General features: G+C 35.9%; 57 protein-coding genes (1 of these 57 running past the window's edge). 38 read left to right on the top strand and 19 right to left on the bottom strand.

Features of this window, described 5'->3' with window-relative positions:
• Positions 1-23: 23 nt before the first annotated feature.
• Entirely contained in the window at positions 24-1,001 is a 978-nt protein-coding gene (locus ACMAYS_RS10940; RefSeq protein ID WP_412463277.1) for an SAM-dependent methyltransferase, read from the top strand.
• Positions 1,002-1,011: 10 nt separating this feature from the next.
• Here ACMAYS_RS10940 and ACMAYS_RS10935 read toward each other — a convergent pair whose 3' ends face one another.
• Complete coding sequence (locus tag ACMAYS_RS10935; RefSeq protein WP_103218298.1) at positions 1,012-1,977, bottom strand: YeiH family protein; 966 nt, start codon at positions 1,975-1,977, stop codon at positions 1,012-1,014.
• A 45-nt stretch (positions 1,978-2,022) separates the two neighbouring features.
• Between ACMAYS_RS10935 and ACMAYS_RS10930 the strand changes: the two genes are divergently transcribed.
• On the top strand, positions 2,023-2,526 hold the full coding sequence (locus tag ACMAYS_RS10930) for a GrpB family protein (RefSeq protein WP_392992862.1): 504 nt from the start codon (positions 2,023-2,025) through the stop codon (positions 2,524-2,526).
• 26 nt (positions 2,527-2,552) lie between these two features.
• Here the strand turns inward: ACMAYS_RS10930 and ACMAYS_RS10925 are convergent, their stop codons facing one another.
• On the bottom strand, positions 2,553-5,738 hold the full coding sequence (locus tag ACMAYS_RS10925) for a pentapeptide repeat-containing protein (protein ID WP_412463276.1): 3,186 nt from the start codon (positions 5,736-5,738) through the stop codon (positions 2,553-2,555).
• Positions 5,739-5,868: 130 nt separating this feature from the next.
• Between ACMAYS_RS10925 and ACMAYS_RS10920 the strand changes: the two genes are divergently transcribed.
• The 5 genes from ACMAYS_RS10920 to ACMAYS_RS10900 all read left to right on the top strand — a co-directional run bounded on the left by ACMAYS_RS10920 (position 5,869) and on the right by ACMAYS_RS10900 (position 13,491).
• Positions 5,869-9,705 carry an ankyrin repeat domain-containing protein gene (locus ACMAYS_RS10920; protein WP_412463275.1) on the top strand — a complete coding sequence of 1,279 codons (3,837 nt, stop codon included), beginning with the start codon at positions 5,869-5,871 and terminating at the stop codon, positions 9,703-9,705.
• Between the two features lie 154 nt (positions 9,706-9,859).
• A complete protein-coding gene (locus tag ACMAYS_RS10915; protein ID WP_392992859.1) occupies positions 9,860-11,188 on the top strand; it encodes a M23 family metallopeptidase in 1,329 nt (442 codons plus the stop codon).
• A gap of 37 nt (positions 11,189-11,225) precedes the next feature.
• Positions 11,226-11,894, top strand: coding sequence for a hypothetical protein (locus ACMAYS_RS10910; protein WP_103218295.1), 669 nt, complete (start codon positions 11,226-11,228; stop codon positions 11,892-11,894).
• A gap of 31 nt (positions 11,895-11,925) precedes the next feature.
• The gene (locus ACMAYS_RS10905) at positions 11,926-12,465 is read left to right on the top strand and encodes a hypothetical protein (RefSeq protein WP_103218294.1); all 540 of its coding nucleotides are present in this window, start codon (positions 11,926-11,928) and stop codon (positions 12,463-12,465) included.
• A 195-nt stretch (positions 12,466-12,660) separates the two neighbouring features.
• Positions 12,661-13,491 carry a hypothetical protein gene (locus tag ACMAYS_RS10900; RefSeq protein ID WP_392992855.1) on the top strand — a complete coding sequence of 277 codons (831 nt, stop codon included), beginning with the start codon at positions 12,661-12,663 and terminating at the stop codon, positions 13,489-13,491.
• A 22-nt stretch (positions 13,492-13,513) separates the two neighbouring features.
• Here ACMAYS_RS10900 and rluF read toward each other — a convergent pair whose 3' ends face one another.
• Positions 13,514-14,401, bottom strand: a complete 888-nt coding sequence (rluF, locus tag ACMAYS_RS10895) for a 23S rRNA pseudouridine(2604) synthase RluF (RefSeq protein WP_412463274.1) — start codon at positions 14,399-14,401, stop codon at positions 13,514-13,516.
• A gap of 119 nt (positions 14,402-14,520) precedes the next feature.
• Between rluF and ACMAYS_RS10890 the strand changes: the two genes are divergently transcribed.
• Complete coding sequence (locus tag ACMAYS_RS10890; protein ID WP_103218291.1) at positions 14,521-15,687, top strand: hypothetical protein; 1,167 nt, start codon at positions 14,521-14,523, stop codon at positions 15,685-15,687.
• Here ACMAYS_RS10890 and ACMAYS_RS10885 read toward each other — a convergent pair.
• Entirely contained in the window at positions 15,684-17,312 is a 1,629-nt protein-coding gene (locus ACMAYS_RS10885) for an AMP-binding protein (RefSeq protein WP_392992848.1), read from the bottom strand. The two genes, ACMAYS_RS10890 and ACMAYS_RS10885, sit on opposite strands and share 4 nt — an antisense overlap.
• A gap of 211 nt (positions 17,313-17,523) precedes the next feature.
• On the opposite strand from ACMAYS_RS10885, the gene ACMAYS_RS10880 reads away from it, so the two are divergent.
• Both ACMAYS_RS10880 and ACMAYS_RS10875 read left to right on the top strand, forming a co-directional pair.
• Positions 17,524-17,856, top strand: a complete 333-nt coding sequence (locus ACMAYS_RS10880) for a hypothetical protein (RefSeq protein ID WP_412463273.1) — start codon at positions 17,524-17,526, stop codon at positions 17,854-17,856.
• A 22-nt stretch (positions 17,857-17,878) separates the two neighbouring features.
• Entirely contained in the window at positions 17,879-18,238 is a 360-nt protein-coding gene (locus ACMAYS_RS10875; protein WP_199177551.1) for a nucleotide pyrophosphohydrolase, read from the top strand.
• 8 nt (positions 18,239-18,246) lie between these two features.
• Here ACMAYS_RS10875 and ACMAYS_RS10870 read toward each other — a convergent pair whose 3' ends face one another.
• Both ACMAYS_RS10870 and ACMAYS_RS10865 read right to left on the bottom strand, forming a co-directional pair.
• The gene (locus ACMAYS_RS10870; RefSeq protein WP_103218288.1) at positions 18,247-18,687 is read right to left on the bottom strand and encodes a hypothetical protein; all 441 of its coding nucleotides are present in this window, start codon (positions 18,685-18,687) and stop codon (positions 18,247-18,249) included.
• Complete coding sequence (locus tag ACMAYS_RS10865; protein WP_103218287.1) at positions 18,684-19,472, bottom strand: hypothetical protein; 789 nt, start codon at positions 19,470-19,472, stop codon at positions 18,684-18,686. The genes ACMAYS_RS10870 and ACMAYS_RS10865 overlap by 4 nt, the downstream gene beginning before the upstream one ends.
• A 224-nt stretch (positions 19,473-19,696) precedes the next feature.
• Between ACMAYS_RS10865 and ACMAYS_RS10860 the strand changes: the two genes are divergently transcribed.
• A complete protein-coding gene (locus ACMAYS_RS10860) occupies positions 19,697-20,188 on the top strand; it encodes a hypothetical protein (RefSeq protein WP_103218286.1) in 492 nt (163 codons plus the stop codon).
• A gap of 46 nt (positions 20,189-20,234) precedes the next feature.
• Here the strand turns inward: ACMAYS_RS10860 and rlmF are convergent, their stop codons facing one another.
• Positions 20,235-21,149, bottom strand: coding sequence for a 23S rRNA (adenine(1618)-N(6))-methyltransferase RlmF (gene rlmF / locus ACMAYS_RS10855; RefSeq protein ID WP_412463272.1), 915 nt, complete (start codon positions 21,147-21,149; stop codon positions 20,235-20,237).
• A gap of 163 nt (positions 21,150-21,312) precedes the next feature.
• On the opposite strand from rlmF, the gene ACMAYS_RS10850 reads away from it, so the two are divergent.
• The 3 genes from ACMAYS_RS10850 (at position 21,313) to ACMAYS_RS10840 (ending at position 23,172) form a co-directional block, all read left to right on the top strand.
• Positions 21,313-21,741 (top strand): host attachment protein, encoded by a 429-nt coding sequence (locus tag ACMAYS_RS10850; RefSeq protein ID WP_103218284.1) that lies wholly within the window; start codon positions 21,313-21,315, stop codon positions 21,739-21,741.
• A 208-nt stretch (positions 21,742-21,949) separates the two neighbouring features.
• Entirely contained in the window at positions 21,950-22,123 is a 174-nt protein-coding gene (locus tag ACMAYS_RS10845; protein ID WP_158246892.1) for a hypothetical protein, read from the top strand.
• A 98-nt stretch (positions 22,124-22,221) separates the two neighbouring features.
• Complete coding sequence (locus tag ACMAYS_RS10840; RefSeq protein WP_412463271.1) at positions 22,222-23,172, top strand: carbon-nitrogen hydrolase family protein; 951 nt, start codon at positions 22,222-22,224, stop codon at positions 23,170-23,172.
• A 30-nt stretch (positions 23,173-23,202) separates the two neighbouring features.
• Here the strand turns inward: ACMAYS_RS10840 and ACMAYS_RS10835 are convergent, their stop codons facing one another.
• Complete coding sequence (locus ACMAYS_RS10835) at positions 23,203-24,675, bottom strand: carbon starvation protein A (protein ID WP_103218282.1); 1,473 nt, start codon at positions 24,673-24,675, stop codon at positions 23,203-23,205.
• Between the two features lie 121 nt (positions 24,676-24,796).
• On the opposite strand from ACMAYS_RS10835, the gene ACMAYS_RS10830 reads away from it, so the two are divergent.
• A complete protein-coding gene (locus tag ACMAYS_RS10830) occupies positions 24,797-25,402 on the top strand; it encodes a trimeric intracellular cation channel family protein (RefSeq protein ID WP_103218281.1) in 606 nt (201 codons plus the stop codon).
• A 1-nt stretch (position 25,403) separates the two neighbouring features.
• Here the strand turns inward: ACMAYS_RS10830 and ACMAYS_RS10825 are convergent, their stop codons facing one another.
• The gene (locus tag ACMAYS_RS10825) at positions 25,404-26,246 is read right to left on the bottom strand and encodes an MBL fold metallo-hydrolase (RefSeq protein ID WP_412463270.1); all 843 of its coding nucleotides are present in this window, start codon (positions 26,244-26,246) and stop codon (positions 25,404-25,406) included.
• Between the two features lie 78 nt (positions 26,247-26,324).
• On the opposite strand from ACMAYS_RS10825, the gene ACMAYS_RS10820 reads away from it, so the two are divergent.
• Positions 26,325-26,666 carry a MerR family transcriptional regulator gene (locus tag ACMAYS_RS10820; protein ID WP_103218279.1) on the top strand — a complete coding sequence of 114 codons (342 nt, stop codon included), beginning with the start codon at positions 26,325-26,327 and terminating at the stop codon, positions 26,664-26,666.
• On the opposite strand, the gene ACMAYS_RS10815 is transcribed toward ACMAYS_RS10820, so the two are convergent.
• The gene (locus tag ACMAYS_RS10815; protein ID WP_199177549.1) at positions 26,650-27,126 is read right to left on the bottom strand and encodes an RrF2 family transcriptional regulator; all 477 of its coding nucleotides are present in this window, start codon (positions 27,124-27,126) and stop codon (positions 26,650-26,652) included. The genes ACMAYS_RS10820 and ACMAYS_RS10815 overlap by 17 nt on opposite strands.
• Positions 27,127-27,164: 38 nt before the next feature.
• On the opposite strand from ACMAYS_RS10815, the gene ACMAYS_RS10810 reads away from it, so the two are divergent.
• Together ACMAYS_RS10810 and ACMAYS_RS10805 are read left to right on the top strand one after the other, a co-directional pair.
• Positions 27,165-27,530 (top strand): group I truncated hemoglobin, encoded by a 366-nt coding sequence (locus tag ACMAYS_RS10810; RefSeq protein WP_103218277.1) that lies wholly within the window; start codon positions 27,165-27,167, stop codon positions 27,528-27,530.
• A 12-nt stretch (positions 27,531-27,542) separates the two neighbouring features.
• The gene (locus ACMAYS_RS10805) at positions 27,543-28,703 is read left to right on the top strand and encodes an NnrS family protein (RefSeq protein WP_412463470.1); all 1,161 of its coding nucleotides are present in this window, start codon (positions 27,543-27,545) and stop codon (positions 28,701-28,703) included.
• Here ACMAYS_RS10805 and ACMAYS_RS10800 read toward each other — a convergent pair.
• A complete protein-coding gene (locus ACMAYS_RS10800) occupies positions 28,700-29,485 on the bottom strand; it encodes a TrkA C-terminal domain-containing protein (RefSeq protein WP_103218275.1) in 786 nt (261 codons plus the stop codon). The genes ACMAYS_RS10805 and ACMAYS_RS10800 overlap by 4 nt on opposite strands.
• An 81-nt stretch (positions 29,486-29,566) precedes the next feature.
• Between ACMAYS_RS10800 and ACMAYS_RS10795 the strand changes: the two genes are divergently transcribed.
• Together ACMAYS_RS10795 and ACMAYS_RS10790 are read left to right on the top strand one after the other, a co-directional pair.
• Complete coding sequence (locus ACMAYS_RS10795) at positions 29,567-30,025, top strand: hypothetical protein (RefSeq protein ID WP_392992820.1); 459 nt, start codon at positions 29,567-29,569, stop codon at positions 30,023-30,025.
• Positions 30,026-30,039: 14 nt separating this feature from the next.
• Positions 30,040-30,870, top strand: a complete 831-nt coding sequence (locus tag ACMAYS_RS10790) for a hypothetical protein (RefSeq protein WP_103218273.1) — start codon at positions 30,040-30,042, stop codon at positions 30,868-30,870.
• On the opposite strand, the gene ACMAYS_RS10785 is transcribed toward ACMAYS_RS10790, so the two are convergent.
• Positions 30,863-31,303 (bottom strand): methylglyoxal synthase, encoded by a 441-nt coding sequence (locus ACMAYS_RS10785; RefSeq protein WP_103218272.1) that lies wholly within the window; start codon positions 31,301-31,303, stop codon positions 30,863-30,865. The genes ACMAYS_RS10790 and ACMAYS_RS10785 overlap by 8 nt on opposite strands.
• Before the next feature lie 118 nt (positions 31,304-31,421).
• On the opposite strand from ACMAYS_RS10785, the gene ACMAYS_RS10780 reads away from it, so the two are divergent.
• Positions 31,422-31,715 carry a DUF6172 family protein gene (locus ACMAYS_RS10780; protein WP_103218271.1) on the top strand — a complete coding sequence of 98 codons (294 nt, stop codon included), beginning with the start codon at positions 31,422-31,424 and terminating at the stop codon, positions 31,713-31,715.
• Between the two features lie 66 nt (positions 31,716-31,781).
• Here the strand turns inward: ACMAYS_RS10780 and ACMAYS_RS10775 are convergent, their stop codons facing one another.
• The 3 genes from ACMAYS_RS10775 to ACMAYS_RS10765 form a co-directional block, all read right to left on the bottom strand.
• Entirely contained in the window at positions 31,782-32,135 is a 354-nt protein-coding gene (locus ACMAYS_RS10775) for a hypothetical protein (RefSeq protein ID WP_412463269.1), read from the bottom strand.
• A 136-nt stretch (positions 32,136-32,271) separates the two neighbouring features.
• Entirely contained in the window at positions 32,272-32,910 is a 639-nt protein-coding gene (locus ACMAYS_RS10770; RefSeq protein WP_412463268.1) for a flavin reductase family protein, read from the bottom strand.
• The gene (locus ACMAYS_RS10765) at positions 32,904-33,659 is read right to left on the bottom strand and encodes an SDR family NAD(P)-dependent oxidoreductase (RefSeq protein ID WP_412463267.1); all 756 of its coding nucleotides are present in this window, start codon (positions 33,657-33,659) and stop codon (positions 32,904-32,906) included. Before ACMAYS_RS10765 ends, ACMAYS_RS10770 begins: the two co-directional genes overlap by 7 nt.
• Positions 33,660-33,696: 37 nt before the next feature.
• Between ACMAYS_RS10765 and ACMAYS_RS10760 the strand changes: the two genes are divergently transcribed.
• Positions 33,697-34,962: an ABC1 kinase family protein gene (locus tag ACMAYS_RS10760; RefSeq protein ID WP_158246890.1), complete on the top strand. Its 1,266-nt coding sequence runs from the start codon at positions 33,697-33,699 to the stop codon at positions 34,960-34,962.
• Between the two features lie 313 nt (positions 34,963-35,275).
• Positions 35,276-42,841, top strand: a complete 7,566-nt coding sequence (locus tag ACMAYS_RS10755) for a BspA family leucine-rich repeat surface protein (RefSeq protein ID WP_412463266.1) — start codon at positions 35,276-35,278, stop codon at positions 42,839-42,841.
• Between the two features lie 4 nt (positions 42,842-42,845).
• Here the strand turns inward: ACMAYS_RS10755 and ACMAYS_RS10750 are convergent, their stop codons facing one another.
• Positions 42,846-43,718, bottom strand: coding sequence for an ArgP/LysG family DNA-binding transcriptional regulator (locus tag ACMAYS_RS10750; protein WP_103218265.1), 873 nt, complete (start codon positions 43,716-43,718; stop codon positions 42,846-42,848).
• Positions 43,719-43,813: 95 nt separating this feature from the next.
• Here ACMAYS_RS10750 and ACMAYS_RS10745 point away from each other — a divergent pair, with 95 nt between their 5' ends.
• Positions 43,814-44,449 (top strand): LysE/ArgO family amino acid transporter, encoded by a 636-nt coding sequence (locus tag ACMAYS_RS10745; protein ID WP_103218264.1) that lies wholly within the window; start codon positions 43,814-43,816, stop codon positions 44,447-44,449.
• An 8-nt stretch (positions 44,450-44,457) separates the two neighbouring features.
• Complete coding sequence (sugE, locus tag ACMAYS_RS10740) at positions 44,458-44,787, top strand: quaternary ammonium compound efflux SMR transporter SugE (RefSeq protein ID WP_103218263.1); 330 nt, start codon at positions 44,458-44,460, stop codon at positions 44,785-44,787.
• On the opposite strand, the gene ACMAYS_RS10735 is transcribed toward sugE, so the two are convergent.
• The gene (locus ACMAYS_RS10735; RefSeq protein ID WP_392992802.1) at positions 44,777-45,763 is read right to left on the bottom strand and encodes an LLM class flavin-dependent oxidoreductase; all 987 of its coding nucleotides are present in this window, start codon (positions 45,761-45,763) and stop codon (positions 44,777-44,779) included. The genes sugE and ACMAYS_RS10735 overlap by 11 nt on opposite strands.
• On the bottom strand, positions 45,763-46,824 hold the full coding sequence (locus tag ACMAYS_RS10730; protein ID WP_412463265.1) for an alkene reductase: 1,062 nt from the start codon (positions 46,822-46,824) through the stop codon (positions 45,763-45,765). The genes ACMAYS_RS10735 and ACMAYS_RS10730 overlap by 1 nt, the downstream gene beginning before the upstream one ends.
• Before the next feature lie 85 nt (positions 46,825-46,909).
• Between ACMAYS_RS10730 and ACMAYS_RS10725 the strand changes: the two genes are divergently transcribed.
• From ACMAYS_RS10725 to ACMAYS_RS10675, 11 genes are all read left to right on the top strand, one after another.
• A complete protein-coding gene (locus ACMAYS_RS10725) occupies positions 46,910-47,212 on the top strand; it encodes an ArsR/SmtB family transcription factor (RefSeq protein WP_103218260.1) in 303 nt (100 codons plus the stop codon).
• Positions 47,213-47,363: 151 nt separating this feature from the next.
• The gene (locus tag ACMAYS_RS10720; RefSeq protein ID WP_103218259.1) at positions 47,364-48,116 is read left to right on the top strand and encodes a class I SAM-dependent methyltransferase; all 753 of its coding nucleotides are present in this window, start codon (positions 47,364-47,366) and stop codon (positions 48,114-48,116) included.
• Between the two features lie 2 nt (positions 48,117-48,118).
• Positions 48,119-48,316, top strand: coding sequence for a cold-shock protein (locus ACMAYS_RS10715; protein ID WP_103218258.1), 198 nt, complete (start codon positions 48,119-48,121; stop codon positions 48,314-48,316).
• A 166-nt stretch (positions 48,317-48,482) separates the two neighbouring features.
• Entirely contained in the window at positions 48,483-49,310 is an 828-nt protein-coding gene (locus tag ACMAYS_RS10710; RefSeq protein ID WP_158246888.1) for an endonuclease, read from the top strand.
• The gene (locus tag ACMAYS_RS10705; RefSeq protein ID WP_103218256.1) at positions 49,311-49,511 is read left to right on the top strand and encodes a hypothetical protein; all 201 of its coding nucleotides are present in this window, start codon (positions 49,311-49,313) and stop codon (positions 49,509-49,511) included.
• A 125-nt stretch (positions 49,512-49,636) separates the two neighbouring features.
• Positions 49,637-50,224: a TetR/AcrR family transcriptional regulator gene (locus tag ACMAYS_RS10700; RefSeq protein ID WP_103218255.1), complete on the top strand. Its 588-nt coding sequence runs from the start codon at positions 49,637-49,639 to the stop codon at positions 50,222-50,224.
• On the top strand, positions 50,221-50,766 hold the full coding sequence (locus tag ACMAYS_RS10695) for a GNAT family N-acetyltransferase (protein ID WP_103218254.1): 546 nt from the start codon (positions 50,221-50,223) through the stop codon (positions 50,764-50,766). Before ACMAYS_RS10700 ends, ACMAYS_RS10695 begins: the two co-directional genes overlap by 4 nt.
• A 17-nt stretch (positions 50,767-50,783) precedes the next feature.
• Positions 50,784-52,436, top strand: a complete 1,653-nt coding sequence (locus ACMAYS_RS10690; RefSeq protein ID WP_412463264.1) for an AMP-binding protein — start codon at positions 50,784-50,786, stop codon at positions 52,434-52,436.
• 1 nt (position 52,437) lies between these two features.
• Positions 52,438-52,743 (top strand): hypothetical protein, encoded by a 306-nt coding sequence (locus tag ACMAYS_RS10685; RefSeq protein WP_103218252.1) that lies wholly within the window; start codon positions 52,438-52,440, stop codon positions 52,741-52,743.
• A gap of 56 nt (positions 52,744-52,799) precedes the next feature.
• Positions 52,800-53,525, top strand: a complete 726-nt coding sequence (locus ACMAYS_RS10680; RefSeq protein ID WP_103218251.1) for a pirin family protein — start codon at positions 52,800-52,802, stop codon at positions 53,523-53,525.
• Positions 53,526-53,578: 53 nt separating this feature from the next.
• Positions 53,579-54,172 (top strand): hypothetical protein, encoded by a 594-nt coding sequence (locus ACMAYS_RS10675; RefSeq protein ID WP_103218250.1) that lies wholly within the window; start codon positions 53,579-53,581, stop codon positions 54,170-54,172.
• Between the two features lie 19 nt (positions 54,173-54,191).
• Here ACMAYS_RS10675 and ACMAYS_RS10670 read toward each other — a convergent pair whose 3' ends face one another.
• A complete protein-coding gene (locus tag ACMAYS_RS10670; protein ID WP_158246887.1) occupies positions 54,192-55,895 on the bottom strand; it encodes a transglutaminase-like domain-containing protein in 1,704 nt (567 codons plus the stop codon).
• A gap of 261 nt (positions 55,896-56,156) precedes the next feature.
• Here ACMAYS_RS10670 and ACMAYS_RS10665 point away from each other — a divergent pair, with 261 nt between their 5' ends.
• Complete coding sequence (locus tag ACMAYS_RS10665) at positions 56,157-56,804, top strand: hypothetical protein (protein ID WP_103218248.1); 648 nt, start codon at positions 56,157-56,159, stop codon at positions 56,802-56,804.
• Positions 56,805-56,892: 88 nt separating this feature from the next.
• A protein-coding gene (locus tag ACMAYS_RS10660) for a Na/Pi cotransporter family protein (RefSeq protein ID WP_412463263.1) crosses the window boundary here: on the top strand, positions 56,893-57,671 show its 5' portion. The gene runs 799 nt beyond the window's last position; 779 of the gene's 1,578 nt are visible here — the first part of the coding sequence; it begins with the start codon at positions 56,893-56,895; the stop codon falls past the right edge of the window.

The following is a 57,671-nucleotide window of genomic DNA, read 5'->3' as shown; positions in this document are numbered from 1 at the left end:
TCCGATAAGTGTCCAGGAGACATATGAGTCAGCAACAATTTATTTTTATTTGTACGAACCCAGGTAATGAAATTCTTTTAAAAGAAGAAGTTAAAAACTTCTATCCAGAATTTACCTTTAGCTTTTCAAAGAAGGGCTTTGTTACATTTAAAAATACTGGTGTCGTTTATGACTTAAAAACCATCTCTCAACTACAGCTTACTTTTGCTACACGTTGTGGGATTTTTTATGGAAAGTCGAAACCGGAGACGATCGTTGAAGATGTAAAGAGTAGCGGCCTTGATATCGACAATTTTATGATTCATAGCTTTGCTATTGGATGCGAAACTGACTTTGATGCTGAGGCGGCTTTTGGACGAGAGGTGAATGCTTACAGTGCTGAAGGAAAGACTGTTATTGATTTAATTAGTCTTGGCCCTGATGAAATTTGGTTTGGTGCCCACTCTGTTGCAAGTGGTTGTACTCGCTATCCTAATTCAATGGTGGAAGTTGATGTTCCTGAGAATGCAGTTTCTAAAGGATATTTAAAACTTGCTCAAATTGTAAAACTCTATGCCGTTAAATTATTCAAAGGTGATTTATGGCTAGACTTTGGTTGTGCCCCTGGTGGAGCGTCACAGTTTCTTTTGAATGAAGGCTGCAAGGTTGTGGGAATTGATCCTGCAAAAATTGATCCAAGTTTAGCTAATAATAAAAACTTCTCACATATCAAAAGATCGGTTCAAGACCTTTCTCATGAAGACCTGCCAGAAGAGGTTCGTTGGATTCATGCAGATATTAATATAAATCCAAAACAATCCATCAAAGAGGTTTTACGTCTTGCTAAGAAGTATAACCGCACACTAAAAGGTGTTATTTTCACCGTTCAGGTTGTGAAGATGGAATATATTGAGAATATCGAATCATTTGAAGATCAATTCTATGATTGGGGATTTAACAATATTATTAGCCGCCAAGTTCCATCACATAAGAAAGAGTATATTATCTTAGCTACAAGATAGATCTCCTTTCTTATTTGAAATTTATAATATTAGTCATGATTAAAGTAAGTGTTGAGATTGCTGTGAAACACCAAAGTATCACACCTTGAAGCATAGGCTTAATTCCTGCCTCTTTAATATGATCTAATGTAATACTCGAACCAATATAAAAGAGAGTTAAAACCATAAGCTTTTTTGCTCCGGCGTAAATCATTAGTCCTGGCGACTTTAATTCTGGGATAAAAGTGACAAGTGCTGCTGCTGTGATGAATCCTAAAATAAACCAAGGCTTCTTTGTTTTTGTTTGAACAGATGCACCTTGCTTTTTAAGTTGCATGGCAGTTGTAACACTAAAGATAAGTGCTAATGGAATAATCCAAAGTGCACGAACTAATTTGACAATTGTTCCAACCTCAAGTGCCTGCGGTCCATAACTTAGAGATGCTCCAACAACGGAACTGGTGTCGTGAATCGCCAAAGCCGACCAAAGTCCAAATGATGTCTGATCTATTTTTAATAAGTGACCAACCCATGGAAAAACAAAGAGAGCAACGGCGTTTAATGTAAATACCACGGCCAATGAGACTGTTACCTCATGATTCTTTGCTTTGATAACAGGAGCGACAGCTGCAATTGCACTACCTCCACATATGGCCGTTCCGGAGTTTATTAAAAGTGTTGTATTTAGCGGTGTTTTAAAAAGTTTTCCTAGTAAAGTTCCTACAACAAATACAGCCAGTATACTAAGTGCCGTAAACCCAACTGACTGCAATCCAACTTTTGTCACTACATTCAAATCCATTCCCGCTCCTAGACCAATTACAGCTAGGGCCAATAACTTCTTTACTGCTTTAGTAGTCCATTCTTGAAATGGATTTCCTATAAATAGTGAGAATATGATTCCTGCAAAAAGGGCCGTTGCTGAAGACACCCACGGACTTAAACATAGGATAGAGAGGACGATGAATAGTAATTTCTTTACGCTTTGATTTTTCATAACTTTACTATCGCACTCTTTTTATGATTATGCTAAGTTTGGTTCATGGAAAATAAGATAGAATTAGTAGAATATAATGATTTTTGGTTAAAAGTATTTGAAAAAGAGAGTCAGTCTCTGGCAAAGCTTTTGAGAAATAATTTAATGGGTTGTGAGCATATTGGCTCGACTGCTATGCCAAAAGTTGTTGCTCGTCCAACCCTTGATATTCTATGTGTTGTCCATACTCTTGATGGCATTGAAATGTTTCGAAATGAATTCAAGGCCCAAGGATTTTCCCTAACTTCAAATGATTCAAAACATTTCTTATTTGAGCGTAAAGCACCTGAAGGCAATAGAGTGCTGACAAGTGTGCGTATTCTTAAAAAAGGTGATGAAAGTATCAGTGATATCTTAGACTTTAGAGATTATTTAAATGCAGAGCCTATGATTGCGACTGAGTATAAGAATGCAAAATTGAATCTCATACAAAATCACTCAAATGATATTGCTCTTTATGAAGAAATGAAGACGAGATTTATTGAGGCCGTACTTTCAAAAATTAGCTAAATCGATTTTGCCATTTGTATCGCTCCTTATTTATTTGGGCTTAGTCCTAGGGCATATATTTTATTTTCATCAAAAAGAGCACTACTCACTTTGGCACCGTAAAATTCCGCCTGAAAGATTTGAGCAGTTCTGAAATCAGAGTTATATAATATGGTGTCATTAAAAAGTGTATACTGAAGACTTGTGTCTCTAAATGAGATATCCATTAAGTTCATGCCTGAAAAATCAAGATCATCTAAGATAGAACCTTCGAAACTACCCAGCTTATTAAGTGAGTAGAATTTAGCGGTTTTTAAATCAATGATTGCACTAATTGAGCTATGATTAAATCTAAAGTTAGAGAAGCTAGCTTGAGAAAAATTGGTAGAATTAAAGTTTGAGCTATTAAATTCTATATTAGTAAAGCTCGCGTTGGACATATTTGTTGAATAGAATAAGCTATCGTTGAATTTTGAGTTTTTGATTACGCTATTCGCAAGCGAACTTTCAGAGAAGTCTGTATTATTAAAGACTGAAGAAGATAGACTAATCCCTGAAAGTTCTGCACTTTTTAGGGATACATTATTAAAAATTAACTTTGCATCAATTAATGTTCCCATTCCTTGTAATGTTGCTGCAAAGGAGTTTGAAATCATTAATTGATGTAGTTTTGAATTAGAAAGATTTGCTAGTGTAAATGATGACTCGTTAAAGCTTGCTGAGTACACCGTTGATTTTAGGAGGTTTACATAGTCAAAAAGAGACTTGTTAACAGTCACTTCGCGTAAAGTTGAACTACTAAGGTCAGCTTCGGTGAAGTCACTGTTTTGAATATTAACTTTTTCCAAAGTTAAACCTTTCATTTGTGCATTTACAAGTTTTACATATTTAAGCTCTGTGTTTTTTATTGAACTATTGTGTGTGAAACTTGAATCTGAAAAGTCAGATTCTGTAATTGACGAAGCGATGCTTCCACCAATTGTTGTTTGTTTAAATTTAGTCTTTTTAAATGATGATTTGTGAATAGAACCATGAAGTTCGAGTGCATTATATTCAGAGTTATCAAAGCTTGAGTTTGAAATAGTGGCACTAACTAAACTAGACGCAATGATAGTGTTTCTAAATGTAGAATTAAGGATTTTAATTCCAATAAAGTCGACCATAGGAATTCCAAAACCAATAACATTATCAAAGTTGTTGTTATCTAAAGTTAGGCTTGAGAAATTTACTCCCGATACGTCTGTGTTTTTGAATGTTGAGTTTGAAATTTTTGTATATTTATTAAAACCGCCATTTTTTAAACTTGCATTTGAAAAGTCTGAATTATTTATTGTTGATGAGTAGAACTTAACTCCATCTAATAATGAGTATTTAAATGAACTATTAATAAGGTTTGCTTTTTCAAAATAAGATGTATCTCTAAAGTCTGCTGAATCAAAAGTAGCATTGTTTGATTTGAAATGAGTAATATCAACTTTTTTAAAAAAAGCTGAGGTGAAGTTAGTGTGTACACTGTCAAAAAGCTTAACATGGGAGTTGTTGAACTGAGATCTCGAAAGGTCTGAGTTTTCTGTAACAATTTTATTAAATAGAGAATCTGAAAAGTCACAACTTATACATTCTGTGTTTTTTAATATAACTTGTTGGTTGTGATCTTCATTGCTGCTTAGGACTGCATTGTTTATTGTCGCATTATTAGTACTTAGATTTACATAGTTATCCATTAGGTCTAAGCTTTTATAGTTTGTATTATAAATACCTAAGTCGAACTTACCCGTGACTTCAAGTGTACTGTTGTTCACTGATGTATTATGAAAACTTAATTTTTTTAGCGTTACAGCTTGTAATACGAAATCACTTATAGCTGAATAATTGTTAAAACTTAGAGATTGGATATGTGTATTAATAATTTGAAAATTATTAATACTTTCATTTGATGATTGAAGATCAAATGTGTCAACCATTGAGTTTCTTATCTCTAAATCACTAATGGTTGAATCTATTGTTGTTATTTTTTCAAATTCAGTATTATCAATTCTTGTGTTAGAGATTTTTAAGCGGCATAGATTCAATGTTGAGAAACGTGAATTTGTAATTGTTGAGTTTTTAATGGCCAATTTTATACACTTTGGGCTTTTGTCGTCAGGACTAGATTGTGTAATAGATACATTATCTAGATTGGAGTTTGATATTGTCTCCTCTCCAAGGAGGTGTCTTGAAAGTTTTATCTTAGCATCTTTTAAGATGGTATTATCTATTAAATTATTACCATGTAGATTGTATAAATATGCACTAGAAAAATCAGAGTTTTTAATCTTTGTATCAATTAGTGGTACTTCAAAATGTGTGCCTTGGGCTGTTGTTGATATAAAACTAACATTATATAATGGACGCTTTCTAGAGAATCTTAGGCTTGATATGTTTGAATTTTTAAATACGCTTCCACTGATATCTGCTATGGTAATCGGAACTCGACTGTATTCTGAATCCGTGAAATCGATGTCACGGAAATCGTAACATTGAAGATCCCTAAGTCCGTACAGGGCCGATGGGTTATCAACCCTATTTAATCCTTCTTGATTGTGCTTACTAAGACATTTTTTTTGTTTTGAATTCCATTTAAATACAGGAAAGGCTAAGTCGAAGATACAGTTCTTAATTTCATCTTGATTTCGAGAGTTGGCATCGCAGTAAGTTCCGTTTCCAGCTTTTGCAAGTCGTTGCATATTTGGTTTATCGGCATAATCGATATTAACACCTATGATACTAACACAGCTACATTGGCTTGATATATTTTTAAATGCTTCTTCTGGAAAATGGCCATCAAGTCCATCTGCAACTAAAAGTATATTGTAACATTGGTTATATTTATTAAGTATTTCACTTGCATTATGAATATCTTCAATAGGATTACCTGAATAATAGTTATGATACTTGTTCTCTAGTACTTTTTCGACGATTAAATACGATGCGACTTCTGGCTTAGCTATTACTTGGGAAGTGCTCCCAATAGAAAGTCCTATTTTCGCTCTGTTGCTTTTCTTTATTATTTCATCTGTAAGTTGAAGTAGTGAACGAACTGTAATCGCAGCTTTTGAGTTGTATGATGACTGTACGCCCATCGATCCACTATTATCTACTAATAGCCACCAGTTGTCTCTGCTTGCCGTACAGCTGCTTGCACTGACTTTGGCCACTGAAAGTAATGAAATAATTAAAATTAATGTCCTCATTCTTTATTTATACTTGTTATCTTTACTATTATCACTAAATAAAAAACGGTGTGTAAAGAATACATAAATGCCGGTATTCTGGTCACATCATGTTATTAAACAAAAAAGTTTAATTTAGACCGGGATACAAATGAAGAATTTAGTCATTTTTTCTATTATTATATTTAATTCTTTTTCAACCATAGCATCTTCATATAATAAGATTTTTTCTACAAATGAGATGGGGGGGAAGATTAGCTATATTGATAATGATGATACTAGTAATACTGCTTATATTGGTGGATTTAAGGGGGACCTATTAGTTGATTTTGATGACAAACCCATTATTCGCAAAGGAGCACACGATTATGCGATTACGTCCGTCGCAAGTAATAAGGAAAAGAATCTCGTTGTTTCAACCGATGCCCTTGGTAATATTAAATTGTGGAATGGTAAACTTGAACTTATCGAGGATAGTATTGAGAGGAAGAATGGCCTAGTCCTTTCTCTTTTGATAGAGGGAAATACTATTTATGTTCTTTATAGTGATGCTACTTTAAGAAGCTTAAATAACAAAGGTGAGCTAATTAAAGATGTCAAAATATTTGACACTCGCCTTAGAAGTGGAAGCCTTATAAGTAATAGTAAAGAGATTGTTATTGCCGCAGGAGAGCGCAACGGCACGTTTCATATGGCCAAGCTCTCATTAAAAAGTAAATTGATTAGTGATAAGCGAAGTGTTACTGGCAAGAATGAGTTGGCCGTAACTAGAACAAAGATTGTAAATCATGGAAGTCGTGCGATTTTCGTAAATAGTGAAAAGAAGGTATTTGTTCTCGATACTGCTAATGGAAACTTATTATTTAGCTCACAATACACAAACGCAGAATCTTATAGTTTTTATAAAAGTGATATCTATGTCATAACTCGCGACTTAGTTTCTCGAGTAAACTTTGTTACTCAAAATGTTACACCGGTTCAGCAGTTTGAAGAGCCAATTACCAATTTTGTTCCAGTTAGTAACTCATCATTTATCTATATTACAGCTAGTGGATTAACTGAAAAAATGGAAATTGATAAGGGCGAACAAACTAATGACGCTGAAGCGTTTGTTAGTGCTGCCTGTCGAGGTGACCTCGACAAATTAAAAGAGCTTGTTTCAAATGGCGTTGATGCGAATATAAAAAACTCAAAGGGACAAAGTGCGATGAGCTCGATGTCTTATTGCATGAAAGAGAATATCAGTTTGAAAAAAGATGTCATTTTATTTCTAATAGAAAATGAAGCAAGTATTAGAAGTTTTGATAAGCATGGTAGAAGTCTTTTTGATTTAATAAAAGATGATTCTTTTGCTGACTTGAAAAAAAGTATTGAAATATTTGGTGCTGAATTAATAAATGCTGTTAAAAATAATGATATTTCTTTAGTAAGTACATTACTAAAACTTGGTGCAAATGTTAATGCATTTGATTTCTATAATAAATCTTCATTATTGTATGCAGCCGAAGTCGCTAACCTTGATATGCTAGAAGTGTTATTAGCTGACCCTTGGATTGAAATTAATAAGAAAGATAAATATGGGAGAGATATCTTTGCATATGAACTTCCAGAAGCGTCTTTGAAAGTAATTAAGGCCAAACAGCAAGAAAAGATTAAGGGCCGTCAAATGGCCATCAGTGGAATTAATAATGGCAATCTCAATCAATTAAAAGATGCAGTTGAAAATTACGGCTTTAATCCTCTTGTTGAAGATATGAAATTGATTAATAATTCAGATATTCATATAAGTGAGTACTTATTAACAAGAGCTGTACTGTCTTCTAATCATAAGATTGTTAAATACTATATTGATAATGGTGGACTTGTTTCTTTTTCTGATCACCATGTGCATCTGATTTATAACGCACAAGATATGGAAATGTTTGAATATTACCTCGCAAATGACGCTAACATTGCTGACGATAGAGGCAATTGCAAAAACTTGTTTTGGAAATTATCGATTAAACCAGGAAGTCTTGAAGATCTTAAAAAACTTGTTCACACGTATCAATATACGGGGGGATATGATGGCTGTGAAGGAGAACCTGAGTTATGGCGAATTATAGAATCTAAAGACATGGAAATGTTTAATTGGTATGTAACAAGTTTTCAAAATGATTTTGAACCAGATAATACTGAAGGTCATGCCCTCGTTCATGCAGTTAAAACTGAGAATTTCAAAGCATTTAATGCAATATTAAATCTTGATAAAAAAGAACTGTCTAATAAAACGAAGTGGTTGATAGCACGTAATTTAAAGTATGTTGATGGAGAGATTGTAGGTGGTTACTCTTTTGCATCTCTTGTATATAATGTTGTTGGTAATTTTAATATTTCTTATAATAATCGTAATGTTCTAGCTGATGCAATCTTAAGTGGTGACGAAAGTAATATTATGTCGCTTTTAAGACTGGGTGCTACTTTGAACCCTGTAGGTAATGGGGATCCTAGTGAACTACTTCCTTTACAGGCAATTATCCTAAAAAAAGACGCAAATCTACTTGAAAACTATCATGATAATAACGGACAACTAAACGAGTACAACTTAAATAATGGCAGTATTAGGCCGATTGATTACGCAATTATACATGATCGTTTTGAATGGTTTCTGTCTAATGCAAGATACTTAGAAGATATAAAAGTTAAATCAGATAAGCCTAATGCAGTAAACTTAGGTGTGCTGGCATGTCGTGAAACTCAAAATATTAGATTACTTAAAAAACTTATAAAGAACTACGATGTTAATCCATTTGATATAGAAGGAACTATTGAGCAAGCATATGGCATTGGAGAGTGTGCTCAGGCAATAGATCACCAATTTAGTCTCATGAGTTCTCTTTATGAACATGTTAAGAATAAAACTTTAACTGTAGAGAAATTTGAAGAACTACATAGTGAAATCTATCGAATTCTTCCCGGTTTCAAAAATGGTAAGAACAGTTCTTTAGGTCTTATCTCTGCTCAAAATATGCCTTTTGGGTTTTATAAATTAATTAGACCTGACTCTGAGAATATCGAAGAAATATTTTCAGGTATTAGAAAGAATGAAGGTGATGGTGGATATTTTAAATATTTTCTAAAGAAAGATTTACATTATAAATACTCTAAAGAATTTGTAGATGAATTTTATTTTTATAGTGATTGGGAAAGGTATCAACCTCTTTTTTTAGTAGCTATGAATAATATTATTGATAGAAAGGTAGAGATGCCAATAGGTTATATCAAATTAATTAATTTAATGTCTGGAGGTATAAGAACAAAAGACTTGGCGGAAAAGTATTATCATAAATTAAAAGAGTATGGTGTTGACTTCGTTTCAAAAGAAAATATTGATGTTTTATATCACCGTCTAATAGGATTTCTTACATTAGACGAGTTAAAGCGATTTATAAGAATTGCCGATTTTAATGAATTTACTAGTGGATATGGGAATGAAGTTAATAGTTATTTAAGAGAGATTTTTTATCGAATTTCAGAAATAGATAATCATGAAATATTACATTTAATATTTGATAAACTTGAAAATAGTAAGATTAATATTTCCATGAAAACTACAGGAACGTATTCTAATGAGCCAATTCTTGGTAAAGATATTTTTAAAAACAAATATGTTAACATGGGTATAACTAGTCGTTATGTTAAACTATTAGCTACAAATACAAATTCAGCTAGTATTGCGTATAATTTGAAGTATGCTGCAGAAGCATGTAACCCTAAGACTTATAAAAATCTAATTTCAATTTTTGATGATATAAATAAAAGATTTGGTTATTATGAAGAAACCTTGCTTATGATTTCTGCTGAAAATGGGTGTATGGAATGGGTGAAAACACTATTAGAGAATGGTGCCGATAAAAAACTAAAGAATGCCAATAAAAGAAATGCACAAACTCTGGCAAGAAAAGCAGGACATAAAGAAATATATAGATTTATTCGTAAATACAAATAGTAGGTGTATAAGGGTCCAGTATTGGACCTTTTTTCAAACAAAACCCCCTGAAGGCGAGATTTATTGAAGCCATTCTTTCAAAAATTAGCTAGATCTTATTTAGAATTCGTTAAGAGTTGGTTAAGATTTTTTGGTAAATTCCGATAAGTTTGCTATGCTTATTAGTAAGATGTCGAAATTATTTATTAGCTTAATTCTATTAAGTGGCCTTACTGGCTGCCAACAAGTTTATGTGTCTCAAAATGTAGAAGCATCTAGCTCTACTACTATGATTCCTAAGAGTCCTCTTATTCATACAACTATTGTTAAGAAGGGTGAGATCAAAAGAGGCCAAGGTCTATATCAGGCTCTACAAAATATTAATATCGATAATAAGCAGGCCCTGAATCTAATCAATCAACTTAGAGATGAAGTTGAATTTTCAAAATTGAAAGTAGGGGATCGATTAGAAGCAACATTCGACGAATACAACAAACTTATTAAATTTTCTTTTGCTCAAAATGACTATGAAACTCACTTGGTTTCTTTAAATGAAGATACTGGTAAGTGGGATTACTCATTAAGTGAGTTAGATACGTATTGGCAACCTCGTATGATCGAGGGACAACTAAACTCTGGCTCGACACTACAAGATGATCTTTTGGCCATGGGGCTAGAAAGATCAGTTGTTAATGAAGTTGTTAACGTTTTACTTTGCAAGGTTAACTTTAGAATGAATGCTCGTGCAGGAGACAATTACAGAGTTCTTCTTAGTGAAAGAAAACATTCTAAAAAAACAGTTCAAACGAAAGTTCTTTTTACTTCTTATAGTGGAGTAAAAGCTGGCAGTCATGAAGCTTATTTCTATGAAGACCAAGAGAAAAGTTCGACTTATACAGCACACTATACACCAAATGGTCAGGCCCTAATTAATTCTGGGCTTCGCTATCCACTTCCAAGACTTCACATTCGTTCAAGCTATGGCTGGCGTATGCACCCTGTAACGGGTAAGCGAGCTATGCACAGAGGAATTGATTTAAGAGGAAGAACTGGAGAGAGGGTTCATGCCGTTGCAGCTGGAAAAGTAATCATGTCTACTTACAATGAATTTGCGGGAAATAAGATTGGGATTAGACATAGAGATGGATCAACTTCTCTTTACTATCACCTTCACCGCCGTAATGTGAAAGTAGGTGCATGGGTTAGGTCTCATGAAGTGATTGGAACAGTAGGAGCTACTGGAAGAGTTACTGGGCCACACCTACATTTTGGATTTAAAGATTCGAGAGGTAGATGGTTGAATCCTTTAAATAAAAGAATGATCGCAACTCCTAAGCTTACTGGAGAGCGCCTTGCTAATTTACAAAATCAAGTGAGTAAAATTAAAGGTGTGGTTGCTGATTTACAAATTAGTAAAGAATCAAAATATCTTGTCGCTAATTTAGATAAGATCAAGCGTTTCCCGAGTGCTCTTGATAATTTTAGCTTTTTACCTAAAGAATAAGCTCAACTATTATTAAAGATTGTCGATAAACGTTCATATGCGTTTAAAGCTCTTTGTACTATCAATTCAATCTATAGTTCTTTTTTGCCTTGTTGGCCTAGGTTTTTATTCTTCTAATATTAAAGAAGGCCAACGATCAATAAGCTCTTACTCAACTTCAAGATCAGTTTCTGAAATAAGTTGTTCAAGTGCTCTTCGAACTTTTCTTTCTCCCTTAAATATTGAAGAGAATATTATGCTATGGCATATCTTTAAAGAGCAGGGAGCATCTGTGAACCCAAAGTATCTTTCACATGAAGACTTTGATTCTCTCGCATCAGATCCGGACCATAACTTTAAGCAAACTCAAACGAGTCAGCTAGAGGCCGTAAGTGGTCTTTATGCTCAAGAGAGGGGAATTATTGCTGCAGGAATTGAAAGAGGTCCTGAGGGAACGGAGTTTGTTGATGGTAATGGCATCTTCTGGGATGTCAAAACTCCAATTTCTCCACTTCTAACTCATTCATGGCGCTTTAATATTGAAAATGCTGGCAACAGTATTAAGCATAAGCTTGAGGCCGTAGGCAATATCCACATTCTTGTGGATCTCTCTTATATGAGACAGAGAAATGTAAGTGACCTAAAGAAATGGATTAAAAATAATATCTCTCAAGATCTACAACATAGAATTCGCTATGTTACAGTTCCTGATGCAATTGTTGATTAAAGCTTAGCAATAATTATTACGATAAGTAGGTATGAGATTAATTAAAACACTTCTCATATTTCAATTTGTATTCTTTGGTCTTGCTGATGAGACCGAAATGAATACATTAACAATTCGCACCTCTAGCGAAAAGAGTAAGACTTATAAGATTAAAAAAATTGTTAAGACTAGGCTTTCAGCAGATAGTGGGCGTGTCATCGTTATAGAAACCTATGGAAAAGATAAATGTGTTATTCCCTTGGATAAGGTTGTGAATACTCCACGACCAAATTATGAAGGCTGTACACATTGCTTTGCCGATGATGCTGAGGTCGAAAATTATTATACTCAAATGTTTTTAAATCGCAGGAATCCTAGGATTACTTGTGATATTACGAATGGGGAAGCAGTTGGATTCAATTTTATTGGTGGAACAACTATTAACGGCGAATCAAAACTTGTTTCTTCTGGCCTTGTTCTAGAGTCTGCAGTTTATTCCGATGGACCATTTCTTCACAAAGAGACGAAACCTAATGCTCTTGAGAGGTTATTGGATGGAACAGCCGATCTTCTTCTCGACGCTGCATTTTAATATATTTTTTTTCTTTTTAAGTTTTATTAGTTCTTATAAGTATTCATGCACATTCATCATTTTAATCTTTAGATAACCTAAAGAATCACGTCTTATTCTGTCTCTTATGCATTTTTAGACGGTTGACAAAGCTTCTTACCGGCCAGTATTGGTGTCATCTATATTTATTTACAGAGAAATTTATCGGAGAGAAAAATGTTTCGTAACTTATTAACGATTATGATTACTATTGCCTTTGCATCATCTGTTGTTGCACAAACTCAAGTACCAGCTGAGTTTGAAAAGATTAACACTTACAGAGAAATGAAGAATTATGCGCAAAATAACTTCGCCGCAAATACAACGTGTATGGATGAATATCATCAAAGAGTTAGGAAGCTTAGAAAAGATCTACTTATGCAACCAGTGAAGCTTACACTGGGGCTAGTTCAACTTCCAATTGTTGCGACAATCGGTGGATTTGTTCTTGGTGGTATTGCTGATGGTGGTCCAATTACTGAGTTCGGTGAAAAAATTCTAGAACTACTTGATATTGATTTAACAGAGACGATTGACGCTGAAACGGCCCAAAAGATTATGGATGATTTTGGAATTAAGCCAATTGAAGCAATTCAAACTGGAGCTGGTGCAGGGATTGGTGCTATTGGTATTGTTCTTGTATATAACGTTGTAAAGTTTGGTGTTATTAGCTCTAAAATTATTGCTGCTAAGAATGCCGCTAAAATGTCATTTACTGGTTATATTGGCGGTGGAAAGAAGTTTGATAAACTTGTTGCTAAGGTTAATAGAAGAGTAAATCGCGTTCTAAAAAAAGAAGGACTTGAAGAAATTGAGATTGCACCAGAAAGAATCTCTGATCTACTTATTGAGGCAGATCAAAAATCATTGTTTTGTACTGGAGAGCTTAGAAGGTCAAAGAGTGCAAAGAAGTTTGGAGCACCTCTTAGAAAGAGACTTGCAAAGAAGTCTGATATCTATCGATACCTAAAGAATACAATTTTAGCAGAGTACGGAATTACTAAGTAATTTATGCGGGCAAGCACTTGGTTTAGCGACGTCGGTGTTTGCCTTTAGCATTTTGCTTGCGCTTCTCTTCACGTTTTGTTGTCTTACCACTGAAGTTAAACTCCTTATCTAAATCTTTAAAGAGTTTGTCATACTTACTTTTTTTCTTTTTCTGTGGCTGTTGCGGTTTCTTAGAAGGAGCTTTTTTAATAGCTTTTGCATCTTCTGATGAAGAACCCTCAATTAACTTGTAGAGAGTCGCAATTTCTCTCTCATTTAACTCACGCCAGTCTCCAACACCAAGGCCATCAAGACTTACATTCATGATACGAACACGATCAAGCTTAGTGACATTGTAGCCAAAGTATTCACACATACGACGAATCTGACGATTTAGCCCCTGAACAAGAGTAATTTTAAAAACCATTAAACTCATTTGTTCAACTTTACATTTCTTCGTCATCGTTCCTAGAATTGGAACACCTGCGCCCATACCATTAATGAAGTTATCATTGATTGGTTTATCAACTGTGACGACATACTCTTTTTCGTGATTATTTCCAGCACGTAAGATTTTGTTAACGATGTCACCGTTATTTGTTAGAAAGATGAGTCCTTGTGAGTCCTTGTCTAGGCGTCCAATAGGAAAGATTCTTTCCACGTGATTAACGTAGTCGACAATATTGTCTTTCTCACTACTTTCAGTTGTTGAGACAATACCGCGAGGCTTATTTAGAGCAATAATAATTTCTTTTTCAGCAACCTTAGGCTTTACGACTTGGCCTCTAACTTCAACAATATCACCTTCATTAACAGTAGCACCGATTCCTGCCAGAACACCGTTGATTTTTACAACTTGTTGTTCAATTAAATCGTCAACTTCACGACGAGAGCAGATACCACTTTGGCTAATGTATTTATTGATTCTCATTGCTGAATAAACCTTATCTAAGTAAATAATTGTGGGCCAATCTATCACATTTTTATGTCATAAATATAGCATCTTGAAATAATTCTCTCTTTTTGTGATCAATATGTTATCAAGAGCTTATGAGTAAAAAGAAAAAGACAACAATGGCATTACAAGGTGTAGGTATTGCACCAAATATTCTTCTCCAACATGTTGAAAATACAGCTCCTTTCTTATTCCAGGGAGAGCTTGATACGACAGGGGACAAACGTGCATTCCTTGAGAAGCTAAGGTTTTATAAGAAGAACCTTAAACAGCTAAATAATATCAATCTAGCAGAATACTTTCATATTTGTATCAGTGCTCACTGGGCAACGGCGGGAACATTTGTTCCTACAGATGTGGACAATCAGATTAGAGAGTCTTTGTGGAAGCATGGGCACATCTCAAAGCATATTGATAAGATGGCCAGGCTTACAATTGAGTCTTGGACTTGGGACTACTCTCAGGTAACGAGTCGCAAGGCCTATAATAACGATAATAATACTGTCATGAGTACCCACGAAGGAACATGGTTAAGTGTTGCTATTGGTGCTTACTGTGCTCTTGTTAAAAATCGTAAGACTGAGCTTGCTCAGGAGATGGCCGATGTCATCTTAGAAGAGATTAAAAAAGAAGAGCTAATTATGCAAAAGCTTCGTGAGGAAAGAGATCATATCAATTTTCTAAGAGCTGCTCCTCTAATGGCCCATAATTTTGGGGATCTGGACCGAGTGATGGTTCAGTGGAATATGAACCCTGAAGATGCTTTCTATAAGCGTATCTTTAAATTAGGTCATCAACTAAATGAAAATTACGATCCAATTCTTGTGTATACAGGAAAGGTGAATAAAGAGTTTTCTTCAAAAGAAAACCACCGTCACATGGCAATGAGACAGCCTAAGTGTTTAAGAAAATCTTCTAAGTTTTTAATTCCAGTTGGGCCATTTATGGATGACTGGGGAAGAATTCTTGGGGAGAGTGATCTTCTTTCGATGGAAGAGAAGGCCGAGATTGTAACGGCTTTCTATGATGGTTATAAGAGACAAGATGAAGCCTTTGGTTATATTCGCGGGTATAAGAATCTTGTTGATTCTATCGATGGAGGACTTGCTGCTTTAGAGATGTATCTTCCATTTGATCTTGTGGCAGAAATGAAGAAGTCAGAGTTTAGCGAACTCGCTAAATTATCTCGTGAAGAGTTTGAGGCAGACTACAAGAAGCGTCTTGAAGAATTCATCTGCCCCGTAACTAATTTAAAGTTTTAATCTTCACGTCTTTTTAAAAGAAAGCGCTGAATCTTCCCACTTGGAGTTTTTGGAAGTTCGTCAATGAACTCTATTTCACGTGGGTAGGCATGGGCAGCTAGTCCTTTTTTTACAAATTGACTTAATTCATCTTCTAATTCTTTTGACGCGACAAAGCCTTTGTTTAAGACAACAAATGCTTTAACGATTTCAGTTCTTTTTGGATCAGGCTTTCCAATGACGGCCGTCTCTAAAACACAAGGATGCTCAAGAAGAACACTTTCAACATCAAATGGCCCAATTCGATAACCTGATGAAGTGATAACATCATCGTTTCGACCGACATAAGTTATACGTCCATCTTCTGTTTGTTCTGCCGTATCACCAGTTGTGTAAAAACCATTTGCGATGGCCGGAGTGTCGGCCTTTAGATAACCTTTAAACCACATAATGGGAGAGTTTGCGATATCAACAGCAATGACTCCTGGAGTATTTGGTGGTGCAACTTTTCCGTTCTCATCAAGAATGACAACGGTATAGCCAGGCATAGCATAGCCCATACTTCCTGGCTTAATTTCATGCTCGAGTTCATGGTGATTATTTACCGTCATTCCAGTTTCAGTTTGGCCGTAGTGATCGTTAATAACAACATCAAGCTTATCTTTAAACCAGTTTATAACTTCTGGGTTAAGAGGTTCTCCAGCACTACTGACAGCTCTTAACTGTCCCTTTATCGCCTTTGATACTTCTTCTCCATTTCCGATTAATAACCTAAAGGCCGTTGGAGAGCCTGCTAAATTTGTTATCTTATATTTTTGAATTACTCTAACTGTACTTTCAGCACTAAACCCACCTTCATAAAAAAGCAGTGCATTTCCATTTACAAGTGGACCAATAACTGAATAATAAAGTCCATAGGCCCAGCCTGGATCGGCCAGGTTCCAAAAGCGATCAGTTGGTTTTAGGTCAACTGCAAGATCCATATATTGCTTAAACGAAGAGAGGGCAAATAGTGGAACAGGTACGGCCTTTGGCAGTCCTGTGGTTCCAGAAGTTGAAAGAAGACAGAAAGTATCTTCGCCCTTTCTCATGACTGGTGCAAAATTTGTACTTTGCTCATCCATGGCCTTCTTAAAATTAATATCGTCTTGTGCCAATTGGTAATCATCAGATCGAACAAGCACACACTTCTTAGGATTCATCGGTAGTTCATCTAATTTTGCACGATTGGTATCATCGGTAAAAACGATTTTGGCCTGACTTGAATTTAGTCTTTGCTCAATTGCCTTCGGACCAAAAGCTGTAAAGAGTGGTTGATAGACAACACCAGCTTTCCACGCACCTAGGATTGTATAAAGAAGCTCTGGAGTTCGTGGCAGAAGTCCTGAAATGACGTCTCCTGGTTTTACTCCTTGGGCCACAAGAAAGTTTGCAAGTCTGGAAGTTTCTTCTTTTAACTTCTTAAATGTGATGACTTCTTCCTCACCATTAACTCCCTCCCAGTAGAGAGCAACCTTATCTGTAGCCGCATAGCGATCACAACACTCGACAGCAGCATTGATTGAGTTATTGATATCTCCATCGAAGAACTTATTAAACTCATTAATGTTGAAACTACTATAGTGATCTACGTATTTTCTTTTCATAACTTCTCCTTAAGGTATTAGTTTAATTATAAGGGGAAATTGATCTGTGTAAAACTTAATATGGTTAAGATGGTTAACTTTAAACTGTATTATTAGGTGTTTAGTGAAGATTTCTCCTTGTTATAAAATTATCTTATTAGATATTACTCATAAATTTATTGTATTTATTAAGTATGATTCTCTATCTTACTCTTAACCGAAGGGAGGAGAGATGAAGAATTTTCTACTAATCACACTTACAGTTTTTACGTCTGCAAGTCTGCTCGCAAGTGATGGGAGTATCGCTCGCAAAGATTTTGAGGTTCAAAACTATGCTTGTTACACAGATAGTATCGGGGCGCTAAGCGGTGCTGTGGATATGATTCTACATGATGCTCAGAAATGGTGTGATAGCTTAAATGGAGAGCTAAGCCGCCTGAATAGTAATGATCTAGAGGTCGTTGTTCACAATGAATCGCCATTTCCTGGTGGATGTAGTGGTGATGTTACTGTGAAATCGACATTTACTTGCTTTGCTAATGGGAAAATTACTATAATCGAATAGAAGACTTGAAGAAAAGGCCTATATGAAATCGATTAATGTTGAAAAGATAAACTCTGAAGTAAGTAAATTTATAAGTGAGAGAGATTGGGATCAATTTCACTCAATTAAAAATTTAGCAATGGCACTTAGTGTGGAGACTTCTGAACTTGTGGAAATCTTTCAATGGCTAAAGGAATGCGAATCCAATGATATTGCTTCTAATTCAATTCTCAAAGAAAAGCTAGAGGATGAGATTGCTGATATCTTTGTTTACCTGATGAGAATTGCAATTAAGGCCGATATTGATATTGAAGAGGTGACTCTTAGAAAAATACAAAAGAATGCCAAGAAATATCCAATTGAAAAAGCGAAGGGCTCAGCAAAGAAATATACTGAGCTCTAAGCCTATTTTTATTTTAAGTTTACTTCAAAGTACTTTTTATCTGGATCAATATTTACTTGATCTGTAACTTCATCAATTGTGAAGTATTCATTCACAAGCTTTTTATACTTAGACTTAAAGATAGTAATTGGACCACGACCTTTTAATTCATCAATTAAGTCTTGATTGAATAATTCTTTGTCGTAATTAACTCTAACTTCAGCGTATTTTCCATACATCAGTTTATTAGCATCCTTTTCACTTAAGAAAGGATCAAATTTTGTAACTCGTTTTTGATAGATAACTGTCAGTTCAATCTTATCTTTATTCCTAGAGAGCTTGATGTCTCCGAGCTGAACAGAGTGGTCGAGTTTGTTTAGTGCTACAACTTTAGGGCCACCACCATAGTCTCCACCAGCTAATATAGTCGTTGCTAAACTTGCTAGGATTATCCATTTTAAAACTTTCATAATTCACTCTTTGTAAATGTATCAGTCGTCATATAAGTAAAGACCCTCTTGCCTTTTACATTAGTGCGATACTGCTTCGCTATTTCAGCTTTCTTTATAAATGCTTCTTTATCGATCTCAAGCCATTTCTGATAAGCTTCCTCTGGTAGCGAATCAACATAAAGTCCGATGAAGTTATCACCAGTAATTTCACAGTTTTGGTGTTTAGAATACTTCTGCGATAGAGTTAAGCCGGCCTTCTTAATTATTTCAGCATCTAGCTGCACCCTAGATGTTCCAAGAGCGATCGCTCCATCATCGAGGTATTTAATAGCATTAAGAGAAAACATATTATCAAGAATATGTAATCCATGCTCTCCGTATTTGAACATGATGAGATCACGAGTAACAGGTGCTGTATCAATTAGAAAGTAAATCTCGCAAAAGACATCATTCTTTAGGATTTCACTTTTAATAACTGCTGAGTAATCAACGTCAGTTTCAGGTAGATCGATTCCATCTTTAAGTACAACTTCTTTGATTGCAGTTGGAAGTAGGGGAAGTAGTTTTGAAGTATTACTTTCTCCAAGAAGAACGCGGTAAATTTTTAGAATTGTAATATGCCCAGGAGTATTCTCTTGGCGACAAATTCTTTGGATCGTCTTTGGATGAATATCAGCACTTTCAGCAAGCTTTCTTTGCCCAATCTTAGCATCCTTGAAGTTCACAAGGTAGCGATTGATATCGGCTTGTACTTGTGCCCTAAGGCCAAGCTTTGAATGGGAAGTAGAAATGCTATTTTGCATGGATATATAACTATCGTTCACTATTCATTTAATCAATAATTGTTGTGAAACTATGAAAATTTTGGACAAAAACATAGGATTTGTCCGTTCTAGGGCCTTGAAATTACGATATTGGACAAATGTCTTTGAAAATTTGGACAAAATTTGAAGAATATATATTTTTTGTCGTGCTTAGTTCAAATTACCCCCATAGAAAACATTGCTAACCAATTCTTGGAGGATTTATGAAAAACTTATTAATCGCACTTACACTAATCGCTGGACTTTCAACTCAAGCAAAAACAATCTCATACGATGTATTCGCAACTGAGAAAACTGTTGAATCTTCTAGAAAAGTAAACGTAAACGTATTTGACTTCAAACTAACTGAAGTTGTTGAATCAAAGAATGTTGTTGTTACTAACTGTAACTCAAATGGTCCAGTTAGAGATAGAGCTCAAACTGGTCTTTGTAGCGAAGTAACTCTTTCAAAAGTTCAAGTTGCTCAAGTTATTCTTAGCTTCAAGCCATTTGGTACAGCTGATCGTCACGGTGAAGTAAATAACGGAAAAAGAACTGAATTTGTAGCTTTCAATATCTCTCTAGATAAGCTATCAAGCTCTGACTTAGAAATCCTGTCAAATGCTAAGAGATCTGATCGTAAAGCTCTTGCTCTTGAAATGTTTGAATTTGAAGTTGTTAGAGAAGGTGCTGTTCACACAATTATCCTTCTTTAATACATATGTCCATACCTTGATTTCCCTAAGGTCAAGGTATGGACTTCTAAAATTTCCAAGCAAGAATATGAGCAATCTTGTGTCCATGAATCATTTCAATAACTCGACTATCACTTACACCTTGTCTCTTAAGCTCTTTATTTAAATCAACTAGATTCTCTTTTTGAGAAATAAGAGTCGTAAACCAGTGACATTGTTGCTTAAATTCAACACTTTCTTGAATCATATTTGTGACAAATGCTTTCTCTCCACCTTCACACCAGAGCTCATTTTTTACTCCCCCAAAATTCGATTTTGCCGTGGGGTTATGTCCTTTCTTGATTTTGTTTGCATTCAGATTTTTAAGCTTCTTAGCTCTCTCTTTATCGGCTTCTTCTTGTGATGAATAAAAAGGTGGATTACACATCGTGAAATCAAACTTCTCATCACTTTTAATTAGTTCTTTAAAGATATGTTGAGGTGATTTTTGAAAGCGTGCCTTTATATTCTTTTTTAAAGATGAATTTGCTTTAAGAATTGTATTGGCATGATTTATTGCTTCAGAGCTAATATCACTTCCAACAAATTTCCAACCATAGATACTATTACCAAGAATAGGGTAGATACAACTCGTTCCAGTTCCAATATCTAGTCCTTTTATTTTTGGACCAACTGGAACTTTTCCATTATTGTTCTCTGCTAAAAGGTCGGCAATATAATGAATATAGTCGACTCGTCCTGGAATAGGCGGTACAAGATTTCCTTGGGGAACACTCCAATTAGTCACTTTATAGTAATGAGCTAAAAGTGCCTGATTAAGACATAAAAGTGCTCCAGCATCCGAGAAGTTTACACTTTGATTTCCGTATTGATTTGCTTTTACATAACTTTCAAGAGTCGGAAAGCTCTTTATTAAAGCATTAAAATCATAGCTCTTATTGTGAAGATTTCTTGGATGTAGTTCTTTGTTATCTGTTTTCATTCAATATTTTTAACATACTTTTAACAGTTTATAAGAAAAAAGAACCTGCTCTGAAATTAGGAACAGTTCACATGGAGTTGTGATAAGAAATATTTACTATTTATTTGTTGGAATTATTTTTGAATTAGGGCGATGATAAAAAAAATATCTCGTGGAGGTAGATATGCATCGATCATGGGTTGTTGTTGCAAGCAAGTCTAATGCACGTATTTATGAGCGAAAAAAAAGAAATACCTTAAAGCTAATTAAATCCCTTGAAAATCCTAGGATTAAATTAAAAGAGGGAGAGGTGAATTCGGACCGCCATGGCTCAATGGCCAATAGTAGTGCTCACGGTTATCAATCTTTTACACCTAAGAAAACAAATAAGCAGCATCGTGAAGAATTATTTGCAAAAGAGATTAATCAGTTCTTAAATCAAAATCATGATAAGCATAATTTTGATGAGCTTGTGATAGTAGCGGAGAACTCTTTTTTAGGAGTGATAAGAAATAACTTGAATAGCAAGTTGAATAAGCAGGTTAGCAATTATTTAAATAAGGACCTCGGAAACTTGCCTGATAGTGAAATTGAAAAAATTATGGCCGCTTAGTGCAGCGTAATGGTTATAAAATTGTAAAACAAAAGGGTCAGGTAATGGCCCTTCTTTTTATTCTCTGATTACCTCGTCTTATCTCTATTTATTGACTTTAGTTATTTTTGTTAAATCTTTTATCGTAGTGTGAAATCTTCGTAAGGTTCCTATATATAAGTGGTTTCAAGTGTTATCTTTTTGAAAGAGACTTAACAAGGGAATAGATATGAAGAAACTTATACTGTGTTGTGCTGTACTTTTATCAATGACTTCTATTGCTTCGCAGGAGAAGGTAAAAGAAGTAAAAAAAGAAAAGGTTAACAAAGATTCATCAAAAGATTGTAAAAGTCACAATAAAGCTGGAATTAAAGAATATCGAAGTGAGTTTTTTGGAAAATAATTTGGAGGTTTAACATCCAAATTTAAGAGAGGTTAAATATCTTTCTATTCAATTATATGTTTAAATTAAAATACTCTGAGAGGTGCTGACTTAAGGAGATGAAAGTGAAAAAACTTGCAATCGTTCAGCTTCCACCTGTATTTTTAAATTTAACAAAATCAATCGAAATAGCTTGTGATTCTATCACTGAAGCAGCTAGAGAAGGCGCTCAGCTAGTCATGTTCCCTGAGGCATATTTACCAGGTTATCCTTCTTGGGTATGGCGGCTTCGACCTGGTGGAGATATGCTGATGTTTAAAGAACTTCACCATGTTCTTTTTAAAAACTCAATTGATCTCTCTAAAAATCAACTATCAGATATTCAAGAAACAGCTAAGAAGAAAAACGTAACCGTTGCAATTGGCTTTAATGAAATTAACTCTGAAGCAAGTGGCTCAACACTATTTAATTCATATGCCATTATTGGCCCAGATGGTGAAATTCTAAATCTACATCGAAAGTTAATTCCAACTAACCCTGAACGCATGGTTTGGGGCTGGGGAGATGCTCGTGGCCTAAATGTTGTGGATACTCCGGCCGGAAAAATTGGAAGCCTCATATGTTGGGAAAATTATATGCCACTTTCTCGCTTTAGTTTATATGCCCAAGGGGTCGAGGTTTACTTGGCCCCAACTTGGGACTGTGGGGAATCTTGGCTTGGAACTCTTAAGCATATAGCTAGAGAGGGAGGCTGCTGGGTCGCAGGATGTTCTACAGCTATTCAATGTTGTGATATTCCTGATGATGTACCTTTTAAAGATGATGTTTTCCCAGAGCCAGAAGATTGGTTATCTGATGGTGATGCTGTTTTATTTAAACCATTTGGAGGTGCCGTTGCTGGTCCAATGTCACGGGAAAAAGGAATTCTTTATGCAGAATATGATTTAGAGGAAGTTATTGATGCAAGAAGATCTCTTGATATTGGAGGTCATTATTCTCGACCAGACATTTTTAATTTAACAGTAGATAAAAGCAAAATGGATTCATTTCATTTGAAAAAAGCAAGTTAGCATAGGTCCTCTATTAAAGGACCTACGTGATCATACTTGGGCCTTAAGTGAGTATTTCTTACGATGAAAAACGATAAGGATAATTAAGCAAATGATTCCAACTATAACTCCAATTGGCTGGGCCTGCTCTTTTGAAAGATTAACACCTATAGGAGCAGTCAGAATATATGAAATTGTAACTGCCGTTCCAACAATTGCTGGTAGGCTAACTATCCAGTGTATTGCTTTGCGATCAAATAAATACTTCGTTGCAAGCCAGAGAACACTTGTTGATAAGAGCATATTTGAAAAGGCAAAGTAGCGCCAAATAAGAGAGAAGTCGATTTTTGTCATAAAGTAGGCGACAGTTAGAATTGGTATTGAAACCAATAGTCGATTCCTTATGCTTTGATGAATATTAAATGCATCAATAATCGTTAATCTTAATGAGCGAAATGCAGTATCTCCTGAAGTTATAGGGAAGACTGCAACCGCCAAAACGGCCATAACACCACCAAGAGCACCTAGGTATGTTGAGGAGATCTGTTTCACGACTAGCCCTGGACCACCTTGTGCAATAACGGCTTTTAGTTGTACGTAACCTTCTGGAAACGCAGATATTCCGGCAAGGGCCCAAACACATGCCACAACACCTTCAGCTAACATCGCTCCATAGTAAACTGGCCTTACATATTTTTCATTTCCAAGACATCTTGCAATGATTGGAGCTTGTGTTGAATGAAATCCACTAATTGCACCACAAGTGATTGTCACGAATAAGAGTGGCCATACAGGGGGTCCATTAGGATCTCTGTTTAATAATTCATAGTTAATATGTGAATGCGATATGTATGCAAAGATATTCTCTATTTTTGGTAACATTGGTGCGTGAAGAATTAATGAAATTGCTATCAAGACGGTCATTACAACCATTAATAGACCAAATAATGGATAAAATTTTGTAATAATTTTATCGATAGGAAGTAATGTCGCTAATAGATAGTAAGCGAGAATGACTAGTACCCAGAAGTTATTACTGGCAAACATCGTGTCTTTAAAGGCATCGAGATTGCTGATTAGGCCGGCGGGGCTCATGATAAATACAACACCAACAAAGAAGAGGAGCATTGCTGTAAAAAGTAGCATGATCGCTTTGAAGTATGTGTTTAAATAGTGACCTGCTATTTCAGGTAAACTTTTTCCATCCTCCTTAATACTAAGTACTCCCGAGTAGAAGTCATGGACAGAGCCTCCAATGATATTTCCCAATACAATCCAAACGAGTGCGATAGGTCCATAAATAGCACCTAGTATTGGTCCAAAAATAGGGCCAACTCCCGCGATATTTAGAAATTGAATTAGGAACGCCTTTGTAGGTGATACTTCAACATAATCAACACCATCTTCAAATTTTTTAACTGGTGTTAGATTCTGAGAGTCGATACCTGCTTGTTTTTCAACAAATGGGCTATAGAATTTATAAGCAAAAGCAAGCATCAAAAGACAAATGATAAAAATAAGCACTTAACACATCCATGGTTAAAAGTTTTCTTTATTCATTATAACTGGATAATAGTAATTACTTGGTAAATTCTAAAAGTAAATTTTATTGAAATATATGCTAAACTCTTTTATAGAGGAAAATATGACAAATGAATTTATCTATATTGACTACCTTGGTACCTTTGCCTTCGCTGTTACAGGTGCTTCAGTTGGTGGAAAATCAAAGCTTGATCTATTTGGAATGCTATTCTTGGCCTTCCTAACTGCTGTTGGGGGAGGTACGGTAAGAGACCTTATTATAGCTGAGCCTGTTTTTTGGACTAAGAACCCAATTTATCTTTATATCATTATCATTGCAACTCTCTCGACTTTTTTCATGAGAAAGTTTTATGAGCGCCAAAGTTCATTACTATTATTTCTGGATACACTAGGACTTGGTTTCTTCGTTGTAATTGGAACTCAAAAGACTTTGCTTTTGGGATTTAATAATGAAACGTCATTATTGATGGGAGTTGTGACTGCAGTGCTAGGAGGGATCTTACGATCGGCATTCAGCGGAGAATTATCAATTCTCTATCAGAAGGAACTATATGCGACAGTAGCTGCGATTTCGTCTGTTGTCTTCATCATTCTTTCTCAAATTGATTTTGATCCTCTATACCCAGCGCTGGCAGTAATGATCACAACATTTGTTCTAAGGTATGGTGCTATTAAATTTGGCTTGAAGCTCCCAACGATGAAAGAATAGCTCAATTCCATTTTGGATAATAGCCAAGTGATTCATGCACGTAGAAGTCGTGTGTTGGTACAATGATGTAGCCTTTTTGTTGCATTAGTTTTACGATCTCAATTTTCTTACGTGCCATCGCCTTGTCTGTATCAACTAACTTAGAAGAAAGATAGGGCTTGTTTTGAAGTGGACTAAGTTGTCTTGTTGTCCAAATAGCATCGCCGACAAAGAAATACTTCTTACCATCTTTAGCATTATTGAGAATAATTCCAAGTGAGCCATGGGTATGTCCAAAAAGAGGTACAATTATGACATTCCTGTCCCCAAATACATCATAGTATTTGTGAAAACTAAGGTATTCTTCTTCTTTCCATTTAAAAGCTTTTGTTTTGATATTTTTAAATTGAGAAGGAAATGTACGATTTGGAGTAGGGTGAATTACTTCATGCATTTCTTCTTCGCTTACAAGTGTTGTAATTTCTGGATAATCGATAAGGCCACTAGCATGGTCCCAATGAGCATGAGAAAGAATAATATTTTCAATCTTATAGTGATCCTTGATTTGATCTTTAATTGAATCAAGCTTATGGTAAGCAAATATAGGCTTTGCCCACCAAGACATATCGAGTGCAAATTGATCATGCACATCATCGCCTAGGCCAGTTTCAAAAAGAATGTACTTACCTTTATTTTCTATGAGAAAACCGGCATGATTCACCATCATTGTTTTAAAAAGACTACCTTCTTCATAAATTAGGGCCTCTAATGTCTTTGCTGTGCCTGTTTGAATAATTGAAAAGCGAGGAGCTTCACTTGCCGCTAGAATATTTAATGCTAATAGTACTGTAAAAAAATATTTCACTTGTTTTCCTTTTTATGATTAGTTTAGATTAGTATAAACCTTAAACCATACTTTAAGGTCAAGCTCTGGAGTAAAAAAATGAAAATAGGTGATTTATCTAAGCAGACGGGAATACCTTCATCGGCCATTCGTTATTATGAAAAGATGGAGCTTCTTGTTCCTAAAAGAGGTGATAATGGCTATCGAGTTTATCCTGTTGAAGCTGTCGAACTTTTAAAACTAATTGTGCAGGCAAAAGAGCTTGGTTTTTCACTTTCTGAAATTAAGTCAATGGCAAAAGTACTCGCCTCTAAAAATCCAAATGGTAGACTTCGAAAACAACTTGAAGAAAAATTAACTCAACTAGATGAGCAAATAAAAGTTATCAGAAAATTTCAAAAGAATATTAGGGGACTGTTAGAGTCTAATTGTCCGCTGTAAAGATTTCGACTAATTTTGCTTTATTAGAAATAAGATCGTCCAATGTGTATTCATTGAGTGCTTCATAGAATTTATTTTGAGCAATTATCAGTGCACTCTTTAACTTACAAGTTGGATTAATTATACAATTTCCTGAATTACCAAAGCACTCAACAAGTGGAGAGTCCTCTTCTAATTGGCGTACTAAGTTTCCAATTACTATTTGGCCAGGTGCAGTGGAAAGCGTGATGCCTCCACCTTTTCCTTTATAGGAGTCAATGATTCCCATTGAGGAAAGATTGTGAACGACTTTCACAAGATGATTTCTTGAGATTTTATACTTGTCGGCTATCTCTGCTACAGTAGAGCGTTCATCGCCCTTTAGAGCGATATATATAAGTACTCGTAAACTATAATCTGTAAAACTGGCCAAACGCATATTAATTTTCCTGTTTACTTTAATACCATTTAAGTCTAGCATACATAATATGTATTTCAGATATATATTAAGGAGATGAAATGACAAAGTTATTTGAAAGAATTGGCGGTAGAGAAGCAGTTAACGCAGCTGTCGATGTTTTTTATAATAAGGTTCTAGCTGATGAGCGCATTAGGCACTTTTTTGAAGGAATCGATATGGCCGCTCAAAGAAGAAAGCAAATTATGTTTTTAACTTATGCCTTTGGTGGTCCAAATACATATGATGGAAAGGGAATGAGAGAAGCTCACGAGGCCCTTGTTGCTCAAGGATTAAATGATGAGCATTTCAATGCCGTTGTTGAAAATCTTGGCGCTACTTTACAAGAGCTGGGTGTGGCAGATGAGCTAATTAAAGAAGCTGCAGCAATTGCTGAGTCGACTAGGGCCGACGTTCTTCTTAAGTAAGCAGAGAGAGTGATGGGATTAAGAGCACTATTTTCAATCAGTTTTAGGCCATTTTTTCTTATGGCCGGATTAATGGCGGCCCTTAATCCCATTATTTGGGTTCTTTCTTATCTTGGGCACATCGATGTACCACTGAACTCGCTTGATACGATATTTTGGCACTCGCATGAAATGCTCTTTGGTTTTTGTGGTGCCTTGATCGCTGGATTTTTGTTAACAGCAAGTGCTAATTGGACTGGTTCTAGGCCTTATCAAGGAAAGTGGTTGGCTTTCTTACTTCTCATTTGGGGCCTTGAAAGGTTGGCCTATTTTATTCCTCTTGGTCCCTCTAGCTTGCTTATTAACTTAAATCTTTTTTTCCCTATATTATTAATAATGCTTTTAGTTAAACTATGGCATTTTCCAAAGCAGAAATTTGTTTTTATTCCTCTACTATTAGGCTTTTCTTTGAGTAGTTTTTTGCACACGTGGGGAAATTTATTTCAAGAAGCTGTCGTGGCAGATTATGGAAGAGACCTTGCGATTGGGCTAATACGTTTTATTATTTTGTTGATCGCTGGAAGGGTAATACCTTTCTTTTCCAGAAGTAAAATATCAAATATTAGTATTGATGTTCCTAATTGGCTAAACCTTCTTAGCTTAGGTTCTGTTTTGATGCTGGCCGTTTTATGGAATCAAGACAATCTTTCATCTATTAACCTCGCAATTCTTATTATTGCTATTGTCTCAAATTGCTTTAGACAATATTTATGGCGTCCTTTAGCAACTATAAGCATTCCGATCCTCTTTATTCTGCACATAGGAATTGCACTAATTAATCTTGAGTTAATTCTACGATTTGTAGGTATTTTTAATATGCGTGTTAATGAGACAAATGCAGCCTTACATTTACTTCTTGCTGGGGGGCTAGCAGTCGTTGCAATAGGGATAATGACACGTGTTTCGCTAGGACATACTGGTCGATCAATTCAAGCAGATACTTGGACGAAGTTATCTTATCTACTAATCATAATTGGTGCACTAACACGTTCGTTAATTCCAATCATATCGTCACAGTATTATTTTACTAGTTTGTATGTGGCCGTATTATTTTGGTGTGGTGGGTTTGCTATTTTTCTTCTTAAGTACTTTAAAATTCTAATAGCACCAAGACCAGATGGAAGAGAGTATTAGCTTGCTTCACGGGTTTCAACAATTTCCTCTTCTCTAACTTTTTCTTCTTTTCGAATTTCTGCTAATTTTTCGATGGCCTCTTTTCGTTCTGTATCACCAATATCAACTGTTCTCGTACTTATCTCACTAAGCATATCTGCTCTTCCGTATAAAATGGCCGTATCACCAGTCGTTATGACATAGTCTTTTGAAGGAAGTCCTAAGTATTCTCCGTTAGCTACTTGCACTCCGAGGACAATAAGTCCCTCTCTCGGAAGTGAGAGCTCTCTTACAGTTTTATTAGCAAACCAGTGATTATCTGAAACATACACTTCTCCAATACCAAAACTATCTCCAAGATGTAGGAGATTTGCGTAATCCACGAGTTCCACATTTGATAGTTTTCCTAAGTAAACTTTAAGTTTCTTATTAAGCCACTTATTAAAGAAATTGCTTTGTGTGATGTATATAATTATTGAAAAAAGAGTGATCGCAACTGCAAAACGACTAAGTCCTTCAACTGTTGTATCGATATTAACAAATGATAAAATAGCGGTTGATATAACAGAGATTATACCTACATTACTAATAGTCATCAGAAAACTGAGAACGCGCCTTCTCAAAGGATGATTAACAAGACTTTCAGACTCACTGGTCGTGTATCCTGTTCCAGTAAGAGCTGACTTTGCCTGAAATCTTGCTACCTCATCACTTAATCCCGTCAATACCAGTATTTTTGTGGCAACTTTCACAATGGTTATTGAAGTAAATAAAATGATCGTTAACGTAAGTAAGGCCAGCATGATAAAACTCCACTTTTCATTATAGAGAAAAAACAGCTAAACTTATCTATAAATGAAGTTAAATATACTTAAGGAAGACTAATGAATCATCGCAATTTAAAATTCTCAATTTTAAGCCTAATTTCTCTTAGCTCGTTTGCCAATTGCCCAGCACTTACTGGTACATGGGAAGGGCTTTGTGATCGAGATGGATCAGTTAAAGTTGAAAAACTCTACATTAAGCAGGAGAGCTGTGAGCACATAAATTTTTATGGGATGGATTATAAGATAGGTAAGCCTTATAGTGAACAATATGAGAATAAATATGAAAAGACATTTAATGTTCACAACCTATACTGGGGCAGAGATGGGCAGAGTCTTTACTTTAATGTCGATCGTGTTCAATGGATGAAAGATCGTAATCAAACTTCCAATGCACAGGGAGTGGGATTTCTTAAAGTCGATGGTGAGGAAATGAGCTATTCAAGAATCTATAGTGGAAGAAGTCGTGATGGCCAGTATTTTAAGAAAACAAGAATGTGTAATTTTACACGAATTTAAAAATGAGAATTTAAATGAATATAAAAGACCTTTTGAATATTGGAAAAGAAATAGAAGCCTTGAGGCCAAGTGAAGAAGACTTTTCAAGAGTATGTACTGATTATCTTTTGAAGTCTAAGTTTGATTTTGAACTTGAAGAGATTGAATCATTTATTGCGCAGTGGAGTTTAGAGCAAGAGACTCTTCCTGAGCAAGTTAATGTTTATAACGGATTTGGTCAGCCACCTGTTACAATCTTCAATAATGGACACTTTGTTGTTGATCTATATTTCTGGCAGACTTTAGATACTTCAATCCATTCACATTCTTTTTGTGGAGCTTTTCAAGTTGTGGCCGGAGAGTCAAGACATGAAGTATTTAAGGTTCATATGAAAGAAGAATTCTTTCCTGATATCTACACAAGTGAAATCGAATGTGTAATCGATGAAACTTTGGTTAAGGGTGATATCCGTGAGATTAAAAGAGGGCTGGAGTTCTCACATCGTGTACTTCACGAGCAAAACCCAACCGTTACCCTTTGTATTCGAACAGTAAATGATAAAACTCCTCAATGGCATCACTTTGATAATGGACTTAGTATTCAAAAACGCTCTGCAGAGGCATGTGATATTAAAAGATTATCAATCTATGATTATCTTCTTACACGCAATCCTCAACAAGGCTTAGCTTATCTAGAAAAACTTATGGATTCATTTACACCAAGTCTTATCATGAATCTTTATGAGCAGCTTTCATATGACCAAATGGGCCTAACTGAAGAAGGTGTTGAAGTCTTCTTTGATAAAGTAGTTGAGCGCTTTGGAGATACTCCTTGGTTTAAGGTGTATATGGACTTTTTTAATTAATTCCTTTTCGTGCTTGATTGTAATTATTGAGCACAGAAAGTTTTCTCTCATATTCAGAGTCCATTAAACTTGAGTTGATGAAATAGTCAGCGCTTGTTTGATTGCAGGCCATTGGGATATTGTAAAGTGTAGCAATTCTTAGCAAGGCCTTGATATCTGGATCGTGTGCCATTGACTCTAATGGGTCCCAAAAGAAAATAAGCATATCAACTTGATCTTCAACAATTGCACTTCCAATTTGAAAGTCTCCGCCAATAGGCCCACTTAGGTACTTATGAATATTAATGCCTAATTTTTCTTCTAAAAGTCTTCCAGTTGTTCCCGTTGCACAAAGATTATGATTAGTTAGTTTATCTTTGTGATCTAAAGTCCATTGGATTAGGTCATTCTTTCTACTATCGTGTGCCACGAGGGCAATTGTTTTTTTCTTCATAGTCTTATTCTATTCCTGTCCTTAATTTAAGTAAAGTGAACTAGGTTGTGATTAATAGGGTGTGTTCCGAGATTTTCCATGCTAAAAGCTTCTATTACATATAAATAGTGAGATTAAAGTGAAGAAAACATTTAAATTAGTGGATGAAAAGCGCTCAGCTGAAAGAGTCGCAGATAAAATTAAATTTGAAGTAAAGAAGTATATTAAAAGAGAGCGTCGAAAAGAGTTGCCTGAAGGTTCTGACTTTTGGGATTTCGACTGTCGTATTGGTGAAAGTGCAGAATCTGCTCAAGCGATTCATGAAAAAGAAATCAACAAAAAGATTGATTTACTCGTAAGTGAAAAAGCTGAGTCATTCTATTTAGAAATTATGGCAAAACAAGCTCGCCGTAATCCTCGTTCAAAAGAATAGATCTAATTAAGTTCCAGGAACCATAATTGGTTCCTGGAGATGTCAGGAGTTTTGCCAAGGGATAAATTACGCGACTTGCGGTCCACGTAAATTACTTGCTAAGCTATTACTAAATCTTTCTCTTTTCCATTTTAATAATTGCTCATCGATTTCCTCCTCTAAAAGGAGAAATGCCTGATATGGGGTATGTGCAACTTTTTTTGCATAGAAGTTTTTCGAATAGGACTTAATACTGAGCTGAGCTATATAATTCGACTCATGCTTCTTAAATTCAAGCTGATAGTGGCCATGATTAGGGCATCGGTCCATAAGCCTATCGAGTCGTGCTTTTATTTTCTGATGCTGTTTATATGTCAGCTCAATACCGAAGTCAGAAAATAAAGGTTTTGAAAAATCACATAAATTAGTTTTCTTTAACATAAAGTCTCCTTGATACGGTTTGTAGTAAAAAAGATTCTTTAGAGGTCGAAAAATTAGTTATTTACCTCTCGTAATAAAAAAATGGTAGCAAAAAAAATAGTGTCAATGCTAGCTAGGAAAATTTTTGTATTTTTCTCTAAAGCCAACTTGGTGGGCGATCGGCCTTTGCATAGCTGAGGCGACCTAGAGCACTCGTCGTAAAGTAAGCATCTAGACCTGACACACAGATTGTAGAGGCTTTATGAATATCGATATGGCCATCTTCCTCAAGGCAATCTTGTGGTAAGTGAACACTTTTAATTTCACCAATTAAAAAATGTGTACCATTTTCCTCGATTTTAATTTCACGCACAAATTTTATCGCCATTTTAATTTTTGCTTCTAAAACAAATGGTGCAAGAAATTTATCTTTGTACTCTTCAGTTAGGCCACAGGCATCAAATTCACTTTGATCTTGAGGATAGCGGGCACTTGTTTGATGGGCCTTTTCTACAATTGTTTCATTAACATGGTTAATCGTAAAAAAGCCATTTTCACGAATATTTTCTAGTGTATCTCTTCTGGCCGTATCAGGTCTAATCACGAGGCCAATAAGAGCTGGAGACGCACCTAGATGAACGACAGAACTGATAATTGAAAGATTAGTTTGTCCTTCATTATTGATTGTACCGACAAGATTTGCTGACTTAAATCCTGATAAAGCATTTATGAATTTTATTCTCTTTCTCTCATCAAAGTTTTTAAAATCAGTATCATTAATTGTTGTCGTTACCATGGAATTTCTCCGCCGTCCCAAGATAGAAACTTTCCAGTTTCACTAAGTTCTCTATTATTAATGGTATTAAGTATATTAGAAGCTGTTTCGTGTGTCTCGTGAATTATGTAGGAAGTTCTACCTATAAATGGTTCGGATAACTTTGTTTTAGTCGTTCCTGGATGAATAGCAAGAACTACACATTTTTTTCTCTTTCTTTCGAATTCGATAGAGATATTTTTTATAAGCATATTCAGTGCCGCTTTTGAAGTTCGGTAGCTGTACCAACCACCAATCTTATTATCTTCGATACTTCCCACTTTTGCTGAAATGCTTGCAAACAGGCTAGGAGTATTACTTAGATTCTTTTCAAAATACTTTCCAATGAGTGGTGTAACCATTGCGTTCACTTGTATAATTCTAATAAAATTCTCAGGATCAAATTCTTTAAGAGATTTTTCTGGATTGAGTTCTTTGTCATGGAGCATTCCGACGCTATTAATTATCAGCTCAAAAGAGCTATCAACAAGTTCTAGGGCCATGTTTTTTATCTGCTCTTCTTTAGTAGGATCTATCTGGTATACATGTAAGTTATTAGGAAATAACTTTTCTAGGCTTAATAAATCTAAGGCACTTTCTCTTTTTCGATAGGTTGCTGTGACGTGCATACCTGAGTAATTCTCTAATAAATTTTGCACTATCCCAAGTCCAATTCCATGACCGGCACCAATTATTAGGGCATGCTTACAGTTATTGAGTCGAAAATACATCCATTCTCCTTTAGTTAATGTTAGAATAAGAATGCTAATGAAGAAAATAAATAAAATAAAAAATAAGTTCATCTCAAGACAAGTAGGGGTTGCAAAACTCGCTTTAAAAATGGGAAAAGACGTTTGGTCTAAACGTAATGAAGATTTAAAAAATAAATTGAGTGGTGGTATTGGTCCTCACGTGGAACTCATTGTAAATGAGCTCGGTGTGATGAAGGGCTCTCTCATGAAAGCTGGTCAATTACTATCGACTTATGCAAGTGCGTTCCTACCGCCTGAAGCGCAAAAAGTATTAAAGCAGTTAGAGAGTCAGTCTTACTATCTAGAGTGGGAACAAATTAAAGATCAAGTTCCTAAAAGTTTTTTAGAACAACTTGAGATAGAAGAGAAACCAATCGCGGCTGCAAGTCTTGGCCAAGTTCATCTTGCTCACTATAACGGTGTTGATTACGCCATGAAGATTCAGTACAAGGGTGTCAGAAAGGCAATCAAGAATGATGTGAAGGCCCTAAAAATCTTAATGAAGTTACTCAATGTCATACCAAAAGAAGTAGACTTAAAAGAAATCTATAGTGAAATTGAAGAGATGCTCTTTCTTGAAACTGATTATCAAGCAGAGGCTAAGTCTATAAATGAGTTTCGAAAATTATTAAGTGAATACCCGCAATACAAAATACCTGAAGTCTTAGAGGATTTTAGTAATGAGCAGGTTTTAACGATGGAATATCTTGATGGCCATAGCCTAAGAGATCTTGACCAATTAAATCTATCTCAAGAAGATCGAAACGAGCTTGGTAGAGACTTCATGAGACTTATGTTCTTAGAGCTTTTCCAGTTTAAAAAAGTTCAGACAGATGTTCATATGGGTAATTATATTTTATTACCAAATAACCGCTGGGGTTTAATTGATTTTGGTGCTTCAAAAACTCCACCAGACAATTTCTTGAAGGGCTATCAAACTCTAATCATCGCCTGCGCTAATCTTGATCGCGAGTTATTCTTCTCAAACCTCTATGAGATGGAATACCTATCTAAGAATAAAAAAACAAATGAAGACTTCTTCTGGGAGTATGCCAAAATTATAGCTGCACCTTTTCAGGGTGGGGTCTATGATTGGGGTCGCTCCAACGTTGCAGATAAGGTTATGGAAATGGCCCCTCAGCTAATGAAGGAGGTCGCCGTAGGAAATCCTTCAAGACATACCGTTTTTCTAGATCGAAAGATAGGTGGTGTTTTCTTTGTTCTTCACAAACTAGGTGCTCAATTTGATGTACGTGCCCTGCTTGATGAGTGTCTTCTTTAGTTTCAGATAGTTAGGCTCATTTTTAAAAATTTATCAAAGCAAAGAGAATTTGTTCATAATTCAATAAATACTACCGATAAGTTATTTAATTAATTTGCCTTAGGGTGAGTTGGTAGATGTTGATTAATTTAGGGGTTTTCATCATTGCACTTGGCCTAAATTTTAGGCGCGCTTTTTTTAAAGAGAGCGAATGATTTTAATTACTTAGCTACAAAATTAGTTTGATTTTTAGCCTTAAGTTATTATTTTTGTAGTGCACATTAAATTTTCTTTAGTATAGAAAATTTAGTGCAGTAGGTGGGGGATCTTTAAATTGAGGAATAATTCAAGATTATTCAAATTCTCATTTATCGCATCGGCTATTTTCTTAGTTTATTATTTCTCATTTTCATTCAACGAAAATCAATCTGTAAAATCTAAAGAAGAAGTTAATCAAGAAGTAACAAATAAATCAAAGCTTTCCTTAAAGAACGAGCAAAAAAATCAAAGCTATCCATTCAAGGATATCTCTCAATCTTCACAGGATGAATTCAAGAAAGAGCAAGATCGTAATGTGGCCAGTACATTAGTGGCCGAGCAGTATAACGAAGAGGAAAATGTCGGATACTATTCGATTGGACAAAAGCAGGGCGGCTATAGTTCTGCATTAAGTAGTGATCCTGTAAAAAAAGTCTCTTCATCGGATGAACGTTTTTTTGAAACTCCGCCGCAAGATTTTGATTCGCCAAGTTTTGCTCCAAGTAATAAAAATAAAGAAGAGAAAGAACTTGGGATTAAAGTGACAAGTGTCTTCAATCCTTCTGAAGATTCTGAAGCAGACAGTAGTGAAGAAAGTTCAAGTAATTCTTCTGGAAGCTCAAATACTTTTATCGGAAGAGTGAATCTAACTCTTTCAACGAACTCTATTAGTAACTTAAATATTTCAGGAGGAGCTTCTCCTGGTCCTAGTGAAACGCTAACGTTAAAAAATTCAGGAACTGTTAAGAGTGCTGCGCTGATGGCACCAGTTATCGTTGGTGCGGATGCTGAGCATATTGAAGTTATCAATGATAATTGTGAGGGAGTTGTCTTAGCTCCTAATGATACATGTACTTTCGATATAAGGCCTGTTGCCTCAAATAATGGAAGTTATAGTGTTTCAATGTATACAAGTGACTCTAAGGAGAGTTCTGATATTGCCACAGTAAGTGGTACGCTTTCAGGCTTTGTTCCTCCTGTTGTTGATGTTATTGCTGATCAAGGGCCAATTGCGGAAGGAAGTCCAATTGCAACTATTGATGCCGGTGATGGTGGAGACGATTTTGATAGTGGAGGTGAGCCTCTTACTTATACATGTACTTATGACATGATTGCTGACGGAAATGTGAATTCGGGAATTGATTGTACTACGATAGCCGGAGTTTCACTAAATCCTTCTTCTGGTGTTTTCGATTGGACGCCAAATTACTTTCAAAGTGGAAGTTACGAGTTTATGGTTGTCGCCTCAGATGGAAACCTTGTAGATGATGAGATTTTCGTTATAAATGTTGCCAATAATAATCGTGCACCTGTCATTGATAGTATTGCAAACCTAACTGTAAATGAAAATTCGGCAATGACAACGATTGACGTAGCTGATGGTGGGGATGATCTTGATATTGATCTTGAGGCCATCACTTATTCGTGTGAATTTGATACTGTTGTCGATGGAAGTGTTTCAGGGACAAGTTGTTCAACACTTTCTGGGTTTAATCTCGATCCAGCGACTGGAATTGTTAACTGGACGCCTAGTTTTATCCAGGCCGGTGGTTATGAATTTAAAATCATTGCGAGTGATGGAAGTCTTAGTGATGAAGAGATATTTACAATCACTGTTAACAATGTGAATCGTGCACCAGTACTGGATACTATCTCAAATATCATAGTTGCTGAAAATAGTGCCATCGCAACAGTTAATGCTGGTGATGGTGGTGATGATTTTGATATTGATCTCGAAACAATTACTTATTCTTGTTCATTTGATACTACAATTGATGGAAGTGTTACTGGAGCTGACTGTTCAACATTAACAGGGATTTCGTTTGATATTAACTCTGGAGAGTTTAACTGGACACCAAGTTACTCTCAATCAGGTGATTATGAATTTAAGATTACGGGAACAGATGGTGGCCTTAGTGATGATGAAATCTTTTCGATTGTTGTAAATGATGTAAATGTTGCTCCTGTATTAGATGCTATTTCAGACATTATCGTAAGTGAAAATAATGCTATCACAACTGTTGATGCGGGAGATGGTGGGGACGATCTCGATTTTGACTTAAATACGATTTCTTATTCGTGTTCATTTGATACGACAATTGATGGAAGTGTTATAGGAGCTGACTGTTCAACATTAACAGGAGTATCGTTTAATTCTGTTACTGGTGAGTTAGATTGGACTCCTAATTTTGACCAAGAGGGGAGTTACGAGTTTAGGATCACGGGAGGTGATGGCAGCTTAAGTGATGATGAAATCTTTGTGGTTACTGTTACAAATACTAATCGTGCTCCTGTGCTTGATGCTATTGCCGATTTTAGTGTCTCTGAAAACTCTGCAATAACTACAGTTGATGCAGGTGATGGAGGCGATGATAGTGATATTGATTTAGATACAATTTCATACACTTGCTTTTATGATACAACAGTTGATGGCAGCGTCGGTGTAACAAGTTGTCTAGGACTTTCCGGGGTAAGTTTTAATTCTACAACAGGAGAACTCAATTGGACTCCTGATTTTACACAAAGTGGATTGTACGAGTTCAGAATCAATGGTAGCGACACAAGTTTAAGTGATGATGAGGTCTTTGTTATCACTGTTAATAATGTTAATCAACCACCGGTTCTTGATAATATTTCAGACTTTAGTGTTGCTGAAAATAGTGCAATAACAACTGTTAATGCAAACGACTCCGGTGATGATTTAGATGGTGACTTTGAGGCCATCTCATACTCATGTCTATATGACACTATTATTGATGGTACGGTATCAATAGGCTCTAACTGTACTTCATTAACAGGTGTTAGTTTTAATGTGGCAACAGGGGAGCTAGACTGGACTCCTGATTATGACCAATCTGGAAATTATGAATTTAGAATTATAGGTAGTGATGGTACGTTAGATGATGATGAAATATTTGTTATCAATGTAACGAATACTAATCGTGCACCAGTCTTAGATTCAATTGGTGATCAAACAGTTGCAGAAAACTCTTCGATAACTACTGTTAATGCTGCCGATGGTGGGGACGATTTAGATGTTGATTTAGATACTATTTCTTATAGCTGTGAGTACGATACTGCTATTAATGGATCTGTATCAAGTGGAACTGATTGTTCTTTACTTACAGGGGTGTCTTTTGTTGCCTCAACTGGGGTTCTCAATTGGACACCTGATTTCTCTCAGGCAGGAACTTATGAGTTTAAGATTGTTGGGAGTGATGGAAGCTTAAGTGATGATGAGATATTTTCAATCACTGTAAACAATGTCAATCGTGCCCCTGTATTAGATAGTATTTCCAATGCATCAGTAAATGAGAATTCAGCTTTAACTACGATTAATGCAGCTGACGGTGCTGATGATTTAGATATTGATTTAGATACAATTACTTATTCATGTACTTTCGATACTACTGTTGATGGAAGTGTCGCAGGTGCCAATTGTTCGACTCTAACAGGTGTTACATTTAATACCTCAACAGGGGAGCTTGATTGGACGCCAAACTATAGTCAAGCCGGAAGCTATGAGTTTCAAGTTAATGGTAGTGATGGAAGCTTAAGTGATAATGAAATATTTGTCGTTACTGTTAATAACGTCAACCAGCCACCTGTCCTAGATAGTATTTCAAATCAATCTATCGCGGAAAACTCTGTGATGACTCCAATTAATGCCGGTGATGGTGGAGACGACTTAGATAATGACTCTGATACGATCTCTTACACATGTATTTATGACACTGTCGTAAATGGTAGCGTCAGTGGTGCAAATTGTGCGTCTCTTACTGGAGCTAGCTTTAATGGTACGACAGGAGTTTTAAATTGGACTCCTAATTATGATCAGTCTGGTTCATATGAGTTTCAAATTACTGGATCAGATGGAAGTTTAAGTGACTCTGAGATTTTTAGTGTCACGGTTACAAATACAAATCGTGCTCCTGTGCTTGATTCTATCGCAGATATCGTTGCTTCTGAAAACTCTGCGATGTCGAGTGTAAATGCTGCTGACGGGGGAGATGATTTAGATGCTGATTTAGATTCTATTTCATATTCATGTACATATGACACAGTTGTTGATGGTGCTGTTGTAAGTGCTACTTCTTGTACATCGTTGTCAGGGGTTTCATTCTCTGCGACGACCGGGGTAATGGATTGGACACCTGATTATACTCAATCTGGTAATTATGAATTTAAAATTGTCGCTAGTGATGGAAGCTTAAGTGATGATGAAATCTTTAGTGTAACAGTTAATAATGTAAATGCTCCTCCTGTTCTTGATGCAATCGCTGATCAAAATAGTGCAATTGAAAATACTCCTATTACAACTGTTAATGCATCAGATGGGGGAGACGATCTTGATCTCGATGGTCAGGCGCTAACTTATTCATGTACATACGATATCAATATTGATGGTAGTGTTTCAGGCTCAAGCTGTACGAGCTTAACAGGAGTCAGCTTTAACACCTCGACAGGTGTTATGGACTGGACACCTGATTTAACTCAAGATGGTGAATACGAATTTAGAATTATCGCTTCTGATGGAAGTCTAACGGATAACGAAATATTTGCAATCGTTGTGGCCGACCTTCCTGGGCCTTCTTATAATGAAACATTTGCTTCGACAGGGGTTACGACGTGGACTCAGTCTGTAACTGATGATGGAAATTGGTCTGTCGATCCTGATACTACTCCAAGCTCTGGAACTGGTCCTAGTTCTCCAACTGATGGTACTTATTATGCTTTCATTGAATCATCGAGTAATTATAATAATACTCATGTCATAGAAAGTCCGGTTTTCAATACGGTTACTGATAAGTATGTGATTGAATTTGATTGGCATATGTATGGTGCCGCGATGGGAGAGTTAAATTTAGAGTATTCTCTTGATGGTGGAAGTACATGGGAGCCAAGCATTCTTTGGGGCCAATCTGGAGATCAAGGAAATTCATGGTTCTCTGAAAGTATTAATTTATGTGAATCTTTCCCAGGTTCAACAACTACAATGGTTCGCTTTAGAGGAGTGACAGGTAGTACCTATACCTCAGATATGGCCTTAGATAATATTCGACTTACTGCAGGACATCCATGTGATATCCCTCCTGTTATTTCTTCAGTTGCCGATCAAAATTCGTTAATTAGTACAGCAACAAATCCGATTCCATTTACTATTGGTGATGCTGATTCGACGATAACTTGTTCTGGTTCAGTAACTGGAAGTTCTAGTAATACTGCTCTACTTAGTAATGCAAATATTGTTATTGGTGGAACGGCCCCTAACTGTACAGTTACACTAACTCCAAATGCTGGTGTAAAAGATACGAGCGTTGTTACACTTGCTCTTACAGATGGAAACTCGGTCGTTTACGAAATATTTAATTATCAAACGGTTGAGCAATTTGACATTTCTCCAGAGGTTTTAAGTAGTCTTGATATTGAACCCGGAGAAATTGGAGATGAGTCTATTTTAACTGTGACGAATAATGGAACGATTTCAACAGGTACAATTCAATCTCCAGTTATTACTGGAGACACAAGTAATTTTGAAGTCGTTGTCGATAATTGTACGGGAATCTCTTTAGGAGCAGGAGCAAGTTGTACAATCAGTGTTCGTGGTGTTGAGACGGCCGAAACAACATACACAGGTAGTTTAACTGTTTCAGATGGAACATATACAACACCTGCTGTTTCACTATCTGGTAAACATATCAATCCATTTAAGACGACTTGGAGAACGACAGCAGTGAATGAAGTTGTCACTTTACCACTTGTAGCAACTTATAATTATAATTTTACAGTTGATTGGGGTGATGGAACACCTGTTCAGACAATTACATCAGATACTGATGCAAATAAGGCCCATACTTATGCAAGTGCTGGTGACTATCAAGTGAAGATTGTTGGTACATTTGAGGGAATGGATTTTCTCAATGGTGCTTATACTAATCAACATCAATTAATTTCAGTCGAATCTCTTGGAGAAGTTGGTTGGGTAAGTTTATCTCGAGCATTTTACAATTGTAATCAACTTACGACTTTTGTTGCAGGTACGGCGTCAACTGGAATTACGTCGCTTGAATATACTTTTATGAATAATACGTCTTTAACTTCAGTTGATATGACCGGGCTTGATACAAGTAGTGTTGTAACAATGTCCTATATGTTTAATGGGGCGACAGCTTTGACAACACTTGATTTATCTGGATTTAATACTTCAAATGTTGATTCGATGACACAGGTTTTTTCTAATATGGGGAGTCTGACTAGTTTAAATATTTCTAATTTCGATACAAGTAATGTTTTAAGTTTCATTAGTATGTTTCAGGGAGTTACTAATCTGACTTCTCTTGATCTGTCTCACTTTGATACTTCTAGTGCTCTTTATATGACTGCGATGTTTAAAGACATGAGAAATCTTACGTCTCTTAATATCTCAAATTTTAACACTGCAAGTGTGACGAATATGAAGGAGATGTTTAAGTATGTTCAAAGTTTAACGACTTTAAACCTATCAAATTTTAATACAGGAAATGTAACGAATATGGAGGGGATGTTCTTCCATGTGGATTCTCTCACAACATTAGACTTATCAAGTTTTGATACGAGTAAAGTTACTAATATGAGAGATATGTTTTACTGGAACACTAATATGCTTTCAATGAATCTCTCTTCATTTAATACTGCAAATGTCACTACGATGGAGAGAATGTTTGCAAGTAATACTCTTTTATCTAGTCTTAATGTTTCTAATTTTGACACGACAAAAGTTACGACAATGAAGAGTATGTTCTCTGGTCTTGATACACTAACAACATTAGATCTTTCAAGTTTCAATACTGCCAATGTTACTGATATGTCTTATATGTTTTCATCGGGCATTAGTTTAACTTCGCTAAATATTTCAAGCTTTAATACTTCTAAGGTTAGGTATATGCAGTATCTATTTAGCAATCTTAATTCTTTACCAAGTTTAAGTGTGGCCCACTTTGATACTGCCATTGTTGAAAATATGGATCGAATGTTTAGTGGGATGAGTACTATTACAACTTTAGACCTAAGTATGCTCGATACATCGAATGTTACGAATATGACGGCTACTTTTTCAAATATGACTGCATTAACTTCTTTAAATCTTACAGGCTTTGAAACTAATAGTGTGACGAGAATGGAGAGGATGTTTGATGGCACCTCTTCTTTAGCAACTCTTGATTTGACAAGTTTTGATACTTCTCTCGTTACAACAATGACGTATATGTTTTCTGGTATGGACTCTTTAACAAGTCTTGATATTTCAACATTTGACACTTCATCTGTGACAAATTTTGCTTATATGTTTAGAGATACTATTTTATCAGTTATTGATCTAACGCATTTTAATACTTCAAGTGCAACTAGCTTTGTCGGGATGTTCTATTTCGCTAATGGAGTTTCATCAATTAATATGGCAGGACTTAATACATCAAGTGTAACATCGATGACTTGGATGTTTAGATATGCGGATGTCTTGGCCGTTAATGCGACAGGGTGGGATCTTACAAGTGTAGCAAGTAGTACTGATATGTGGACGTCTTCAAATGCTTTTCTTGTTTTAACATGTGACCAAGGAGGCTCGCCTGGTACAGGTGATATCTTCGGAGAACCTTGTAATTAATTTTCTATAATTTTTGTGCGGCCTTGATTAGCTTCTCATTAAAGAGCTTAATGTGTTCTCTTTGATATTCCCATTGGTGCAGAAAGAGTGAAACACTAAAATTCTTAGATGGATTTAATTGAACGAATTTTCTCTTCTTCATCTCTTTTTCCATATCAATGAAGGGAAGGAGTCCATAGCCGTATCCTCCTAGGATTGCTTTTTTAAAACTTTGGACTGATGGCATAAGATTGATTTTAGTAAGCTTATCGACTTTAAAATTTTCTTTCAAATAAGTGTGTTGGGCCTTGTCATATTTATCAAAGACGACAAGAGGAGCCTCTGAGAGAGTTTTTTTATTCACACCTTCATTGAAATATTCCTTATAAAACTTCTTAGAACAAACTAGTGAGTAGACCATATCTCCTAGATGAGTCGAGGTGTGGTTAGGAAGAGGCTTCTTCTCAGAACTTATACACATATCAACTTGACCGCTTTTTAAATATTTTAAAGTATTGTCTTGGTCGTCAGCTATAATTTGTAATGTCAAAACTTGAGATACTTTTGTATCAGTAAGGACATCGAGAAAAAACAAGTCGAGGCTATCTCGGTTCATGGCTATCTTTAAAGTAGGCTTTGCTTTTTTGATATCATCATCTTCTAGAATTTCATTTTCTAAGCTAGTTACTTTCCGAAGTAGGTTTAAATAAGATTTTCCTTTTTCAGTTGCACGGTAGGGCGTCTTTCTAATTAATAATTTTGTTCCTAAAAAAGATTCAAAGTTTTGTATACGTTGTGTAACTGCGGACTGAGAAATTCCAATCGCTTTAGAAGCAAGCTCAAAACTTTGATATTCGATGACGGCCTGTAAGGCCCTGAGTGCATGGTAATCAATCATTATTTACTCTCATAAGTTTTACTAATTAATAATTAAAAAGATTAATTTAACTTATATCATGATTTGCATTAAATTACGCCTCAGGAGCAGGTATTATGGAATTTTTTACTCAAGGTTTTTTATTGCAGGCAAGTCTTATTCTAGCACTGGGTGCACAGAACCTTTTTCTTATTGATATTGGCACTAAGAAAAAGAATCACTACCTAGCAGCAGCTATTTGTTCAGTGTGTGATATGGCGCTAATTCTATTGGCCGTTCTCGGTGTTTCTGGTGTTCTTGTAAAAACTGTTGAGTTTAAAGTCGGTATCGGACTTCTTGGAGCTTCTTTTCTGCTTTACTATGCGGTAATGAAATTTATTGACTCGGTAAAGGGTGTTAAGGAAGTTGAAGAGAGTAAGAAATTTGCGCTTTCGCGTCGTCTTGTGATTTTAACGACGCTTAGTTTTACCCTGCTTAATCCTCACGTCTATATTGATGCCTTTTTCTTAATTGGTGGATACTCAACACGCTTTAATTTAGTTCAAGATCGTTTTCTTTTTGGACTTGGTGCCGGTGTTTTTTCAATTATATGGTTTTACTTTCTAGTGACTTTTTCTTCTAAGTTCTCTCATATTTTAACTAAAGAGAAGAACTTAAGAATCTCGTCACTTGCTACCGCTATTGTACTGGGCTATCTTGCTCATAAGCTTGGAAGTGAATCTGTAACAGAGTTTATTCAACTACTCTCATAGGAGTTCTTATGGCCTCGACAACTACTGCATGGGTTATTCTTGTTATTGCAGGTCTTCTTGAAGTATGTTGGGCAATTGGACTTAAATATACTGAAGGCTTTACGAAACTGATTCCAAGTATATTCACTCTTGTAACTCTAGCTGCAAGCATGTTCTTACTTGCTAAGGCCAGTCAAACTCTTCCTATTGGAACGGCCTACGGTGTATGGGTTGGAATAGGAGCGCTAGGTGCTGCAATCTTAGGAATAGTTCTCTTCAATGAGCCAATTACTCTTGCACGTACAGCTTTTCTAGCGCTACTGCTTATTTCAATTATTGGTCTAAAACTTACTGCTTAAAAATTTCAGACAGAAGCTTTAGAGATTTTATCTTTTTCTCATTATCGAAAATTGAGGTCACAACCATTAACTCATCTGGACGGTAACGTTCGATAAACTGATCAAGGCCTCTTTTAACAGTTTCTTTGGAACCAACAAAAGAGAAGTGAAGCATATGTTGGGCCATCATCTTCTCGTGCATATCCCAATAGGTATCCATATCTTCAATAGGAGCTTGGAATTTCTTCTTTAATCCACGACGAAGATTGGCAAATGATTGTTTCTGGCTTGTTGAGAGAAATTGTGCTTCCTCATCAGTATCTGCAATGATGATATTCACACCCAACATAACATAGGGTTTGTCTTGTTGAGCCGATGGTTCAAAGCCCGCATGATAAAGAGATAGTGCTTCTTGAATTGCATCAGGGGCAAAGTGCGAAGCAAAGGCATATGGTAATCCAAGGTGTGCAGCAAGCTGTGCTCCAAAAGTACTTGATCCTAGAATCCATAAGGGAACTTGTGATCCTAGCCCAGGAGTGGCGACTATTGGATCGTTTGCACTTTCCATTGAGAGTAGACGCTGAAGCTCAACAATATCTTGTGGGAAATTATTTGAACTTTGAGCTGTTGTTCTTAAAGCCTGCACGGTCATTTGATCAGTTCCTGGAGCGCGGCCAAGACCTAAATCAATACGTCCAGGATAAAGTGCTTCTAGTGTTCCAAACTGCTCAGCAATAACAAGAGGAGAGTGATTTGGAAGCATTATTCCACCAGCTCCAATACGAATTGTTTTTGTTTGACTTGCTAGTAATCCAATAACTACTGAAGTTGCTGCACTTGCGATGGCAGGCATATTGTGGTGCTCGGCCACCCAAATACGATTGTAGCCATATTCTTCTGCTGCTTGCGCGCTACGAACTGAATTATCAAAAGCATCTTTTACTTCCTGGCCTTCATTAACGAAGACCAAGTCTAGTATCGATAGTTTTGGTGTCATCACAGCTCCTTCAATGTCGGGTAATCTGTATAACCAACATGATCAGGTCCATAGAATGTATCAAAGATTGGCTCATTTAATGGTGCATCAATTCTTAGTCTTTCAACTAAGTCTGGGTTTGCAATAAATGGAACACCAAAAGAGATGGCATCAGCAATTTTATCTTCCAATGCTTTTTCAGCTGTTATCTTTGTAAATTTTTGATTGGCAATTAGAACACCATCAAATTTTTCTTTTAACTTTGGGAAGAGACTTTGCTCATCTAGTGGGTCGCGAGTAAATATGAAAGCAATCTTTCTCTTATTTAATTCTTCTACCACATGGCCAAAAAGTTCCAGGGGATTAGAGTCACCCATGTCGTGGCTATCGCAGCGAGGAGCAAGATGAACGCCGACGCGATCAGCGCCCCATACTTCAATGAGTTGGTCTGTAATTTCAAGCAAGAATCTTGTACGGTTTTCAATCGTCCCTCCGTAGATATCGTCTCTCTTATTAGTTGAGTCTTGTAAGAATTGGTCAATTAGGTAGCCATTGGCAGCGTGTACTTCAACTCCGTCAAAGCCAGCTTCCATCGCATTGATGGCCGCTTGACGATAGTCTTTTACAATTGCTTTCACTTCTTCAGTTTCAAGTGCACGAGGTACTTCGTAGTTAGTAATTGGTCGTACTAGTGATACATGTCCCGCAGGCTGGATAGCACTTGGTGCAACAGGCTTTTGCTCATTTAAAAAACTTGAGTGAGAGATCCTTCCCACATGCCAAAGTTGCATATAAATTTTTGAACCTTTTGCGTGAACTGCATCTGTTACTTTACGCCAGCCATCGATTTGATCCTTCGACCAAATTCCTGGTGTATTTGCGTAACCAACGGCAGAGGGTGTAATTGCCGTTGCTTCTGTAAGGATCATTCCTGCATCAGCTCGTTGTTCATAGTATTTCACCATGAGGTCATTAGGAATTCGTTCAGCTCCTGCTCTGGCACGAGTTAGAGGGGCCATAATAATTCTATTTTTTAGCTCAACACTTCCAAGCTTTATCGGTGTAAATAAATTCGTACTCAATTGAGACTCCTTTAGTTTGATGTTTATCAAACAATAGGCCTGCCCTTGATAAAAATCAAGTCCTTTGTTAGAATTTTATCTAACTATGAATGATTGCACACAAATACCATTAGATAAGATCTTTAAATCACTAGGCGATCCCATTCGCATGAGTGTGATAAAGCAGTTAATTGCATATGAAGAAGAGCATGGTCACAAGGAGATTACTTGTGGAGGCTTCGATTATTGCGTAAATAAGGCCACTTTTTCTCATCATATTAAGATTCTTATTGAGGCCCATATCATTTGCCAAAGAACAGAAGGGGTGAAGAAGTACCTATTTCTCAACCCTAATATCAAAAAGTATTACCCTGGCTTGATCGAAACAATTAAAAAAACATGCGAATAAAATACAGTAAGAAGAATCTCGCTTGTATTAGAGCTTTGGACATAGTATCTTGTGTCAAATTAGGTTTCCTATAGTTCACTTCCTTATTTCGGTTCTGTCTATTTTTAATCTTTTATTATTTAGAAACGACAGAATTGCAGGGAATACCTTAGTGAACGAAGTGCTTAATGCAGACTCAGTACCATTGAAAGATCTTATTAAAAATCCGCGTACATTTATGAGAAGCAATAATCATCCTCTGGAGCATGCAAAGGATTTAGACCGAACACTTGGTTTTCGTATTCCAAGAATAGAGGGGAAACTTCTACAAAAATACAAAGCTTATTATAAGCAAAATGATGGAACAAAGGGAAAGCAGCACTTTCAGGGGACACAGACTTGGATTGGACTGCATCCACAAGTTCTGCAAACACCGTATAATGATATCTTTGAGGCCCTTTATCTTTTAAAAGACTTTGAAGTAAATAAAGTGGTGGATATTGGTGCAGGTTATGGACGCGTAGGCATTGTGATGAACTCTGTCTTTCCTGAGGCCCGCTTCATTGGATATGAGATTCTTAAACAAAGAGAGAGTGAGGGAAATCGCCTCTTTGAGAGATTAGAATTGCTCAATTGTGAGATTCTCTTAGAAGATGTTTTAGAAGATGACTTTATTTTGCCAAAGGCACAGATCTATTTTATCTATGACTTTAGTGAAATTGAGGATATTTCTAAGATTTTAGACGAGCTTGTGGCCCGTGTTGATGATTACAGCTTTTTTCTGGTAACGAGAGGCGATCGAATCGATTTCTTACTAGAGAGAAAATATAAAAAATTATGGAATGCCAATGGGCGCTTAAGCTCTGGCGAATTAAAAATATATAGTTCTAACGTAGACCTAAAGAAGCTTAAACATAAGGAGTAAGTATGAAAACAGGTAAAGTTAAGTTTTTTAATGATGAGAAAGGTTTTGGATTTATCGTTCCAGACGATGGAAGCAAAGATCTTTTCGTACACATTTCAGCAGTAAACGGTAACACTCTAAGTGAAAATGACGCTGTTGAATTTGAAGTAGGTGAAGGACAAAAAGGTCCTTGTGCTGTTTCAGTAAGCGTTCTTTCTTAATCTTAAGAATGACTCGTCGTACCTTTTAAGAAAGCGAAGAATTTCAGCTTCTTAGAAGGTACACCTTCTTATAAAGTCCATTTATTTATAAGAATCCCTAATACTTCCTATAAGATTTAGTAAATTTTTCATTGTGTTCATGTATTTTAGTAGATACTCTCTTGGCATGAAAATCACACACATCGCAACACTACTTATTTTAATCTCAAGCGCGGCCTTCGGCTCATCTTGTGATCAAGAATTTTTTTACTCAGGACTTTCAACTGCTTCATCTGGATATGTATTTAAGTCACAGCTTTCTTCTCTTTTAAGAAGAACTCATCGTGGTATCTCGTATGATGACCTTCTTAAGGCGTATCGTAGCACTGATCTCGATACTACTTACGATGGTGATCGCACGATAATGGATATGTATTCTGAGAACCCAAACGGAAAAGATCCATATCGCTACCAACCTGGCCGTCGTACTTGTGGCCAGTATAAAGGTGAAGGGGATTGCTACAATCGTGAACACCTATTTCCACAAGGGCTTTTTAACAAGAGACGCCCAATGAAGACAGACATCTTTCATGTTTATCCAACAGATGGAAAGGTAAATGGCCACCGTGGTTCTTACCCATTTGGAGAAGTTGGAAAAGCTTCATGGGTTTCTAAAAATGGTTCTAAGATTGGTACAAGCTCGACAAGTGGATATCGTGGAAGAGTTTTCGAACCTATTGATGAATTTAAAGGTGATATCGCTAGAGCAATGCTTTACTTTGCTGTTCGTTATGAAGCTGAGATTCCTAGGTTTAAAGATAATCCAATGACAAATGGCTCTCGTGAACAAACTTATAGCTCTTGGTTTATTAAGCTTCTTTTGAAGTGGCACAAGCAAGATCCTGTAAGTGAGCACGAAAGAAGAAGAAATGATATCGCATGCGAATATCAAAAGAATCGTAATCCTTTCATTGATCACCCTGAGTGGGCAATGGCCATTTGGGAAGTTCAATAGATGTTTCGAATTCTAATTACAGTTATTCTAACATTTATTTTTCTCGTTCCGTTCTTCTCCACACCAGTTGGAGAAGAACTGTATCTAGAATATCAAGATACGGAACTCTACAGATCAATCTATTGCCAATATGTTGAGTGGTTTGGTGCTGAAGGTTTTGATAAAATTAAGTTTGCTGTAAAGTGCCAACTGCTAAAATAAGTCTATAAAATCAAAAAACTAAAATGTAATTTCAATAGGTTATATCATTTAACTTGAGTCTACTCGTGTCTTGTGGCATATTTTAGAGTCTACGTCTAGACAAGTTGTCTATAAATGGAGTGGCGGTGAAACAGGACTCAAAAGAGGCCATTTTTGAAGGTGTGTTAGAACTTCTGAAAGAAGAGGCCATCTTAGATATTTCCGTATCAAAACTTAAAAAACAGACCGGCCTTTCAACTGGAACTTTCTATTATCATTTTCCAAATGGAATAGAAGATATCTATAAATCCTTATTCATTAAACTATCTACTAAGATTAGAAATAAAGCTTTTATTGCGGCCAGTGCGGCCAAGACAGTAGAAGAAACTCTAATTGATTTAGTTAGTGTTTATTTTGACTGGCATGAGTCGAAAGTGAAAGAAAGCGACTTTTTTTGGAAGGCTTCAATGTCTGGCTACCAAGAAATTAGAGAACTTCTAATTAGTGAGTACGAGATTTTATCGACAAAAATTTATGACGTTCTTACCACGCAAGCTGAAGTCGAAAATATTAGAATTGTTGATCGTCGAATACTAGATGCCATGTTATTTGGCGCTGCTAGAGAGCTTGTTTATTCTTGGATAAGACGAGGTAGAGATAAGAAAGAATTTGAAGTCATTAAAGAACAATTTATAAAGACGCTGTATAGAGCATGTGTCATTGAAAGATCTTGAAAAAGACTGTGAGCGAAACTGTGAAGTATAACGAAAAGTTCTTTGAAAAATTTGAGCATCTTGGTGAAAAGTACGTCATTAGAAGTGTCAGTGAAAATGATCAAGAGAAGTTGATTGAAGCATTTAAAATGGCCTCTCACCGAACACTTAATAGTCGTTTTCTTGCGGCCAAGAAAAGCTTATCTAAGAAGGACTTAGAGCTATTTACTTGCCCTGATTATATTAATCACGTTGCCTTGACTGTAATGCAGGAAAGTGAGGACGGCGAAAAGCCTGTAGGTTCTACAAGATTTTATCGTGACTCGGATAATTCTCCGACGGCCGAGTTTGCCGTAACAGTAATAGATAAGTATCACCGAAAAGGCTTTGGTGGGATCTTGATAGATCATTTAATCAAGGCAGCTAAAGAGCGTGATATAAAAGAAATATATGGAACTGCTAGCACTGGAAATCATGCTGTGCTTGGACTGCTAAAGAGTCGCGGTGACGTTGTCGTTGAAACTGAAACAATGGGAATTGTGAATATTAGATTAAAGCTATAAGAAAAAAGGATATATAAATGAATAGAGTATGGTTGGATAATTATCCAAAGAACGCCGCCACAGAAATTAACCCTGATCAATATAATAATATTGTTGAAATGATTGATGAAACTTGTGGAAAGTTTTCGACGAGAAAAGCTTTTATCAATATGAATGCAAGCATGACTTATAGTGAAGTCAAAGAGAAGTCAGAAGCCTTTGCTAATTACCTTATCAATGATTTGAAACTTAAAAAAGGTGATGTCATCATGATTCAGATGCCAAACCTTCTGCAATACCCGGTTGCTCTTTTTGGTGCTTTCAAAGCAGGGCTAATTGTTGTTAATACAAACCCTCTCTACACTACGAGAGAAGTAAAAAAGGTACTTGAAGATAGTGGGGCAAAAGCAATTGTTATCTGTACAAACTTTGTTGCTAATCTTGAAGAGGCCATTGAAGGAAGTCAGATCGAGCATATTATTACGACAGAAATTGGTGATTTTTTTCCATTAGTAAAAAGGAAGCTAACAAATTTTGTTATTAAGCATGTAAAGAAAATGATTCCTACTTATAAAGGTAGTTACTTAACTCTTAATGAAGCAATCGAAAAAGGACAAGGACTGAGTGTAACTTATCCAAAAGTGGAAAGAGAGGATACTGCGCTCTTTCAATATACTGGTGGAACAACGGGGAAAACAAAAGCGGCCATCCTAACTCACCGAAATATTATCGCGAATATGCTACAAATGGATGTTTGGATTAAGGCAGGACTTGGAACAGAGCCTGCAAATATCCTCGCTCCACTACCTATCTATCATGTCTTTACTTTATCAGTTAATATCTTTGGTTTCTTTAAGATGGGGATGACTAACGTTCTTGTAACAAATCCTCGTGATTTAAATTCACTTATCAAAGATGTGTATACACACAAGCCGAAAGTTCTAATTGTTGTCAACACTCTACTGCAAGCGCTACTTGCAAATGAAAATTTCAGAAAACAGAATTTGAGCTTTATTGAGTTTAGTGTTGCAGGTGGAATGGCCCTTAAGCCAGCTGTTAAGCAAGACTGGGAGAAAATTACAAAGACAAGAGTTATTGAAGGATATGGCCTTACTGAAGCATCTCCTGTTGTCAGTTGTAACCCAACAGATGGGACGGATGAAATAGGTTCTATTGGGCTTCCTCTTCCTTCAACTGATATTAAAATCATTGATGCTGATGAGAATGAGTTAGGTTTTAATGAAGAAGGAGAGCTTTGTGTAAAAGGGCCTCAGGTTATGAAAGGGTATTGGAATCAACCAGAGGAAACAAGTAAGACCTTTACTAAAGATGGTTGGCTTAAAACAGGAGACTATGCCACGGTTGATGAAAAAGGTTTCCTAAGAATTTTAGATCGTAAGAAAGACATGATTGTTGTTTCTGGATTTAATGTTTATCCAAATGAAGTTGAAGGAGTTCTATTAGAGCTAGATGGTGTACAGGATGTTGCTGCTATTGGAATTGAAAGTGAAAAGTCAGGACAAGTTGTAAAAGTCTTTATTGTTAAATCAAAAGCAAATTTAACAGAAGAAGATATTAAGGCTTATGCGAAGAAAAATCTTGCTGGCTATAAAGTTCCAAAGCAAATTGCTTTTGTGGACGATTTACCGAAGAATAATGTTGGGAAAGTTCTTCGCCGAGAGCTTCGCTAAGATGTACTCTAGCTCAAGAAGATACCGAAAAAACGATTGGTGGGATCTGGTGGCCGTCATTGACCAAGAACTGGGGAGAGATGATGGCCCACAAACTTACTACTATATTTTTGATGAATTAAAATGGAGAATGGTTGAGTCGATTTCAGAGGGCTCAACCTTCAAAATTAAAAAGAAAGCAAATGAGCTTTATGATCGAATTCAGGTTAGTCAAAAAAATTGGACTAATATAGAACCTGATTTAGTAAAAGAAATCGAATTACTTTTAGAGTTCTTACTTGATCCCCCAACTAAAATTTTAATTTAATTTACCTACATTGAAGTATTGAAGATCGCTATAATAACCAAAATGTAGGAGGAAAGATGACAAACGTACTTCATCGTGCTGATTCACGTGGTCATGCAGAACACGGTTGGCTGAAAAGCAATCATACTTTTAGTTTTGCCGATTACTATGATCCTGAAAGAATCCATTTTGGAGCGCTAAGGGTTATTAATGATGATGTTGTTGCACCTGGAAAAGGCTTTGGAACTCATCCTCACCGTAATATGGAAATTATCTCAGTGCCTTTAAAAGGCTCCCTTCATCATAAAGATACTATTGGAAATGACTTTATCATTAAGAAAGGTGAGATACAGGTTATGTCGGCCGGTTCAGGAATTTCTCATAGCGAGTATAATAACTCTGACAGGGAAGAAGTACACTTCCTACAAATTTGGGTATTGCCTAAAGAGCATAATATAACACCCACTTATTCTCAAAAGTACTTCAAAGAATCAGATCGTAGAGGAGAGTTTCAATTAATTGTCTCTCCTGATGGCCGAAGTAATTCAGTTAGTATTAATCAAAATGCTTTTTTCTCATTAGCTAGTTTAGAGGAAGGTCAAAACTTAACCTATAAAAAGTTTATGGAATCAAATGGTGTTTATATCTTTGTGATTAGTGGTGAAGTTAGAGTAAATGATCTAACTCTTTCTGCTCGAGATGGACTTGGTATCGATCCAGGTAATAATATTGGGATAAGGTCATTTAATGACTCAGAATTTCTTGTTATGGAAGTTCCAATGGATGTGGAAAAATATAACTGAAAATACTGATTTTAATCAGGTTAAACTAATAAAGTTGTTTGCTAAAATAAAGTATGAAAAAAGAAAATATCGTACTTCTAGTTCTTATCACTTTAATTTCATTTGCAGGTGTTGCGTATTACGCAAATAACCTTAATGAAGATACACAAGTTGAAAGGTGGGTGTTCTTTGATTTGGGAGATACCATCATCAATACTAAAAAAAGTGGTAATTATCACTATTACGAAGGCTCTCTTGAGTATATTAAATCACTAAAGGATATGGGGATTCATGTTGCCATTATCTCAAATATTCCAGAGTCGTTTGGTGAAACTTACGAACAAAAAATTACGACTTTGAAGGAATATGTAAGAGCACACTGGAATGATTCTGTTGAGTTTGATTGGAGTGTGTTTGAAAAAATCTATATTCCTATGAGTAATGAAGAATTAAAGCCTGCGCCTTATATTTTTAATAAGGCCCTCGATGAGACTGGCCGCTACCCAAGTCTTTATATATCGGAGTCTTTAAAAGAGGTGGATGCGGCAAGACAACTTGGACTTGCTGGTTTTCATTTTAAAGAAGGTAATTTAAACAAGGCTAAGCGTAATATTTATATTCATTTAGATGAGATTATTGATTATATAGATAGTAATAGTCACCTCTAAGAGGTGACTATTATATTTATTAAAAAATGTATTCACCTTCAAATTTGTAAGTCGCTTCTTGATTATCCTTTTTTATATATTTAATACCTAAACTTAAACTATCTTTTAAAACTTTTGTTTGAGCAGAAATGTATGTCGATTTTTGATTTCCTTTTACCCAAAATCCTGTTCGACCATATAGAGGAGCTTTCATTCCTATTTCAAAAGAGTGGCGTCCATCCTCTGAGTATAGTGTAATACTATAGTCTGCAGTTGCACCTTCTTGTCGAATATAGATAATATTTTGAATTCCAACTCCATACTCTTTCATAATTTGTTTTTTGATTTCGTTTTTAATTGTTCCACCAATTACGGCCATCGTGTATTTACCTTCTTCTCTAACGTCTGCTTTCATAATTGAAGCATGGGCCGTAACAATTCCTTTCCAATCAAATCCCAGATAGTCTGAATCAGCATAAAGTGAAGATGAGAACATATTTTGACTGTCACTAAAATCACCTTCTGTTTGGAAATTATCTGCTTTTATCTTTCCATTCCCCACAGTGATACTAACGTGGGATTTTACGTCAGCATAAACATTTCGAAGAATTCCTAAGTCTACTTTTCCTGACTTAAGGCGAGCATCCATTCCAAAATAAATACTCGTACTATCCTTTATAAAATCTCTGTGTTCAAGTTTCTTCTGTTCTCTTTGAATAGCAATTCCCGCATCAAACTTAATTCGATTACCTTGGTTTTTTAAAGTTGCAGCAACACCAGATGCTGTTAAGCCGCTTGATGATTCAGCGTAGTAGCTTTTTGCATGAATTGCGCCATTTTCATAATTCATTGAGATAACATCGATATTATCAAACTCTACACCTGGGGCAATCATCTCAACGTCCAGACCTACTGCTTGATTTAATAGGTAACCAACTTCACTTGGTACACGATCAACAGGCTCACCATCAGCGTTAAAGATTCTATAATTTATTCCAAAATCTGCTAGGGTTGTATCTTGTGCTAACCCCTGAGCACTTTGGCTTTCGTTGATTCTTGTTTCACCGTAATTAAAATTGATAATACGATCTTTATTACCAGGGTCTTGTACGACAACAGTAGCGTGACCAACATCTCTTGTATTATATGCAACAACATAGACGTCATCTATATTAAGCTTTTTAAGAACATTTGCTTGAGCTACCGCAATGTCACGACAAACTCCTGCTTTGCTTCCTTCTCTAATTGCTTGGAAAAGATCTTCAGTGGTTACAACACCTTCCTTATCACGTTGAAAATCGTAGTGATTGTTCATAATGGTACCAAGGATATGGGCGAGGTAGATCTTTTGGTTGAAGCTTAAAAGTAGCTTTGCTGAAGAATAGATATTATCCCTTCTTACCTCAGGAGAGCCAATAATTAATCCGGCAACTACATTGGTAAAGTACATTTCACCTTCTTCTTTACCAAATTGTGCCACAGACTCTTTAAAGATATCTGACATGTCCATTTCATTAAAATAGGCACAGTTTTCTCTAAGGCAGCCTACGATGGATTTTACAACAGCTGTTCTTCGCACGGTATCGGTCCAGTACGATTTGGTATTGAATTCGTCTGTTTGAATGAGCGGTCTCGTCTCATACTTTCGTTTATTTACTTCAACACCCGAGCCTTGATAGCCAATGCTAAAATCTGCTTGAGTATTAAAAGATAATAGTAAGCCTAGAAAAAAGAATTTCTTCATTACAAACAACTCCATAGTTTAGTTCAAATGTATTATTTGCAAGGAGGGTGCCATTATTTTTCTCGTATATTCATTTAGTTGGCCTAATTTCGATGTCGAGAAATTAAGCGGCCGTACAATGTTCATTCATTTATTCATAGTAATTCTAGATATATAGAAGAGGTATCTGTAGTGATTCTAAGTGGCTGAAATTCCTTAATGTTCTAAAGAGAATTAGTCGATAAATCTTCAATGAACTTATTCAAGATGGAGGAATATCAAATGAGAAAGATTTCAGTACTTGCCCTTTTTGCACTATTTATTGGTTGTGCAAACTCACCAAAAGACTTTAAGGCCGATGCACTAGGAGATAATGAAGGAGTATTTTTCGGTAAATTCTCCCTGTACTTTGATGGTGCGAAGTTTGCAAACACTTGTAACTTGATTTTTACAGATAAGGCGAAGAATGAGGATACTGTCTTAACAACTGATGAGTCTGGATTCTTTGTCGGTAAATTTCAAAAAGGAGATACTTATCTAAGTCAGATTGGTTGTACTTCGGGAATGACGACAAAGATTTATATGTTTGAAGAGAGTAATACAGTGAAGTTTTCAAATGTTGGAAATGGAAAGAAAACTTATGTTGGAAATATCTCAACTTTCTTTTCCTCTGCTGAAGAATATAGTAATCCGGCCAAATATGTTGTTGGTGGACTATTTGCTGGGGCGATTATAGCAGATGAGGCAAAAGAGAATGCTAAGAAAGTTAGATTCGATATTCAAAATGATATTGAAGCTGATGAAATGCAATTTAAAGCAACAATTTTAAAGGCCAGACCTATGAAGACTGTCTTTAAATCGCTTAAGTATCCTAAGAAAAATAGAATGCCAGCAAGTACGGCAACAAAAATCATCAAACTTAATAAGTAATTTGATGGGCTAGGTAACTTGTTTACTGTTATCATTTAAAGATATCACTTTACGTTAGCGTAAATAATACTTAGTAGAGAGTTAGTTAATGAAGGATTTTCAAATTATCTTGGCCGCGACATCGAGTGTAATACTCTTTGTCTTTGGCCTTGAGAACTTTTCCAAAGAAGTTCAAAATATTACTGGAGAGAAATTTAGAAAATTTCTAGGTAGTGCAACAATGTATCCTGTTGTTGGGGTATTAATTGGTGCTATTATTACTGCCTTAATTCAATCGAGTTCTGCAACCTCTGTCATTGCAATCAGTCTTGTAAACGCTGGGGTCATGTCTTTTAAAAATAGTGTTGGAATTATTTTTGGAGCTAATGTCGGAACGACGGTAACGGCACAGCTTGTAGCGTTTAAATTGACTGCCTTTGCACCGATCTTCATTATTTTGGGATTTCTACTTTCATTTACGAGATCACGTTACGCTATTTTTGGTAAAACATTCTTTTACTTTGGTTTTGTTTTCTTTAGTTTAAATTTGATTTCTTCTGCACTTGCTCCACTTCAATCAGATTCTCGATTAATCGAGTTTTTAACACAGGCCCATAATCCTTTACTTGGAGTATTGGTAGGGGCCGTTATTACGGCAATTGTTCAATCTAGTTCGGTGACAACTGGTTTGGCAATCATCTTCACTCAGCAAGGTTTGATGAGTCTCGATAATGCGATTCCCATTTTAATGGGTTCAAATCTAGGAACAACTGTTACTGCGCTTATTTCAATTATCAATATGGATATTTCTGCAAAAAAGACGGCCCTGGCGCACTTCCTTTTCAATTTAGGGGGCGTCTTAATCTTTCTTCCGATTATTATCTTTTG

The sequence above is a fragment of the Halobacteriovorax sp. RT-2-6 genome (assembly GCF_047085025.1).
GTDB lineage: Bacteria > Bdellovibrionota > Bacteriovoracia > Bacteriovoracales > Bacteriovoracaceae > Halobacteriovorax_A.
The sequence above is the reverse complement of the archived record's forward strand: the minus strand, read 5'-3'. Positions and strand labels throughout refer to the sequence as shown.

What these genes read in the sequence shown, in the direction of transcription:
- ACMAYS_RS10940 (WP_412463277.1), top strand. Translation starts at nt 24, where the DNA reads ATGAGTCAGCAACAATTTATTTTTATTTGTACGAACCCAGGTAATGAA.
- ACMAYS_RS10935 (WP_103218298.1), bottom strand. Translation starts at nt 1,977, where the DNA reads ATGAAAAATCAAAGCGTAAAGAAATTACTATTCATCGTCCTCTCTATC.
- ACMAYS_RS10930 (WP_392992862.1), top strand. Translation starts at nt 2,023, where the DNA reads ATGGAAAATAAGATAGAATTAGTAGAATATAATGATTTTTGGTTAAAA.
- ACMAYS_RS10925 (WP_412463276.1), bottom strand. Translation starts at nt 5,738, where the DNA reads ATGAGGACATTAATTTTAATTATTTCATTACTTTCAGTGGCCAAAGTC.
- ACMAYS_RS10920 (WP_412463275.1), top strand. Translation starts at nt 5,869, where the DNA reads ATGAAGAATTTAGTCATTTTTTCTATTATTATATTTAATTCTTTTTCA.
- ACMAYS_RS10915 (WP_392992859.1), top strand. Translation starts at nt 9,860, where the DNA reads ATGCTTATTAGTAAGATGTCGAAATTATTTATTAGCTTAATTCTATTA.
- ACMAYS_RS10910 (WP_103218295.1), top strand. Translation starts at nt 11,226, where the DNA reads ATGCGTTTAAAGCTCTTTGTACTATCAATTCAATCTATAGTTCTTTTT.
- ACMAYS_RS10905 (WP_103218294.1), top strand. Translation starts at nt 11,926, where the DNA reads ATGAGATTAATTAAAACACTTCTCATATTTCAATTTGTATTCTTTGGT.
- ACMAYS_RS10900 (WP_392992855.1), top strand. Translation starts at nt 12,661, where the DNA reads ATGTTTCGTAACTTATTAACGATTATGATTACTATTGCCTTTGCATCA.
- rluF (WP_412463274.1), bottom strand. Translation starts at nt 14,401, where the DNA reads ATGAGAATCAATAAATACATTAGCCAAAGTGGTATCTGCTCTCGTCGT.
- ACMAYS_RS10890 (WP_103218291.1), top strand. Translation starts at nt 14,521, where the DNA reads ATGAGTAAAAAGAAAAAGACAACAATGGCATTACAAGGTGTAGGTATT.
- ACMAYS_RS10885 (WP_392992848.1), bottom strand. Translation starts at nt 17,312, where the DNA reads ATGAAAAGAAAATACGTAGATCACTATAGTAGTTTCAACATTAATGAG.
- ACMAYS_RS10880 (WP_412463273.1), top strand. Translation starts at nt 17,524, where the DNA reads ATGAAGAATTTTCTACTAATCACACTTACAGTTTTTACGTCTGCAAGT.
- ACMAYS_RS10875 (WP_199177551.1), top strand. Translation starts at nt 17,879, where the DNA reads ATGAAATCGATTAATGTTGAAAAGATAAACTCTGAAGTAAGTAAATTT.
- ACMAYS_RS10870 (WP_103218288.1), bottom strand. Translation starts at nt 18,687, where the DNA reads ATGAAAGTTTTAAAATGGATAATCCTAGCAAGTTTAGCAACGACTATA.
- ACMAYS_RS10865 (WP_103218287.1), bottom strand. Translation starts at nt 19,472, where the DNA reads ATGCAAAATAGCATTTCTACTTCCCATTCAAAGCTTGGCCTTAGGGCA.
- ACMAYS_RS10860 (WP_103218286.1), top strand. Translation starts at nt 19,697, where the DNA reads ATGAAAAACTTATTAATCGCACTTACACTAATCGCTGGACTTTCAACT.
- rlmF (WP_412463272.1), bottom strand. Translation starts at nt 21,149, where the DNA reads ATGAAAACAGATAACAAAGAACTACATCCAAGAAATCTTCACAATAAG.
- ACMAYS_RS10850 (WP_103218284.1), top strand. Translation starts at nt 21,313, where the DNA reads ATGCATCGATCATGGGTTGTTGTTGCAAGCAAGTCTAATGCACGTATT.
- ACMAYS_RS10845 (WP_158246892.1), top strand. Translation starts at nt 21,950, where the DNA reads ATGAAGAAACTTATACTGTGTTGTGCTGTACTTTTATCAATGACTTCT.
- ACMAYS_RS10840 (WP_412463271.1), top strand. Translation starts at nt 22,222, where the DNA reads ATGAAAGTGAAAAAACTTGCAATCGTTCAGCTTCCACCTGTATTTTTA.
- ACMAYS_RS10830 (WP_103218281.1), top strand. Translation starts at nt 24,797, where the DNA reads ATGACAAATGAATTTATCTATATTGACTACCTTGGTACCTTTGCCTTC.
- ACMAYS_RS10820 (WP_103218279.1), top strand. Translation starts at nt 26,325, where the DNA reads ATGAAAATAGGTGATTTATCTAAGCAGACGGGAATACCTTCATCGGCC.
- ACMAYS_RS10815 (WP_199177549.1), bottom strand. Translation starts at nt 27,126, where the DNA reads ATGCTAGACTTAAATGGTATTAAAGTAAACAGGAAAATTAATATGCGT.
- ACMAYS_RS10810 (WP_103218277.1), top strand. Translation starts at nt 27,165, where the DNA reads ATGACAAAGTTATTTGAAAGAATTGGCGGTAGAGAAGCAGTTAACGCA.
- ACMAYS_RS10805 (WP_412463470.1), top strand. Translation starts at nt 27,543, where the DNA reads ATGGGATTAAGAGCACTATTTTCAATCAGTTTTAGGCCATTTTTTCTT.
- ACMAYS_RS10800 (WP_103218275.1), bottom strand. Translation starts at nt 29,485, where the DNA reads ATGCTGGCCTTACTTACGTTAACGATCATTTTATTTACTTCAATAACC.
- ACMAYS_RS10795 (WP_392992820.1), top strand. Translation starts at nt 29,567, where the DNA reads ATGAATCATCGCAATTTAAAATTCTCAATTTTAAGCCTAATTTCTCTT.
- ACMAYS_RS10790 (WP_103218273.1), top strand. Translation starts at nt 30,040, where the DNA reads ATGAATATAAAAGACCTTTTGAATATTGGAAAAGAAATAGAAGCCTTG.
- ACMAYS_RS10785 (WP_103218272.1), bottom strand. Translation starts at nt 31,303, where the DNA reads ATGAAGAAAAAAACAATTGCCCTCGTGGCACACGATAGTAGAAAGAAT.
- ACMAYS_RS10775 (WP_412463269.1), bottom strand. Translation starts at nt 32,135, where the DNA reads ATGTTAAAGAAAACTAATTTATGTGATTTTTCAAAACCTTTATTTTCT.
- ACMAYS_RS10770 (WP_412463268.1), bottom strand. Translation starts at nt 32,910, where the DNA reads ATGGTAACGACAACAATTAATGATACTGATTTTAAAAACTTTGATGAG.
- ACMAYS_RS10765 (WP_412463267.1), bottom strand. Translation starts at nt 33,659, where the DNA reads ATGTATTTTCGACTCAATAACTGTAAGCATGCCCTAATAATTGGTGCC.
- ACMAYS_RS10760 (WP_158246890.1), top strand. Translation starts at nt 33,697, where the DNA reads ATGAAGAAAATAAATAAAATAAAAAATAAGTTCATCTCAAGACAAGTA.
- ACMAYS_RS10750 (WP_103218265.1), bottom strand. Translation starts at nt 43,718, where the DNA reads ATGATTGATTACCATGCACTCAGGGCCTTACAGGCCGTCATCGAATAT.
- ACMAYS_RS10745 (WP_103218264.1), top strand. Translation starts at nt 43,814, where the DNA reads ATGGAATTTTTTACTCAAGGTTTTTTATTGCAGGCAAGTCTTATTCTA.
- sugE (WP_103218263.1), top strand. Translation starts at nt 44,458, where the DNA reads ATGGCCTCGACAACTACTGCATGGGTTATTCTTGTTATTGCAGGTCTT.
- ACMAYS_RS10735 (WP_392992802.1), bottom strand. Translation starts at nt 45,763, where the DNA reads ATGACACCAAAACTATCGATACTAGACTTGGTCTTCGTTAATGAAGGC.
- ACMAYS_RS10725 (WP_103218260.1), top strand. Translation starts at nt 46,910, where the DNA reads ATGAATGATTGCACACAAATACCATTAGATAAGATCTTTAAATCACTA.
- ACMAYS_RS10715 (WP_103218258.1), top strand. Translation starts at nt 48,119, where the DNA reads ATGAAAACAGGTAAAGTTAAGTTTTTTAATGATGAGAAAGGTTTTGGA.
- ACMAYS_RS10710 (WP_158246888.1), top strand. Translation starts at nt 48,483, where the DNA reads ATGAAAATCACACACATCGCAACACTACTTATTTTAATCTCAAGCGCG.
- ACMAYS_RS10705 (WP_103218256.1), top strand. Translation starts at nt 49,311, where the DNA reads ATGTTTCGAATTCTAATTACAGTTATTCTAACATTTATTTTTCTCGTT.
- ACMAYS_RS10690 (WP_412463264.1), top strand. Translation starts at nt 50,784, where the DNA reads ATGAATAGAGTATGGTTGGATAATTATCCAAAGAACGCCGCCACAGAA.
- ACMAYS_RS10685 (WP_103218252.1), top strand. Translation starts at nt 52,438, where the DNA reads ATGTACTCTAGCTCAAGAAGATACCGAAAAAACGATTGGTGGGATCTG.
- ACMAYS_RS10680 (WP_103218251.1), top strand. Translation starts at nt 52,800, where the DNA reads ATGACAAACGTACTTCATCGTGCTGATTCACGTGGTCATGCAGAACAC.
- ACMAYS_RS10675 (WP_103218250.1), top strand. Translation starts at nt 53,579, where the DNA reads ATGAAAAAAGAAAATATCGTACTTCTAGTTCTTATCACTTTAATTTCA.
- ACMAYS_RS10670 (WP_158246887.1), bottom strand. Translation starts at nt 55,895, where the DNA reads ATGAAGAAATTCTTTTTTCTAGGCTTACTATTATCTTTTAATACTCAA.
- ACMAYS_RS10665 (WP_103218248.1), top strand. Translation starts at nt 56,157, where the DNA reads ATGAGAAAGATTTCAGTACTTGCCCTTTTTGCACTATTTATTGGTTGT.